The sequence below is a fragment of the Amycolatopsis sp. NPDC051128 genome (assembly GCF_040682715.1).
Taxonomy (GTDB): Bacteria; Actinomycetota; Actinomycetes; order Mycobacteriales; family Pseudonocardiaceae; genus Amycolatopsis.
The window spans coordinates 14,142-71,408 of the sequence record NZ_JBFBBN010000014.1; the positions used below are offsets into that span (position 1 = coordinate 14,142).

General features: G+C 70.4%; 51 protein-coding genes and 1 pseudogene (1 of these 52 cut by a window edge). 24 read left to right on the top strand and 28 right to left on the bottom strand.

The window, feature by feature from the left end:
- Nucleotides 1-398 (top strand): annotated as a pseudogene (locus tag AB0M82_RS16900) (hypothetical protein); the annotation flags it as partial.
- A gap of 97 nt (nt 399-495) precedes the next feature.
- On the opposite strand, the gene AB0M82_RS16905 reads toward AB0M82_RS16900, so the two are convergent.
- The 4 genes from AB0M82_RS16905 to AB0M82_RS16920 all read right to left on the bottom strand — a co-directional run bounded on the left by AB0M82_RS16905 (nt 496) and on the right by AB0M82_RS16920 (nt 6,196).
- A complete protein-coding gene (locus AB0M82_RS16905; protein ID WP_364722388.1) occupies nt 496-1,689 on the bottom strand; it encodes a cell division protein DivIVA in 1,194 nt (397 codons plus the stop codon).
- 117 nt (nt 1,690-1,806) lie between these two features.
- Nucleotides 1,807-3,801, bottom strand: coding sequence for an SDR family oxidoreductase (locus tag AB0M82_RS16910; protein ID WP_364722390.1), 1,995 nt, complete (start codon nt 3,799-3,801; stop codon nt 1,807-1,809).
- A 102-nt stretch (nt 3,802-3,903) separates the two neighbouring features.
- Nucleotides 3,904-4,731, bottom strand: coding sequence for a class F sortase (locus AB0M82_RS16915; protein WP_364722392.1), 828 nt, complete (start codon nt 4,729-4,731; stop codon nt 3,904-3,906).
- A 4-nt stretch (nt 4,732-4,735) separates the two neighbouring features.
- Nucleotides 4,736-6,196, bottom strand: a complete 1,461-nt coding sequence (locus AB0M82_RS16920) for a hypothetical protein (RefSeq protein ID WP_364722394.1) — start codon at nt 6,194-6,196, stop codon at nt 4,736-4,738.
- Nucleotides 6,197-6,514: 318 nt separating this feature from the next.
- Here AB0M82_RS16920 and AB0M82_RS16925 point away from each other — a divergent pair, with 318 nt between their 5' ends.
- Both AB0M82_RS16925 and AB0M82_RS16930 read left to right on the top strand, forming a co-directional pair.
- Nucleotides 6,515-7,348 carry a Bax inhibitor-1/YccA family protein gene (locus AB0M82_RS16925; RefSeq protein WP_364722396.1) on the top strand — a complete coding sequence of 278 codons (834 nt, stop codon included), beginning with the start codon at nt 6,515-6,517 and terminating at the stop codon, nt 7,346-7,348.
- 155 nt (nt 7,349-7,503) lie between these two features.
- Nucleotides 7,504-8,253, top strand: a complete 750-nt coding sequence (locus AB0M82_RS16930; protein WP_364722398.1) for a hypothetical protein — start codon at nt 7,504-7,506, stop codon at nt 8,251-8,253.
- A 76-nt stretch (nt 8,254-8,329) separates the two neighbouring features.
- Here the strand turns inward: AB0M82_RS16930 and AB0M82_RS16935 are convergent, their stop codons facing one another.
- The 3 genes from AB0M82_RS16935 to AB0M82_RS16945 all read right to left on the bottom strand — a co-directional run bounded on the left by AB0M82_RS16935 (nt 8,330) and on the right by AB0M82_RS16945 (nt 11,986).
- Nucleotides 8,330-9,550, bottom strand: a complete 1,221-nt coding sequence (locus AB0M82_RS16935; protein WP_364722400.1) for an acetyl-CoA C-acetyltransferase — start codon at nt 9,548-9,550, stop codon at nt 8,330-8,332.
- A gap of 210 nt (nt 9,551-9,760) precedes the next feature.
- Nucleotides 9,761-10,492, bottom strand: coding sequence for a trypsin-like peptidase domain-containing protein (locus tag AB0M82_RS16940; protein ID WP_364722402.1), 732 nt, complete (start codon nt 10,490-10,492; stop codon nt 9,761-9,763).
- A gap of 42 nt (nt 10,493-10,534) precedes the next feature.
- Entirely contained in the window at nt 10,535-11,986 is a 1,452-nt protein-coding gene (locus AB0M82_RS16945; protein WP_364722404.1) for a hypothetical protein, read from the bottom strand.
- 397 nt (nt 11,987-12,383) lie between these two features.
- Between AB0M82_RS16945 and AB0M82_RS16950 the strand changes: the two genes are divergently transcribed.
- From AB0M82_RS16950 to AB0M82_RS16980, 7 genes are all read left to right on the top strand, one after another.
- Nucleotides 12,384-13,331, top strand: coding sequence for a pentapeptide repeat-containing protein (locus AB0M82_RS16950; RefSeq protein WP_364722406.1), 948 nt, complete (start codon nt 12,384-12,386; stop codon nt 13,329-13,331).
- 53 nt (nt 13,332-13,384) lie between these two features.
- Complete coding sequence (locus AB0M82_RS16955; protein WP_364722408.1) at nt 13,385-13,546, top strand: hypothetical protein; 162 nt, start codon at nt 13,385-13,387, stop codon at nt 13,544-13,546.
- Between the two features lie 134 nt (nt 13,547-13,680).
- Entirely contained in the window at nt 13,681-15,051 is a 1,371-nt protein-coding gene (locus tag AB0M82_RS16960) for a cystathionine beta-synthase (protein WP_364722410.1), read from the top strand.
- A 127-nt stretch (nt 15,052-15,178) separates the two neighbouring features.
- Nucleotides 15,179-16,639: a hypothetical protein gene (locus AB0M82_RS16965; protein WP_364722412.1), complete on the top strand. Its 1,461-nt coding sequence runs from the start codon at nt 15,179-15,181 to the stop codon at nt 16,637-16,639.
- Nucleotides 16,640-16,977: 338 nt separating this feature from the next.
- Nucleotides 16,978-17,430, top strand: coding sequence for a hypothetical protein (locus AB0M82_RS16970; RefSeq protein ID WP_364722414.1), 453 nt, complete (start codon nt 16,978-16,980; stop codon nt 17,428-17,430).
- Nucleotides 17,431-17,560: 130 nt separating this feature from the next.
- Entirely contained in the window at nt 17,561-17,965 is a 405-nt protein-coding gene (locus AB0M82_RS16975; RefSeq protein WP_364722416.1) for a hypothetical protein, read from the top strand.
- A 34-nt stretch (nt 17,966-17,999) separates the two neighbouring features.
- Nucleotides 18,000-19,157 (top strand): cystathionine gamma-synthase, encoded by a 1,158-nt coding sequence (locus AB0M82_RS16980; RefSeq protein WP_364722417.1) that lies wholly within the window; start codon nt 18,000-18,002, stop codon nt 19,155-19,157.
- A 12-nt stretch (nt 19,158-19,169) separates the two neighbouring features.
- Here AB0M82_RS16980 and AB0M82_RS16985 read toward each other — a convergent pair whose 3' ends face one another.
- Both AB0M82_RS16985 and AB0M82_RS16990 read right to left on the bottom strand, forming a co-directional pair.
- On the bottom strand, nt 19,170-19,337 hold the full coding sequence (locus AB0M82_RS16985; protein WP_364722419.1) for a hypothetical protein: 168 nt from the start codon (nt 19,335-19,337) through the stop codon (nt 19,170-19,172).
- Nucleotides 19,338-19,429: 92 nt separating this feature from the next.
- Nucleotides 19,430-19,702: a hypothetical protein gene (locus tag AB0M82_RS16990; RefSeq protein WP_364722420.1), complete on the bottom strand. Its 273-nt coding sequence runs from the start codon at nt 19,700-19,702 to the stop codon at nt 19,430-19,432.
- Between the two features lie 96 nt (nt 19,703-19,798).
- Between AB0M82_RS16990 and ilvA the strand changes: the two genes are divergently transcribed.
- Nucleotides 19,799-21,001, top strand: a complete 1,203-nt coding sequence (ilvA, locus tag AB0M82_RS16995) for a threonine ammonia-lyase (protein WP_364722422.1) — start codon at nt 19,799-19,801, stop codon at nt 20,999-21,001.
- A 54-nt stretch (nt 21,002-21,055) separates the two neighbouring features.
- Here the strand turns inward: ilvA and AB0M82_RS17000 are convergent, their stop codons facing one another.
- From AB0M82_RS17000 to hppD, 7 genes are all read right to left on the bottom strand, one after another.
- Entirely contained in the window at nt 21,056-21,895 is an 840-nt protein-coding gene (locus AB0M82_RS17000; RefSeq protein ID WP_364722424.1) for a ferredoxin, read from the bottom strand.
- A 2-nt stretch (nt 21,896-21,897) separates the two neighbouring features.
- On the bottom strand, nt 21,898-22,719 hold the full coding sequence (locus AB0M82_RS17005; RefSeq protein WP_364722426.1) for a hypothetical protein: 822 nt from the start codon (nt 22,717-22,719) through the stop codon (nt 21,898-21,900).
- Nucleotides 22,720-22,813: 94 nt separating this feature from the next.
- The gene (locus AB0M82_RS17010; RefSeq protein WP_364722428.1) at nt 22,814-23,368 is read right to left on the bottom strand and encodes a hypothetical protein; all 555 of its coding nucleotides are present in this window, start codon (nt 23,366-23,368) and stop codon (nt 22,814-22,816) included.
- Complete coding sequence (locus AB0M82_RS17015; protein WP_364722430.1) at nt 23,365-26,862, bottom strand: hypothetical protein; 3,498 nt, start codon at nt 26,860-26,862, stop codon at nt 23,365-23,367. Before AB0M82_RS17015 ends, AB0M82_RS17010 begins: the two co-directional genes overlap by 4 nt.
- On the bottom strand, nt 26,862-27,170 hold the full coding sequence (locus AB0M82_RS17020; RefSeq protein WP_364722432.1) for a type VII secretion target: 309 nt from the start codon (nt 27,168-27,170) through the stop codon (nt 26,862-26,864). Before AB0M82_RS17020 ends, AB0M82_RS17015 begins: the two co-directional genes overlap by 1 nt.
- Before the next feature lie 9 nt (nt 27,171-27,179).
- Nucleotides 27,180-27,725: a YbaB/EbfC family nucleoid-associated protein gene (locus AB0M82_RS17025; protein WP_364722434.1), complete on the bottom strand. Its 546-nt coding sequence runs from the start codon at nt 27,723-27,725 to the stop codon at nt 27,180-27,182.
- A gap of 164 nt (nt 27,726-27,889) precedes the next feature.
- Nucleotides 27,890-29,089, bottom strand: coding sequence for a 4-hydroxyphenylpyruvate dioxygenase (gene hppD, locus AB0M82_RS17030; RefSeq protein WP_364722436.1), 1,200 nt, complete (start codon nt 29,087-29,089; stop codon nt 27,890-27,892).
- Nucleotides 29,090-29,211: 122 nt separating this feature from the next.
- Here hppD and AB0M82_RS17035 point away from each other — a divergent pair, with 122 nt between their 5' ends.
- Entirely contained in the window at nt 29,212-29,685 is a 474-nt protein-coding gene (locus tag AB0M82_RS17035; RefSeq protein ID WP_364722438.1) for an Lrp/AsnC family transcriptional regulator, read from the top strand.
- Nucleotides 29,686-29,737: 52 nt separating this feature from the next.
- Here the strand turns inward: AB0M82_RS17035 and AB0M82_RS17040 are convergent, their stop codons facing one another.
- The 3 genes from AB0M82_RS17040 to AB0M82_RS17050 all read right to left on the bottom strand — a co-directional run bounded on the left by AB0M82_RS17040 (nt 29,738) and on the right by AB0M82_RS17050 (nt 31,797).
- Nucleotides 29,738-30,550 (bottom strand): MBL fold metallo-hydrolase, encoded by an 813-nt coding sequence (locus AB0M82_RS17040; protein WP_364722440.1) that lies wholly within the window; start codon nt 30,548-30,550, stop codon nt 29,738-29,740.
- A 92-nt stretch (nt 30,551-30,642) separates the two neighbouring features.
- A complete protein-coding gene (greA, locus tag AB0M82_RS17045; protein ID WP_160696254.1) occupies nt 30,643-31,146 on the bottom strand; it encodes a transcription elongation factor GreA in 504 nt (167 codons plus the stop codon).
- Nucleotides 31,147-31,341: 195 nt separating this feature from the next.
- Nucleotides 31,342-31,797, bottom strand: coding sequence for a DUF4307 domain-containing protein (locus AB0M82_RS17050; RefSeq protein ID WP_364722442.1), 456 nt, complete (start codon nt 31,795-31,797; stop codon nt 31,342-31,344).
- A 136-nt stretch (nt 31,798-31,933) separates the two neighbouring features.
- On the opposite strand from AB0M82_RS17050, the gene mca reads away from it, so the two are divergent.
- Both mca and AB0M82_RS17060 read left to right on the top strand, forming a co-directional pair.
- Nucleotides 31,934-32,845: a mycothiol conjugate amidase Mca gene (gene mca / locus AB0M82_RS17055; RefSeq protein WP_364722444.1), complete on the top strand. Its 912-nt coding sequence runs from the start codon at nt 31,934-31,936 to the stop codon at nt 32,843-32,845.
- A complete protein-coding gene (locus tag AB0M82_RS17060; protein WP_364722446.1) occupies nt 32,842-33,168 on the top strand; it encodes a hypothetical protein in 327 nt (108 codons plus the stop codon). The genes mca and AB0M82_RS17060 overlap by 4 nt, the downstream gene beginning before the upstream one ends.
- Nucleotides 33,169-33,279: 111 nt before the next feature.
- On the opposite strand, the gene AB0M82_RS17065 is transcribed toward AB0M82_RS17060, so the two are convergent.
- From AB0M82_RS17065 to AB0M82_RS17075, 3 genes are all read right to left on the bottom strand, one after another.
- A complete protein-coding gene (locus tag AB0M82_RS17065) occupies nt 33,280-35,772 on the bottom strand; it encodes a polynucleotide kinase-phosphatase (RefSeq protein WP_364722448.1) in 2,493 nt (830 codons plus the stop codon).
- A complete protein-coding gene (locus tag AB0M82_RS17070) occupies nt 35,769-37,136 on the bottom strand; it encodes a 3' terminal RNA ribose 2'-O-methyltransferase Hen1 (RefSeq protein WP_364722450.1) in 1,368 nt (455 codons plus the stop codon). The genes AB0M82_RS17065 and AB0M82_RS17070 overlap by 4 nt, the downstream gene beginning before the upstream one ends.
- A gap of 68 nt (nt 37,137-37,204) precedes the next feature.
- Nucleotides 37,205-39,028: an RICIN domain-containing protein gene (locus AB0M82_RS17075; protein WP_364722452.1), complete on the bottom strand. Its 1,824-nt coding sequence runs from the start codon at nt 39,026-39,028 to the stop codon at nt 37,205-37,207.
- Nucleotides 39,029-39,177: 149 nt separating this feature from the next.
- Between AB0M82_RS17075 and AB0M82_RS17080 the strand changes: the two genes are divergently transcribed.
- Both AB0M82_RS17080 and AB0M82_RS17085 read left to right on the top strand, forming a co-directional pair.
- The gene (locus tag AB0M82_RS17080; RefSeq protein ID WP_364722454.1) at nt 39,178-41,157 is read left to right on the top strand and encodes a thioredoxin domain-containing protein; all 1,980 of its coding nucleotides are present in this window, start codon (nt 39,178-39,180) and stop codon (nt 41,155-41,157) included.
- 87 nt (nt 41,158-41,244) lie between these two features.
- Nucleotides 41,245-41,802 (top strand): hypothetical protein, encoded by a 558-nt coding sequence (locus AB0M82_RS17085; RefSeq protein ID WP_364722456.1) that lies wholly within the window; start codon nt 41,245-41,247, stop codon nt 41,800-41,802.
- Between the two features lie 107 nt (nt 41,803-41,909).
- Here AB0M82_RS17085 and AB0M82_RS17090 read toward each other — a convergent pair whose 3' ends face one another.
- Both AB0M82_RS17090 and AB0M82_RS17095 read right to left on the bottom strand, forming a co-directional pair.
- Nucleotides 41,910-42,338, bottom strand: a complete 429-nt coding sequence (locus tag AB0M82_RS17090) for a hypothetical protein (protein WP_364722458.1) — start codon at nt 42,336-42,338, stop codon at nt 41,910-41,912.
- A gap of 18 nt (nt 42,339-42,356) precedes the next feature.
- Nucleotides 42,357-43,103, bottom strand: coding sequence for a DUF6745 domain-containing protein (locus AB0M82_RS17095; protein WP_364722460.1), 747 nt, complete (start codon nt 43,101-43,103; stop codon nt 42,357-42,359).
- A 391-nt stretch (nt 43,104-43,494) separates the two neighbouring features.
- On the opposite strand from AB0M82_RS17095, the gene AB0M82_RS17100 reads away from it, so the two are divergent.
- The 3 genes from AB0M82_RS17100 to AB0M82_RS17110 all read left to right on the top strand — a co-directional run bounded on the left by AB0M82_RS17100 (nt 43,495) and on the right by AB0M82_RS17110 (nt 47,410).
- Nucleotides 43,495-44,868, top strand: a complete 1,374-nt coding sequence (locus tag AB0M82_RS17100; RefSeq protein ID WP_364722462.1) for a glycoside hydrolase family 28 protein — start codon at nt 43,495-43,497, stop codon at nt 44,866-44,868.
- 80 nt (nt 44,869-44,948) lie between these two features.
- Nucleotides 44,949-46,832 (top strand): acyl-CoA dehydrogenase, encoded by a 1,884-nt coding sequence (locus AB0M82_RS17105; RefSeq protein ID WP_364722464.1) that lies wholly within the window; start codon nt 44,949-44,951, stop codon nt 46,830-46,832.
- A gap of 104 nt (nt 46,833-46,936) precedes the next feature.
- Nucleotides 46,937-47,410: a carboxymuconolactone decarboxylase family protein gene (locus tag AB0M82_RS17110; RefSeq protein ID WP_364722466.1), complete on the top strand. Its 474-nt coding sequence runs from the start codon at nt 46,937-46,939 to the stop codon at nt 47,408-47,410.
- A 68-nt stretch (nt 47,411-47,478) separates the two neighbouring features.
- On the opposite strand, the gene AB0M82_RS17115 is transcribed toward AB0M82_RS17110, so the two are convergent.
- The gene (locus AB0M82_RS17115; protein ID WP_364722670.1) at nt 47,479-48,120 is read right to left on the bottom strand and encodes a hemolysin III family protein; all 642 of its coding nucleotides are present in this window, start codon (nt 48,118-48,120) and stop codon (nt 47,479-47,481) included.
- A 107-nt stretch (nt 48,121-48,227) separates the two neighbouring features.
- Between AB0M82_RS17115 and AB0M82_RS17120 the strand changes: the two genes are divergently transcribed.
- Complete coding sequence (locus tag AB0M82_RS17120; RefSeq protein ID WP_364722468.1) at nt 48,228-49,004, top strand: isoprenyl transferase; 777 nt, start codon at nt 48,228-48,230, stop codon at nt 49,002-49,004.
- A gap of 65 nt (nt 49,005-49,069) precedes the next feature.
- On the opposite strand, the gene AB0M82_RS17125 is transcribed toward AB0M82_RS17120, so the two are convergent.
- Nucleotides 49,070-49,336 carry a hypothetical protein gene (locus tag AB0M82_RS17125; protein WP_364722470.1) on the bottom strand — a complete coding sequence of 89 codons (267 nt, stop codon included), beginning with the start codon at nt 49,334-49,336 and terminating at the stop codon, nt 49,070-49,072.
- Between the two features lie 721 nt (nt 49,337-50,057).
- Between AB0M82_RS17125 and AB0M82_RS17130 the strand changes: the two genes are divergently transcribed.
- Nucleotides 50,058-51,350, top strand: coding sequence for a PhoH family protein (locus AB0M82_RS17130; protein WP_364722472.1), 1,293 nt, complete (start codon nt 50,058-50,060; stop codon nt 51,348-51,350).
- Nucleotides 51,351-51,470: 120 nt separating this feature from the next.
- Nucleotides 51,471-54,551, top strand: a complete 3,081-nt coding sequence (locus AB0M82_RS17135; protein WP_364722474.1) for an amidohydrolase family protein — start codon at nt 51,471-51,473, stop codon at nt 54,549-54,551.
- Between the two features lie 4 nt (nt 54,552-54,555).
- Here AB0M82_RS17135 and AB0M82_RS17140 read toward each other — a convergent pair whose 3' ends face one another.
- Nucleotides 54,556-55,995: a GuaB1 family IMP dehydrogenase-related protein gene (locus tag AB0M82_RS17140; RefSeq protein ID WP_364722476.1), complete on the bottom strand. Its 1,440-nt coding sequence runs from the start codon at nt 55,993-55,995 to the stop codon at nt 54,556-54,558.
- A gap of 43 nt (nt 55,996-56,038) precedes the next feature.
- Between AB0M82_RS17140 and AB0M82_RS17145 the strand changes: the two genes are divergently transcribed.
- Both AB0M82_RS17145 and AB0M82_RS17150 read left to right on the top strand, forming a co-directional pair.
- Entirely contained in the window at nt 56,039-56,506 is a 468-nt protein-coding gene (locus tag AB0M82_RS17145; RefSeq protein ID WP_364722478.1) for a DUF309 domain-containing protein, read from the top strand.
- On the top strand, nt 56,500-57,012 hold the full coding sequence (locus tag AB0M82_RS17150; RefSeq protein WP_364722480.1) for a hypothetical protein: 513 nt from the start codon (nt 56,500-56,502) through the stop codon (nt 57,010-57,012). The genes AB0M82_RS17145 and AB0M82_RS17150 overlap by 7 nt, the downstream gene beginning before the upstream one ends.
- On the opposite strand, the gene AB0M82_RS17155 is transcribed toward AB0M82_RS17150, so the two are convergent.
- Nucleotides 57,009-57,267, bottom strand: the final stretch of a protein-coding gene (locus AB0M82_RS17155) for an MBL fold metallo-hydrolase (protein WP_364722482.1). Its footprint extends 365 nt past the window's final position; 259 of the gene's 624 nt are visible here — the last part of the coding sequence; its start codon lies off the right edge, out of view; the stop codon is at nt 57,009-57,011. The two genes, AB0M82_RS17150 and AB0M82_RS17155, sit on opposite strands and share 4 nt — an antisense overlap.

Below are 57,267 nucleotides of genomic sequence, written 5' to 3' on the forward strand. Positions count from 1 at the left end.
TGGCGTTGGTTGCGTTGGATGCACCCAATGTGGCGTTGGTTGCGTTGAGCGCACCCAATGTGGCGTTGGTTGCGTTGGATGCACCCAATGTGGCGTTGGTTGCGTTGAGCGCACCCAATGTGGCGTTGGTTGCGTTGGATGCACCCAATGTGGCGTTCGGTGCGCTGGACGCACCCAATGTGGCGTTGGTTGCGTTGGATGCACCCAATGTGGCGTTCGGTGCGCTGGACGCACCCAATGTGGCGTTCGGTGCTCATCCCATGCCCACCACCGCCCTCAACGGAGGCGCTTTGCGCCGCAGCGCTGATTCAACGCAACCAGCGCCACATCGGGGCGCTTGCCAGGGCACTGTGGACAACCCGCGCGGAGGCGCCGGAACTGTCGGTGCCCGCGGGTAGCGTGGAAACCGGGGGCTGCTCAGCCAGAAACGCCGTGAAGGCCACCTTTGTGAGGGACTCAGAGTCCCTCACAAAGGTGGCCTTCACGGCATTGAACTCAGGAGCCCGGCTTGCTCGCCGTCGGAGACAGCGGCTTCGCGCCGTTGCTGTTCGCCGGCTTCGTCGCCGGGCCGTTCTGCTTCGCCGGGGCACTGCCCGGCTTCGCCACCTGCGCCGCGGCGGGCTTCGCCGCAGGCGGGGCGGGCTTCGCGGCCGGCGCGGCGGCAGCCTTCACCGCCGGCTTCGCCGACGCCGGGATCGACGGCTGGACCACCGGAACCACCGCCGCCGCCGGTGTCGTCGCCGACTCGGACGAGTCGCCGCCGACCAGCCTCGACGCCTGCGGGATCACCGCTTCCTCCGGCAGCGTCGCCAGCTGCGTCTCGCTGCGGTTGAGGATGTCCTCCGCCGCCGCCAGGCTCTTGCGCGCCTGCTCACGGATCTCCGCCAGCCGCTCGACCTTGCGGTTCGCCGCCGTCGTGCGCTGGGCTGCCTGGGTCGTCGCCTCGTCGAGGCGGCGCTTGGCCTCGGTCGTCGCCTCGTCGAGCCGGCGCTTCGCCTCGGCCGTCGCCTCCGCGATCCGGCGCTCCGCCTGGTTCTTGCTCGCCGTGCGCTGGTCGGCGATGTGCTTCTCCAGCGCAGCCCTCTGCGCCGACTGGGACGCGTCGAACTCGCGCTCGATCTTCCGGCGCTTCCGCTCCGCCTCGTTGTCGAGCAGCTCACGCCGCTGCGCCGCCTCGACGGTCAGCCGCTGCACCTCGGCCCGCGTCTCCGCGAGCGCGCTCTCGTGCTCGGAGTGCAGCAGGTCGGCCTGCTTGTCCAGCTCCTCGACCAGCTTCGTGTACCGGTCACGCAGCTTCGTGGACGCCTCGGTCGACGACGCCCAGGTCTTCTCCGCGGCCACTTCGGCGCGCTTGATGATCTCGTCGGCGCGCGCCTGCGCCAGCGTGACCGTCCGCTGCATCCGCTCGTCGAGGTCCTCGAGCCGCTCCGGCGGTTTCTTCAGTTCCTCGACGCGTGCTTCCAGCGAAGCCACCTGCTGCCGGACCGATTCGACCTCGCGGGTCGCGGCGGCGGCCAGCGCCACCGCGGCGTCGCGGTCGCTGATCACGCGGCGCAGCTGGGCTTCGACGTGGTCGAGGTACTGGCGGACTTCGTTGCGGTCGAAGCCGTGCCAGGCCTGGGTGTACTCACGACGAAGGGGAAGAAGGCCGTTGAGGGCGGTTGCGGCGGAGTCGCGCTCAGGAACCATGCGCCCGACCGTACCCGGGCACCCGGCGTTTCCGCCGTCCGGCGTAACAAATCACCAACACGTGTCGCCGTCTCCGCGGCGTGTCGCCGGACTGGCCGCACCCGGAAAAACGCGGAGTCACCAGTGGAAGCCGCGCGAGAGCCGGGCGAGCGCCATCGCCGCGCGGGAAAGGTGAATCTCGCCACGTCCGATCTTGAGCCGGCCCGAACCGCCCGCGGCGGTCGAATCCGGGAAGATCCGGAAACCCTGGTACGCGACGGCGTCCGTGAGCCCCGGCGTGAGCGTGTAGGCCAGCCCGATCGCCTGCCCGGCCGGGGTTCCGATGTGCTTCGGCCGCTCGACCAGAGCCTTCATCACCATGTCCGCGGCCTGCTCCGGCGACTTCGTCGGGAACGCGTCGTAGATCTTCGTCGGGCGGATCATCGGCGTGCGCACCAGCGGCATGTGGATCGTGGTGAACGTGATCCCGTCGCCGTGCGTCTCGGTCGCCGCGATCCGCGAGAAGTAGTCCAGCGCCGCCTTCGACGCCGCGTACGCCGAGAAGCGCGGCGCGATGCCCTGCACGCCGATCGACGACACGTTCACGATGTGCCCGAACTTCCGCTCGGACATGTGCGGCAGCACCGCGAGGATCAGCCGGACCGCGCCGAAGTAGTTGATCGCCATCGCGCGCTCGTAGTCGTGCATCCGGTCGTAGGACAGCTTGATCGACCGGCGGATCGACCGGCCGGCGTTGTTGACCAGCATGTCGATCCGGCCGTGCTCGGCCAGCATCGCGTCGACGGCCTTGTGCACCGAGTCCTCGTCGGTCAGGTCGGCCGGGTACACCGACGCCGTGCCGCCGGCGGCGACGATCTCGTCGCGGACCTCTTCGAGCTCGTGCTGGCGGCGGGCGACGAGCAGCGGGACGCCGCCCGCGGCCGCGACCTTGAGCGCGGTCGCGCGGCCGATGCCCGACGACGCGCCGGTGATGATCACGCGACGGCCGTCCAGTTCGCCGCGCGGGCCGTGCTTGCGCGCGCGGAACGGATCGAGGTGCTCTCGCCAGTAGCGCCACAGCGTCGGCGCGTACTCCTCCAGCCGCGGCACGTCGACGGTGCCGGCCAGCGCCTTGCGCGTCTCGGCCGAGGAGAACACCGACGGGAACGCCATGGTGTCCAGCAGCACCGGCGGGATGCCGAACCGCTCCATGACGGCGTCGCGGGCGATGGTGACGCCGGGGATGTGCTCGGTCAGCTTGACCAGCCCGACGATCCGCTTCGAGATCCCTTCGCCGAGCTGCACCGTGATCGTCGGCGCGCCCGCGGCCCTCGCGAAGGCGTTGTACACCGACACGACCGGCTGCGGCTCGGGGTTGACCAGGTGGAAGGCGTGGCCGTCGAGGCCGGGCTTGACCACCAGCTCCAGCAACGCCTTGGCGACGTAGTCGACCGGCACGATGTTGGTGTCGCCGAGGTCCGGGCCGACGAGCGGGAGCACGTCCGGCAGCCCGGCGAGCCGGTTGATCGCGGGGAAGAGGTAGTACGGGCCGTCGACCTTGTCCATCTCGCCGGTCTCGGAGTGCCCGACGACGACCGCGGGCCGGTACACCCGCCACGGCACCTGGTCCTGCTCACGGACGATCTTCTCGGCCTCGAACTTGGTCCGGTGGTACGGCGTGACCAGCCGCTGCCCGGCGTCGAACATCTCTTCGGTGAAGACGCCTTCGTGGTCGCCCGCGACGGCCACCGACGACACGTGGTGCAGGCAGCCGGCGCGCAGGTCCGCGGCGAGGTCGACGACGCTGCGCGTGCCGTCCACGTTGGCCTTGATGCTGGCTTCGTCGTCGGCGGTGAGGTCGTAGAGCGCGGCCAGGTGCACGACGTGGTCGACGCTCCCGCGCAGCTCGTCGCGGTCGGCCTCGGACACGCCCAGCAGCGGCTCGCCGAGATCACCGGTGATCAGGGTGACGCGCTCGGAGTGCGGCCACTGGTCGACCAGCGCCGCCAGCCTGGCCCGCGAGGAGGCACGCACGAGCAGCGCGACGCGGTCGTCTTCGGGGCGGGAAAGGAGCAGCCGGGTGAACTGGCGCCCGATCAGTCCGGTCGCCCCGGTCACCAAGAACGTCGCCATCGTCTTCTCACCTCTCGCCGCCACAGCCCTGACCCTGGGCATTCTGCTGCATGGCGGCGCGCACGACCACCGTTCCGAAACGTGATGTTACCCACGAGTAACTTAGGCGGGGTCCGCGGTGACGACGCGGTTCTCCTCGTAGCCGTCCGATCCGCCGACCCAGCGGCCGCCGCAAGTCACCAGCACGACGCGGTGCGGGCCGGACGGGCCGAACAGGTAGTCGGCGCGGGCCGGCAGGTCGCTCTTGTGCACCGTGACCAGCTGCGAGATCCGATACCGCCACGTCTTGCCCGCACTGTCCACAATGGTCACCTCGGCGCCGATCCGGGCGTCCCACAGCTCGGCGAACGGCCCGGTCGCGCCCCGCCAGTTCACGTGGCCGGCGAACACGCTCGCCCCGCTCGCCGCGTCGAGTGACGCGCCCCACCACGTCGCCTGCCCGAGGTCGGTGGGCACCGGCAGCTCGCCACCCGGGCCGAGGTCCTTGCGCACCAGTGTCGCCGTTCCGCCGCCGGGCAGCCGGACGGTGCCTGGCTGCTGTGGCGGCGGGGACGGCGGGGACGGCGGGGACGGCGGTGGCGCGGCCGACGACGGCGTCTGCGCGGCCGGAGCCGCGGGAGCGGTGGCCGTCGGGGATGGGGACGGCACCGGGGCCGCGGCGCCCGCCGCGCCCGCGGCGGGCAGCGCCGTGCCGGTCACGACGGCCACCGGCGGCGCGGTGACCACGGTGGAGCCGAACTGCACCGCGAGCACCGTCGCCGCGCCGAGCGCGAAGCCGGCGAGCAGCCGGCCGCGGCCGGGCTTCCGGGCGGGCGGGGCGGGTTGTTGCCCGCCGGGCTGCTCGTCTTCGACGGCCGCCCAGCCGATGCCCCGGTGCCATTCGTCGACGAACCAGTCGTCACCCCGCCAGTCGCCGCCGTGGTTCGCCACGCCGCTACCGCCGGGACGCCCGCCGCGCGGCGAAGCCGATCAGCCCGGCCGCCAGCAGCACGAGCAGGCCGAGCCCGGCCGGCCCTGGCACGGAGTAGCTCGTCTCGACGACCCCGCGCGCCTGCGCGATCGGCTGGTCGCCGGCCGGGATCGCGCGCGGGACCTCGTTCGGCTTGTTCGTCACGGTCAGGGCGAGCGTCTCGCCCGGCTTCACGGTGCCGCACGCCGACGGCGGGTTCCGCGGGTCGTAGGCGTTCGTGTAGCCCGGCGGCGGGCTCGCTTCGACGACGCAGATCTCCTGCGGAGCGCGGAGGTTCTCGACCGTCACGCCACCGGTCTTGCCGTCGGTGGTGACGACCGCGGGCTTGCCGTCGGCCCCGATGAGCGGCTTGCCGTCCTGGCCGAGTGCCGCGGACGTCTTGTCCTTGCCGGTGATCCGCAGGACCGCACCGCCGACGCCCGCGCCGGTGTTCGCGTCCGTCTTGGTCACCTGGACCTTGCCGGGCTTGGCGACGTTGACGACGCCCTCGGCGGTCAGTTCCTTCTCGCCGCCGGTGGAGACCACGCGCTGCGTCTTGGTGTCGACGGGCACCTGCACGTACGGCCGGTCGGCCGGTGCGGTCAGCGAAGCCGCCAGCTTCGGCCGGCCGCCGGTCGGGGTCAGCTTCACCGTCACGGTGCCGTCGGTGCCGGTCTTGAGCGTGACGTCCTTCGCGGCGGCCTGAGGGCTCGTGTTGCCGGCAGCGCCATCCGCCTTCCCGTCGCCGAGGGTGGCGTCGGTCGCCGTCAGCTTCACCGGGACGTCCGGGATGCCTTTGCCCTCGGCGTTCTTCACGGTGGCGGTCCACTCGGCCGCTTCGCCGAGGTGCTGGTCGCCCTTCGGCTCGGTCACCGAAGCGGTCCACGGCCCGCGGTTGGTTTCGGCGTCCGTCTTCAGCCGCTCGACGGCGTCGGCTGCCGCCGGGAAGTTGTCGCGCATGAAGCGTAGGTGCCCTGGCGCGTCGTAGGCGACCTTGTCCGCGGGCAGGCTCGGCTCGAGGTCGGCCGGGGAGCGCGGCGCCGCGGTCCACGAGTGCAGCAGGTGCGCGAGCGCGCTCGCCTCGTCCGGGTTCTTGGTGTCGCCGTAGCGCAGCAGCAGGTACGAGATGTTTGCGGCTTCCTCGGCGGGCAGCTTCGTGCCCCACTTCGTGAGCAGCTCGTCGCCGGGCTTGTACTGCTCGTCGGTGTCCGGCGCCCGGAGCAGGAAGCTCACGCAGAACACCTGCTGCCCGCCGACGACGTACGACCCCAGCCAGACCTGGTAATCGGTGCCTTGCTGGCCTCCGACCCGGTGCCCGATGCCCTCCTGGCTCGCGGCCGAGGCGGCGGGCGCTCCAGCCGTCACGGAAAGGATGCCGAGCAGGGCCGCGGCGACGAGACCGGTGAGCGCGCGAACACCCGCGCGCGGGCGTGTTGACCACCCCATGGTGTCAATGCTCCTTCGTTCGACGCGCGGCAGCGCCCGGCGTCTCTGCAGGTCACACGACTGATCAAGTCCCCGACGCGCATCGGGTGAAGATCCGAGCACGCGAAGTGAGCGTTGCGCCAAGGGCGAAAACTGTGTACCGCTCTTCGGGTGGCTGTCGGTGAACGGTCGTGATGTCCGTCGCTGACCGTGTCACTCGAGGCCGGCGGGGTCGTCGTCGAGTAAAGTCGTCTTTACTCGGCGGGAACCGCATGGCCCCGGCGGTCGTTGAACCCGATGCAGCGTAGATCCACAAAGCAGCAGATCCAGGAGGATCAGGTGCGTTCCAGTAGCAACCCGGCGTTCCGCAACCTGCCCCACGGCGGAACCCAGACGTACGGCCAGTACGGGCCCCCGGTGGGCTTCAACCAACCTCAGGGCGGCGTGCCCGGGTACGGCCCGGGGCAGGCCACCTCCGGCGAGGGCGACCGCCCGATGACCGTCGACGACGTCGTCATCAAGACGGGCATGTCCCTCGGTACCGCGCTGCTCTTCGGGGTGATCACGGCCATCTGGGCGCAGGCCCAGCTGGCTGACACCGGCCGGCTGTCCGGCGCGCTCCTCGGCGCGATGATCGGCGGCCTGATCGTCGGGCTCGTCATCTCGCTGGTGATCATCTTCCGGCAGAAGCCGAGCGGCCCGCTGACGCTCGTCTACTCCGCCGCCGAAGGGCTGTTCCTCGGTGCGGTGAGCGGCGTGTTCGAGGTGATCTACCCGGGTATCGCGCTGCAGGCGATCATCGGCACCGTGGGCGTCTTCGTCGGCATGCTGGTCGTCTACAAGACCGGCGCGGTCAAGGTCACGCCCAAGCTGACCAAGTGGATCGTCGGCGCCGTCGTCGGTGCCGCGGTCCTGATGCTGTTCAACCTGATCAGCACGGTGGCTTTCGGCTTCAATCCGCTGCGCGGCGGCGGCACGTTCGCCATCATCTTCAGCATCGTCTGCATCGGCATCGCCGCGTTCAGCTTCCTGCTCGACTTCGACCAGGCCGACCGGATGATCCGCGAGGGCATGCCGTCGAAGTGGGCCTGGTACACCGCGTTCGGCCTGATGACGACGCTGGTCTGGCTGTACCTGGAGATCCTGCGGCTGCTGTCCTACCTTCGCGAGTAACCTGGCTCACAGTTCCGCAGTGAAGGCGCTCCGTAATCAACGGGGCGTCTTTTCTGTGCCCGAATAGGGCTTTGGTGGACCCCGCTGCGAGCCGTGCTCACCCTGCGTGTTTGATATGCCGGGTCGGTTTTCATTTCACATGTGTGAGGTTCACAGTGAGCGTTCCCCCTCCGGCCCCCGGGGGCCAGCAGCCGGTGGGTCAGCCCGATCCCTATGGGCCGCCTCCGGGCGGTCAGCCGCAGCAGCAGTACGGCCAGCCCGGCGCGTACGGTCAGGCGCCGCAGGGCCAGCCCGGCCAGTACGGCCCGCCGCCCGGCCAGTACCCGCCGCCGCCCGGCCAGTTCCCGCCCGGCCAGCAGGGCTTCCCGCCCGCGCCGCAGGTGCCGAAGAAGTCGAAGGCCGGCGCGTTCATCAAGGCCGGTGTCATCGGCGTCGTCGTCATCGTCGCCGTCATCGTGGGGATCGTGTCGTTCGCCAAGTCGCCCGCGAGCTCCAAAGCCGGTGACTGCCTCAGCATCACCGAGTTCACCCGGGGCGGCGACGACCCCGCGAAGGCCGACTGCAACGACCCGAAGGCCAACGTCAAGATCGCCAAGAAGCTCGACAAGGCGAGCGAGGACTGCCCAGGCGGTTCCGACGCGGGCTACGACACCTACTCGGTCAGCGGCCGCAGCTCGTACAAGCTGTGCCTGATGATCAACGCGAAGCAGGGCGACTGCCTGGCGAACTTCATGTCGCAGACCAAGGGCTACCAGAAGGTCCCGTGCACCGACCCGACCAAGGACGGCGAGCTCGTCAAGGTCGTCGAGGGGCAGGCCAGCGAGAGCGTCTGCGAAGGCACCGAAGCGACCCGTGTCGCGGTGTACCCGGAGCCCGCGACCACGATGTGCGTGAAGACGAACTGATCCGGCCGCCAATTCTCTGAAGGCCACCATCGGGGCATCCAGTGCCCCCGATGGTGGCCTTCAGGGCGTCAGCGGGTCAGGACAGGCGCTCGATGATCATCGCCATGCCCTGGCCGCCGCCGACGCACATCGTCTCGAGGCCGAACTGCTTGTCGTGGTGCTGCAGGGAGTTGATCAGCGTCGAGGTGATCCGCGCGCCCGTCATGCCGAACGGGTGGCCGACCGCGATCGCGCCGCCGTTGACGTTCAGGCGGTCCAGCTCGATGCCCAGGTCGCGGTAGGACGGGATCACCTGCGCCGCGAACGCCTCGTTGATCTCGACCAGGTCGATGTCGCCGATCGACAGGCCCGCGCGGGACAGCGCCTGCTTGGACGCCTCGACCGGGCCGTAGCCCATGATCTCCGGCGAAAGCCCGGTGACACCCGTCGACACGATCCGCGCCAGCGGCGTCAGGCCCAGCTCACGCGCCTTCGTGTCGGACATGACGACGAGCGCGGCCGCGCCGTCGTTGAGCGCGCAGCAGTTGCCCGCCGTGACCCGGCCGTCCGGGCGGAACACCGGCTTCAGGCCGGAGACGCCTTCGAGCGAAACCCCCGCGCGCGGGCCGTCGTCCTTCGAGACGACCGTGCCGTCCGCGAGGGTGACCGGGGTGATGTCCTTGGCCCAGAAGCCGTCCGCGATGGCCTTCTCGGCCAGGTTCTGCGAGCGGACGCCGAACTCGTCCATCTCCTCGCGCGTGACGCCCTTCAACCGCGCCAGGTTCTCCGCGGTCTGGCCCATCGCGATGTAGACGTCCGGCACGACGCCGTCCTGACGCGGGTCGGTCCAGCTGTCGGTGCCCGACTCGGCGGTCGCGGCAGTGCGCTGCTCGGCCTCGGCGAACAGCGGGTTGTGCGTGTCGGGCCAGGAGTCCGAGCTGCCCTTCGAGAACCGCGACACGGTCTCGACGCCCGCCGAGATGAAGACGTCGCCCTCGCCGGCCTTGATCGCGTGGAAGGCCATCCGGGTGGTCTGCAGGCTGGACGAGCAGTAGCGGGTGATGGTGCAGCCGGGCAGGTGGTCGTAGCCGAGCTCGACGGCGACCGCGCGGCCCATGTTGAACCCGGACTCGCCGCCCGGCAGGCCGCAGCCCAGCATCAGGTCGTCGATGTCGGCGGGGTCGAGCTGCGGCACCTTGTCCAGCGCCGCCCGGATCATCTGCACGGTCAGGTCGTCGGGCCGCATGCTGACCAGCGAGCCCTTGTTGGCGCGCCCGATCGGCGAGCGCGCGGCGGAGACGATGACTGCTTCTGGCATGGCGACACATCCTCGTATCGGCTCTGACTAAGCGGTTGCTTGCCGACAATACGGGGACCGGTCCCCGAGGTGGTGTCTCCATGCGCAGGATCACGGCACGGCACCGCGCCGAACCCGCCGGGTCGGCGGATTCGGCGCGGTCAATGGGCCGGCCCTATCGGCCGATGGCGGCTGCCAGGCCGGATCGGGCCGGTCGGCGGCTGCCGAGGGTCACTTCCACGAGTTGATCTGATCGACGACGTTCTTCGTCAGCCGGACCGCTTCGTTGGCGTCCTTCGCCGGCGCGACGCCGACATGGATGCCGACCGCCTTCGTCTGGTTCACGCCGAGGTAGGTGGCGACCGCCGCGCCGCTCTGGCCGCCGGATGTGGAGATCTTGTAGCGCAGGATGCGCGGACCCGCGTTGAGCAGCTTTCCGCTGCCCGACCACATCGAGTTCTCCGGCGCCTTGTCATCGGGATACCCGGCTATCTGGAACTCGCCCCTGGTCAGCTCCTCGTCCGAGGCCACGGTCAACTGGTAGTGGACGACTTCGCTGGGCAGTGGCTTGGCCAGTTTCAGCAGACAGTAGTCGTACAGTCGGCCGCCGCTCGGGTACTCGGTGGGAAATTTCCACGTGCTCACCAGGCTCGGCCCATAGGGCAGTTGTGTCGCGTTGCGTGCCGGCTCGAAGGTGATCTGGCTGGCCACACCGCCCCCGTGCTCCTTGTCGTAGACCGCGTGCGCGGCGGTGACCACGAAGCGGTCGCCTATCACGAAGCCGGTCGCCTCCGCGATGAAACCGGTGGGGAAGGTCGCCGACACCAGGCCGGTCGCCGACCAGGGAGCCTGGATCGTCTGCCCGACCCGTTCCCGGTTGTCGGGCTCGAAGGGCATACCGACGCGGTGGGTACTGGGCGCGGCGCCGGTCAGCAGTCGATGGGTCATCACAGAAGTGGTCATGGAATGTCTCCAAATCCTGGTTTGCGGGGTCGTCGGTGGTGCTCAGACCTTCATCCGGCGGGGTGCCGACGGCTGCGCGGCGCGGGGAACCGGCAACGTGCCGCCGCTGATCGCGCTCTCGACCCGGCTGAGCATTTCGGTGACCTCTTTCGGCGACGCACATTCGATGAACGGCGTGCCATCGGCGTTCATGCCGGTAATGGATGCCGTCTCGGTCAGGGTGACCGTGTTCAGCAGATCCTTCATCGCGCTGAACTGCTGCGCCGTCCACTTGCCACTTTCCACGTACCCGAGATATTCCCTGATCTTCACCTGTTTGGCGGTCATTTCCTTGGTGATCCGCCGCTGGAGGCCGTCGGATTTCGCCTTCGTCACGCAGCCGTTCTGCATCTCCTGCACGTCGTAGAAGTGCGACTCGGTGTCCAGTCCGCACGGGATGGCCAGCGACATCGAACTGGTCAGCGGAATCGGGATCTGGCCCTCGAAGGTGACCGTTTCGTCGAAGGTGATCTGCTGCTTGAAGAAGTTGCTGCTGTAGCCGACATTGACGTTCACGCTGAACGGCATCAGCGCGGCACCCCATTTGTCGTCCGGCTTCGGCTCCTGCGGTGTCGGGTTCGGCTCGAACTTGAACAGTCCCTCGCCGGACGCCACCTGCTTGTTGATCGCCTCGAACAGCGTCTTCGTGGTGTTGAGCATCTGCCAGCCGAACTCGGAACTGCCGCTGCCCTGCCGGTACTTGATGTCGACTATGCCCTTGCTGATGAGTTCCTGGGTGATCTTGTCGATGTTGGTGCCGATGTTGAACCAACCGAGGTTGACGCCGACGTCGATCTTCGTGCGGGTGTACTCCCACACTCGGCTGAGGTCGGCGTGGATCTCCGCGACCCACGGGTCGGCGTACAGCTCCGTCGTCCCGTAGATGTTGATCGCGAACTCCGGCAGTTCGCCGGGGCCGCCATCGCGCTGCGCGCCGACCATCGTCGCGAAGAGGCTGTTTCCACTACCCACCTGATAGCCGACGGAGGCGCCGACGTTGATCTGGGATGGGAACGTCGCCGAGCCCCCGCTGCCCATCGCGACGATCTGCTTCGCGTAGATGGGCTGCACGGTCACCCCGGTCACGATGAGCGGGGTGAGGTTCGGCTTCTTGACGCCGTAGGTGTCCTGGATGACTTTCACAATATTCGCGCGCTGCTGTTTGGTGATGTCCGGTATCACCGTTCCTGACAGGTTTCCGCCGACGCAGCTGTGGTAGTTTCCGTCGCCGTAGTCGACCCAGTAGGGTGCGGCGTTGATGCCGTAGTACTGGACCGTGAACGATTTCAGTGTTTCCCCGAGCACGGCGTCCGTGCGCAGCGGGAAATAGTGGAACAGGTTTTCGTCTTCGTAGTCCTGGTATGCGATGACCCCGTCGGTCGCCGCCGGTCGGTTAAGCCTGCCAGCCATGATCTGCTCCGGTTTCTGCTCCAGGTGCCGCGGATCTTGGTGCACGTCTCCACGTCGACGATAGGACGGAGCCGCATTCGCGGACAGTACCCGCAGTGATGAACCGCCGCCGCGCATGATCGCCGAGATTACCGGGAAATTCATTCACTCGTGGCGCTCGAAGCCGCAATTGTCACTCGGCAAATGGGTGGCGAAGGCGACCCCGGTCGCCACTGATGGGGGGCTGGGAAACCGTTCGGTGGTCGCGCTCCGCGCCCACTACTCGGTAGCGCGAAGACGTCACTCGGACGGGCAGGTCCGGCAGCCACGTGAACACGGTGCGCACGCGGTCCACCATCGGGATCAGCGGATGGCGCGGTCACCGCCGGTAGCGGTTGCTCACAGAGCCCCGCTGGGAGAAAAGCCGGAGGCCGTGTGAGCTGCTCCTGGCAAGATTCCCCTCGTGGGGAACGAGCTGGAACGAGTGCTGCGGACCAAGACGATTCTGCTGTGGGGAGCCGGGCTGCTGGTCGTGGCGGCGGTCGCCGCGACCGTCCTCCTGACCCTCCTCGGCGGTGGCCGCCCGGAGGACTCCGCCCGGCTGGACGCGCTGCGGACCGCCGCCAACATCGTCGTCGGGACCGGGGGCGCCGCCGCCCTGCTGCTCGCCGCGCGGCGGCAGCGGTCGGCCGAGCTGGACCTGGTGCAGAAGGACCACGACGCCACCGAACGCCGGATCACCGAGATCTACGGCAAGGCCGCCGACCAGCTCGGCAGCGACAAGGCCCCGGTCCGGCTCGCCGGGCTGTACTCGCTGGAACGGCTCGCCGGCGGGTACGCGCCGCACCGGCAGACCATCGTCAACGTCCTCTGCGCCTACCTGCGGATGCCGTACGAGCGGGGGAAAGACGACGACGAGGAGCTGCAGGTCCGCAAGACCGCCCAGCGCATCCTGCTGCTGCACCTGCGGCCCGGTTCCGCCGAGCAGCCGAACGGCGGCTTCTGGCCGGACATCGACCTCGACCTGTCCGGGGCGACGCTCGTCGGGTTCACCCTCACACACTGCTCGATCCGGTCGATCACCTGCTACGGCGCGACGTTCCTCGAACTGGCCTCGTTCCGCGGCACCGAATTCCGCACCAAAGCCGACTTCAACAAGGTGCGGTTCGACGACCGCGTCGATTTCCGCGGAACCGTTTTCGGTGGCGAGCGTGACTCGTTCAACGGCGCCGTTTTCGCAGGTCCGGCGGATTTCGGGACGAAGTCCGCCGCCCGGCTCGGCGGCGCCGAGGCCGAGCGGGGGTTTCCCCGGACCTGGCCGGCGGGCTGGACGGAATGCCCGATCGCGGACCGGCCGGACCGCGTGCAACTGTCACGAAAGGGCGTTCCAGGGCAACCGGAGGGCCGCTAGGAACGTCAGAACAACGCAAGGTCGCCATTTCCGACGTGGGAGGTGAACTGGCGATGACATTCGGACGGGCCGCCTACTGGCCATCCCTCGCTCTGAAGATGGACTGCCGCTCGGTCATCGGCACCGGGTGGAACCTCCGGGACGGGATGACGGCTCAGCGTGCGGCGGCCCTCGGGCCGGCACCGGCGTGGACGAGCGGCTTGGTGGCCGCCTGAGGTCTTCGCCAGGCGGTCCGACCTCGCGTTCGTTGCCCGTTGTCACCGACGCGCACCCAGAGGCCGCCTGCGGCCTGCGGCCTCCGCCGCGGCTGAGTGGACAACGCCACGGGTCGGCCGTTTAGGCTGGCGGTGTGGAGTACGCAGAGCACATCGCAGACCTCGTGGGCAACACCCCGCTGGTCAAGCTGAACTCGTTGACCAAGGGGCTCAAGCCGCTCGTGCTGGCCAAGGTCGAGTACCTGAACCCGGGTGGCTCGGTCAAGGACCGGATCGCGCTGCGCATGATCGAAGCGGCCGAACGCTCCGGTGAGCTGCGCCCGGGCGGCACGATCGTCGAGCCGACGTCCGGCAACACCGGCGTCGGCCTGGCCATGGTCGCGCAGCGCAAGGGCTACCAGTGCGTCTTCGTCTGCCCCGACAAGGTCAGCGAGGACAAGCGCAACGTGCTCAAGGCGTACGGCGCCCGGGTCGTGGTGTGCCCGACGGCGGTCGCGCCGGAGCACCCCGACTCCTACTACAACGTCTCCGACCGGCTGGTCCGCGAGATCGACGGCGCCTGGAAGCCCAACCAGTACGCCAACCCGCAGAACCCGGAGAGCCACTACCTCTCGACCGGCCCGGAGCTGTGGAAGCAGACCGACGGGAAGATCACGCACTTCGTCGCGGGCGTCGGCACCGGCGGCACGATCTCCGGCACCGGCCGGTACCTCAAGGAGGTCAGCGACGGCGCCGTGCAGGTGGTCGGTGCCGACCCCGAGGGCTCGGTCTACTCCGGCGGCAGCGGGCGGCCGTACCTGGTCGAGGGGGTCGGCGAGGACTTCTGGCCGGAGACCTACGACCGCGGCGTGGCCGACGAGATCATCCCGGTCTCGGACGCCGACTCGTTCCAGGTGACCCGCCGGCTCGCGCTGGAGGAGGGCCTGCTGGTCGGCGGCTCCTGCGGGATGGCCGTCGCCGCCGCGCTGAAGCTCGCCGAGCGGCTCACCGAGGACGACGTCGTGGTCGTGCTGCTGCCCGACGGCGGCCGCGGCTACCTGACCAAGGTGTTCAACGACACCTGGATGTCCTCCTACGGCTTCCTGCCGCCCGACTCCTCCGGCGCGACGGTCGCCGACGTGCTCACGAAGAAGAGCGGCTCGCTGCCCGACCTGGTGCACTCGCACCCGAACGAGACGGTCGCCGAAGCCATCGCGATCCTGTCCGAGTTCGACGTCAGCCAGATGCCCGTGGTCAGCGCGGAGCCGCCGGTGATGGCCGCCGAGGTCGTCGGCGCGGTCAACGAGCGCGACCTGCTCGACGCGCTGTTCACCGGCAAGGCGCAGCTGGCCGACCGGCTCGAGCAGCACATGTCGCCGCCGCTGCCGACGATCGGCGGCAGCGAGCAGGTGAGCGCCGCGATGACGGCGCTCGAGGGCGCCGACGGCGCGCTCGTCCTGGTCGACGGCAAGCCGGCCGGGGTCGTCACGCGGCACGACCTCCTGGGGTTCCTGGCCGGTCGTTGACCAGGAGCCGAGAAGAGTCCTATCGGCGGACCCGGCAGGGGCGTTACGAGCGCCCTGCCGGGTGATCCGATAGCGTGAGCGTGAATAGAACACTTTCGCGTCCTCGTCAAGGGGGTTCAAGACCCACATGAGTGCACCGCAGCCACCGAACCAGCCGTGGGGTGGCGGCCAGCCACCTCAGGGCCCGCCGAGTGGCCCCCAGCCGCAGCAGGACGACCCGTTCGGCAGCCCGGAACCGACTCAGGTCGTGCAGCCGGCACAACCACCGGCAGGCGATTCCCCGTTCGGGGAGACGTCGGAGCCGACCCAGGTCGTCCGGCCGGGTGACGGCGGGGCGGGCGCGACCCAGGTGGTGCACCCGGTCGGCGGCGATGCCCCGGTCGCGGAATCCACTCAGCTGGTGCCGCCGGGCTCCCAGCCGCCGGCCATCCCGTACACCCCGCCGCCGAGCGCGGCCGACAACCCGGCCGCGGCCTTCGGCCAGCAGCAGGGCGGTTTCGGCCAGCAGGGGCAGCCCGGTCAGCCGGGCGGCTTCGGCCAGCAGCAGGGTGGGTACGGCCAGCCGCCGCAGGGCTTCGGCGGTCCCGGTTTCGGCGGCCCCCAGCAGCCCGGCTTCGGTCAGCCGCAGCAGCCCTTCGGCGCCGCTCCGGCGGCGGGTGGCAACGGCCTGTTCGGCTACGTCGCCGGTGGTCTCGCGGCGCTCTTCGCGCTGCTCGCGCTGATCTTCACGCTCGTCTACTTCGGGGACATCAGCGACTACTCGAAGCTGCTGGACATGGCGCCGAACGCCGACGCGCTGAAAAAGTTCCTGGACGAAGCCGGCACGGCGTCGCCGGGCACGTTGTGGTTCTACGCCATCATGCTGCTGGTCTTCAGCCTCGTCGCGCTGGCGGCGGGTGTCGGGCTGGCCATCGCCGGGAAGCTGCCGGCCTCCCTGCGCAAGATCGTGCCGATCGCCGTCGCCGCCGGCGGCGCGCTGATCACGCTCTTTTCGATCCTGCTGCTCATGGGGACGACGCCGAACGCCGACTACCTCGACCGGATCAAGGCGTCCAACGCCAGCGACGCCACGGGCATCGGCATCGCGCCGATGATCTTCGGCATCCTGATCCTGGTCATCGGCGTGCTGGGGCTCATCCCGGCGACCGCGCAGTTCGTCGGCCTCGGTGGCGGCAGCGCGGGGCCGGCCGGGCCGCAGGGCTTCGGTGGTCCGCAGCAGGGCTTCGGCGGTCCGCAGCAGCAGGGCGGATTCGGCCAGCCGGGGTACCCCGGTCAGCAGGGCTACGGCCAGCCGGGCCAGCCCCCGCAGGGTTACGGCCCGCCTCCGGGCTACGGCCAGCCGGGCGGCCCCAACCCGGCCAGTGGCGGGTTCCCGCAGCCGTCGAGCGGTGGCTTCCAGCAGCCGGGCCAGCCGCCGCAGCAGGGTGGGTACGGCCAGCAGCCGGGCCAGCCGCCGCAGGGCTACCCGCAGCAGCCGCAGCAGCCGGGGCAGGGCTATGGCCAGCCCCCGCAGGGTTACGGCCAGCCGCCGGGCCAGCAGGGCCCGCCGGGCGGCGGGTACGGCCAGCCGCCGCAGCAGCAGTGGTGAGCTGACGCACTTTCGTGCCCCGGAGCCGATCGGCTCCGGGGCACGCTGCATTTATAGTCGAATACGCAATTGTCCGAAGAGGACAAAGGGGCGGGCAGCACTTCCGGCGGCATCGCGTGACAGGATTTCTGCCGTTACCGCACAAAAATGATCTTGGGTTCCGCCGTCCGGCCGAATTCCGTTCTTTTTCCGGAACACTTCCCCCATTCCGGACTAAGGTGAGCGCCGTCGTACTGAGCTCGGCCGATGGGGGAGTTGTGACCGGTCCGCACGGACACCCGTATTCGCATTCGTATTCATCGACTCGGCCATCCGGAGTAACGGCGGTCCTCGCCGGTGTGCTCGGATTCCCGGCCGCGGTCGCCGCGGGTTATGTGCCGGTCAAGATCTTCCTCGACATGCCCGCCGAATTCAGCCTCGGCGCGTTGCCGGGCTGGGTGCTGGTGGACCTCGCCGGATTCCTCGTCGCCGGGCTCGTGCTGCTGCTCGGCTCGGTGGCGACGCTGTTCCACGCGACCGCGGGCGCGGTCCTGCTCGGCCTCGGCGGGCTGCTGGCCATCGGCGCGCTGCTGACCGAGCCGCTGTCGGTGGGGGTGCCGCCGTCCCGGTTCGCCGACGCGATGTTCACCCACGGCGGGTTCGCCATGATCGACCGGGTCGGCCTCGCCGCGCTCGCGGTGCTCATCGTGGTGCTGGCCTTCCTGCCACCGACGTTCCGGTACCTGCGGTACCGGACGCCCGCGCTGCCCGTCCTGTCCGGTCAGCGGGTCTCCTCCTCGCGCGGCTGGTGACTTCGGCTCCGCGGTCCCGCTCTATCCTCGGCAGCCGTACCCGCCCGATCACCGGGGCGGCCGACTCCTGGCTGGTGACCCCCTGACCGCTTCGCCCACCGCCGACGGCCGGACGGCGATCACCGCCGCGGTGCTCGCCCTGCTCGGCGGGCTGCTCTACCTGGCGGGGTTCGTCCTGGGCGTCGTCGCGCTGGTCCGCTTCCCGGAAGATGCCGGCCGCACGGGTCTCCACCTGGCGGTCAACGCCGTCCTCGTGGCGCTGCTGCTGCCGGGCGGCGTCCTGCTGCTCCGGCGGCACCCGGCCGGCCGGATCGCCTGCGTCGCCGGCAGTTCCGCGGCGCTGCTCGCGACACTGACGTCGATGATCCTCGCGGCCACCGGCCTCGCGCTGGTGGACCTCGGCGGGCCCGGTGACCTGGCCGCGGGCGGGCCGGCCGCGCTGGCCGTGGTGCTGCCGCCCGCCGTCGCCACGCTGGTGCTCGCCGCGGCCCGGCCGACCGCGCGGTGGTGCGGCATTGAGACTCATCCCACCTGACGGGAATGCGGGGGCAGGGCCGTACGCTGAAGCAATGGTGGACGACTACTCCGTACTGGGTTTCGAGACTCGCGCGATCCACGCCGGTCAGAAGCCAGACCCCCGCACCGGCGCGGTCATCGTGCCGATCTACCAGACCTCGACCTACGCGCAGGACGGCGTGGGGGGGACCCGCGAGGGCGACTTCGAGTACTCGCGCACCGCGAACCCGACCCGCTCGGCGCTGGAGGAGGCGCTGGCCTCGCTGGAAGGCGGCCGGCACGCGCTGGCCTTCGCCTCCGGCATGGCGGCCTCCGACGTGGTGCTGCGCAGTACCCTCCGCCCCGGTGACCACCTCGTGCTCGGCAACGACGCGTACGGCGGCACGTTCCGCCTGATCGACAAGGTGCTCAGCCTGTGGGGCATCGAGCACACCGTCGCCGACCTCGCCGACCTCGACGAGGTGCGCGCGGCCATCCGGCCCGAGACGAAGCTGGTCTGGTGCGAGTCGCCGACCAACCCGATGCTCGGCATCGCCGACATCGCCGCGCTGGCCGGCGTCGCGCACGACGCCGGCGCCCGCCTGGTGGTCGACAACACCTTCGCGACGCCGTACCTGCAGAACCCGCTGGCGCTGGGCGCGGACATCGTGCTGCACTCGACGACGAAGTACCTCGGCGGCCACTCCGACGTCGTCGGCGGCGCCATCATCACGAACGAGGACGAGCTGCGCGAGCAGTTCTTCTACCTCCGCAACGCGGCCGGCGCGGTGCCCGGGCCGTTCGACGCCTGGCTGACCCTGCGCGGCATCAAGACACTGGCCCTGCGCATGGAGCGGCACAGCGACAACGCCGAACTCGTCGTGCAGGCGCTGGTCAAGCACCCCAAGGTGGCGAAGGTCTACTACCCGGGCCTGCCCGAGCACCCCGGCCACGAAACCGCGGCGAAGCAGATGCGCCGCTTCGGCGGGATGGTCTCGTTCAGCCACGCCGGCGGCGAGCATGCCGCGCTGGAGGTGGCCTCGCGCACGCGGCTGTTCATTCTCGCGGAGTCGCTCGGCGGCATCGAGTCGCTGATCGAGCACCCGGGCAAGATGACCCACGCGAGCACGGCGGGCTCCACCCTTCAGGTCCCGGCCGACCTGCTCCGCCTTTCGGTCGGCATCGAGGACGGCCGCGACCTGGTCGCGGACCTGCTGGCCGCACTGGGCTGAGTCTCGTCTGGGTCAGCCCGCACCGAGGTCGAGGCCGCCACCGTAAAGGCGTTCCACCCGGAGCTTGATGACCACCCGCTGGTCTTCGACCATGTTGCGGAGGAACACCGCTTCTTCGGAGGGCTTGGCGGGGCCGGGGCCACGGCCCGGCTCGTAAACGGTCGCAGCTGTTTCGGTCATGAACTGATCATCGAGGACCGGAGGAAAGCCGCGGAAGAGGGCACTTTCCTGTCCCAGGGGCACATCGGGGTAACCGTCCTGGTCGCGCGCGCTCAGGGGTTGTAGTTGCCGTGCACGACCCCACCGGTCTTCGGGGTGCCGGCGGCCGGCAGGTGCGCACCGTCGACGCAGCCGCCGACCAGTTCGACGTGGCTGTCGTGGCGGACGTACTGGGCCGGGGAGCCGCAGCTCGCGCTGTCGACGGTGATGTACGCGGCTCCGGTGAGCGCGGCCGCCGAGGCCAGGCCGATCACGAGCGGGAGCAGACCGGCGGAGCGGGTGGCACGAGCCCGTCGGGCGCCGTTCGCGTCGTTCCCCCGTGCCATGCGTTGCTCCTTGTTTACCGCGTGTTGACGCGTCCCAGGGTACCCGGCTCACGGTCCGATCAACCTGTGGATCTCCTGAGTGGCATCATCCCGGCCATGGAACTCGTCACCCTCGAGCGGATCCAGGCCGCCCGGAAGCTCCTCAACGGAGTGACCCGGGTGACGCCGATGGAGCACGCGCGCGACCTGCGCAAGCTCCACGGCGGTCCGGTGCACCTGAAGTGCGAAAACCTGCAGCGCACGGGGTCGTTCAAGATCCGCGGCGCCTACACCCGGATCCACGGCCTGACCGAGGCCGAACGCGAGCGGGGCGTCGTCGCGGCCAGTGCCGGCAACCACGCGCAGGGCGTCGCGCTCGCGTCGTCGCTCCTGGGCGCCAGGTCCACCGTCTTCATGCCGCTGCGCGCCCCGTTGCCGAAGCTCGCCGCGACCCGCGGGTACGGCGCCGACGTCCACCTCCACGGCGCGCTGTTGGAGGAGACCCTCGCCGCGGCGATCGAGTTCGGCGAGCGCACCGGGGCGGTGTTCATCCACCCCTTCGACCACCCGGACGTCATCGCCGGCCAGGGCACGGTCGGCCTCGAGATCCTGGAGCAGGTGCCGGGGGTGAAGACCGTCCTGGTCGCCACCGGTGGTGGCGGGCTGGTCGGCGGGGTGGCGTCGGCGGTGAAGGCGCTGCGCCCGGACGTCCGCGTCGTCGGTGTCCAGGCCGAAGAGGCCGCGGCGTACCCGCCGTCGCTGGCCGCGGGCGCGCCGGTCCGGCTGGGCCAGACCGCCACCATGGCCGACGGCATCGCGGTCGGCGAGCCGGGCCTGGTCAGCTTCGCGCACGTCGAGGCCCTGGTCGACGACGTCGTGACGGTGTCCGAGCAGTCTCTTTCGCGGGCGGTGCTGCTCTGCCTGGAGCGGCGCAAGCTGGTGGTCGAGCCCGCCGGCGCGGCGACGGTCGCGGCGCTGCTGCAGCACCCCGGCGCCTTCGAGCCGCCGGTCGTGGCCATCCTCTCCGGCGGCAACGTCGACCCGGTGCTGCTGCTGCGGATCATTCAGCACGGCATGACGGCGGGCGGCCGTTATCTGCACCTGAGGCTGCGGGTCCCGGACCGCCCCGGCTCGCTGGTCGGCGTGCTGTCCTGTGTCAGCGAGCTGGGCGCGAACGTCCTCGACGTCGAGCATTCGCGCATCTCCGGCAGCCTGGACCTCGGTGAGGCCGACGTCGTGCTTTCGCTGGAGACGCGGGGTCCGGAGCACTGCAAGGAAGTCGAGGTCGCGCTGACGGACGCGGGCTACACGGTCGTCTGAGGATTTTCAGGGGGTTCGGGTGGCGGCGCCCCCGACCGGGGCGAAGCCCCGATGTCACTGAGGGTTTTCGCCGGTGATGGCCGCCAGGGCCAGGTCCCTGGCGGGTTCGGGCACCTCGGACGGTGCGGTGAAGCGCCGGGCCCGGATGTGGGCGACCAGGTCCGGATCCGGCGGCACGCCGTGTTCACGCAGGTAGTACGCCACCGCGCCGGGCCAGGCCCAGGCGCCGTCGGTGCGGAAGTTCATCGGCACCGCGTCCGTACGGTCCGGCGCGAACGCGTCCGGGCCGTTGCTGCGCGAGGCCAGGATGACCGGCGCCGCGTCGAGGTACGCGAGCACCCGCTCGGCCTCCGCCGGGACGAGCGGCTGACGGCGCACGAGCGGCTTGCCCGACGCGTCGAGGCCGTCGTAGATCCGCGGGGTCCGCACCGCACCCTCGGCCGCCGGCGGGGTCAGCCCGGCACGTTCCCGCAGCCAGCCCGGGATGTGTTCGTCGGCTCGCGGGAAGAACCGCAGCTCGTCCTGAAACCCGATCGGTGGGGGCTGCCGCTGGAACGGCGGCTCGACGTCGGGCCGCACGAAGTCGACGTGGGGGGACGCCGGCCCGGGCTCGAAGACCAGGATCGCGCCGAGCCAGGTGCCGACGCCGGGCTGGTACATGCCCGACCGCAGCACGCCGAGCAGCCGCACCACCTCCGGCGGCGGCTGCAGCACGCGGGGCCGCCCGTCCGGGCCGGTCACCAGCAGGTCGGCCTCGACGTGCCGGCCCGCGGCGCGGTATTCGACCCGCAGCTGCCGCCACCCCGGCGGCAGCTGGGCGGCGAGCACCGCTCCGATCTGCCGGACGAGCTCCTGCTGCTGCTCCGGCCGCAGCGGTCCCGGTGGCTGCGTCATGGTCAGGCCCCTTCGGCGCCCTGGCGCAGCCAGTCCGGCGTGCGCCGCTCGGAGCGGGGATAGCGCCGCAGCTCCTCGGCGTACGCCTCGGCGGGCGGCTGCTGCTGGAAGCCCGGGTCCTCGGTCGTGTTGAACTGCGCCTTGACCGAATCGGGGAACTTGACCTCGTACTTCACGCTCACCCACGTGCCCCGGCCGTCGGACAGCGAGGCGGCGCGGTGGCGGCGCAGCAGGTCGAGCACCTGCTCCGGCGGCGTCCACGGGTACACCGTTTCGGTGATCGTGTGCACGATCGCGCCGGACTCTTCGTGGTCGCCGACCGCACGGTACTGCAGCTGCAGGTAGTCCCAGCCCGCCGGCAGCGCGAACGCCAGGCGGTCGTTGAGGTCGCGCAGCAGGTCGTTCGGCTCGTCGGCGGCCTTCCGGCCGCCGCTCTCGCCCTTGCTCTCCAGGTACCAGGCGGGCAGCCACTCGTCGTCGCGGTGGAAGACCTCGAAGTCCTCGTCGAAGACGTCGGTCTCGACCGGCGGGTCCCACAGCGGGTCGAGGTCGTAGTTGTAGACGACCTGGTACGCCCCCGGCGGTTCGACCGTCAGCCGCAGGGAAAGCCAGGTCCCGCGCCCGCGCGAGTACTTCTTGTTCCGCAGCTCGTGCAGCAGCGGGCTGACGTCGGGTGGCGGTTCCATGCACGCGGCGCTCCCGTCCGGCATGACGACCGCCAGCGAGATCTCCTCGACCGACGTGGTCAGCCGGACGGTCATGTCGATCCGTCGCCAGCCTTCCGGCGCGGCGTCCATCAGCCAGCCCGCGATCCAGCGGACCACCTGTCCCGGTTCCGCGTCCCGCAGGTCAGGTCCGGGTGGGGGGTACCACGGGGGCTGGGTTCGCGGCACCGCCGGGATTCCCGAAAGCGCGCTGTCAGCGAGGTTCAATGTACTGCGCCCAATCCGGAATTCGCTTTCGGCCGAGTTCCTGCATCACTTCCAGGCGTTCCCGATAACGGGCGATGTCCGGAGTTATGGTGCGGAACCAAAAGGAAACGCTGGCCCATTGTTTTTCGGCCTCTTCGCCCTCGGTGACCAGCCAGACCGGTGGGTCCGGCAGGCTGGCTTCCGCGCCGTCGACGACGTGGAAGGTGTAGGACTGGTGTTCCACCAGAACGAGCGCGCCTTCGGGGTCTTCCAACGGGTCACCGAGCGCCGGCAGGGTGGCCAGCAAGTGGTTCTTCGCCTCGCGTTGCACCGCGTCGACGCCGAGTGAACTGCCGGCCAGCCACAACCCGTGGTCGCGGCCGATCGTCCTGAGGACTTCGCGGACGGCGGCCGGGACCGCACGAGCGCCTTGTTCGGCGGCCCAAGTGTCGATCTCGTCATCGGACGCACCGCTCACCGAATTCGCGCGGAGACCGTTCGACACGGCCTCGGCGAAGATTTCACGGATCCGTTCCGTGGCTTCGTCGTTCGGCTCGGTCACCAGATCAGCTCCTCACCCTTGAGGTTGACAACCTCGACGCGGACATTCGGGAACAGTTTTTCGAACTGCATGATGACATCCTGGCACGAGTCGCAGATCTGGTAGTCCACCGGGATGTTGTCGCGTTTCGTGGAAGGCAGGTCCACGACCATCCGCAGATCGCCGTCCATGCCTTCGCGCGTGATCGGCGTGTAGCTTTCGCCGCGCGCGTGGGCTCGGTCGGCGGCCCGCCGGTTGATTTCGTCGAGCGCGCCGTCCATCCGGTCCTGTGCGCGAGCGATGTCGCCCTTGAGCCCGTTGTCGTACGTCCTGGTGCCGGCCGACTCTTCGCGCCGCATCTTCTCGAGCTGCTTCTTGACGATGTCGTCGACCTCGTCCCGGGGGAGCCCGGAACGCTCGGCGAAGTCGCGGCGGACCAGCTCCTCCATGAGCTTGGGCTCGGAGTCGTGGGTCCGTCCGAACTTGACGTCCGGGTCCGGCTGCCCGAGCTCGGGCCGGTACGTACCGGCTTCCTTGGTCTCGAACAGGCGCTCGTGCTTCGGGTAGCTCGGGCCTTCGCTCGCGGGTGCCCAATCGTGGGTCTTCCCGCTGAAGCTGTGGATGTCTTCCACGCCGCCTTCGAGGCTCCGGTACCTCGAGGTGGTCAGGGCGCGATCGTGCGGCCGCCGCAGATCGTCCGTGGTCGGGTTGACGTTCCGGCCGTCGTGGTGCCGGACCGAGTCGAGCCCTTCCTCGCGCAGATCGCGGTTGTCCCGGCGGAGATCGCGCATGTCCTGATCGCGCTCGGCCGGGTCGTACGGCCGCTGCCCGCGATCGACCGCGCTGTCGGCGTCGACGTCGTGCGCGTCGCCGTGGTGGCTGTCCGGTGCGAAGCCGTCGTCGCCGGCGCGGTGGGTCGAGCCGTCCGGGTGGTGGACGTTCCACTCGCCATCCGGCGGGATCCGCGGCCGCATGCGCCCGTCGGGGCCGATCTCGTAGTCGGAGGAGAAGACGCGGCCGTGGGAGTCGGTCCAGGCGGGCCTGGTGGGGGCGAGGACTTCGGTGTCGAGCTCGCGCGACAGCCGGTGCGCGAAGTCGTTCGAGCTCGCGTCGCAGCCGATCAGCCGGACCGGGCGGCCGTCGTAGTCGGCGTTGCGACGCAGGATGTCCGCGAACTCCTCGGGCGTGTAGAGCCGGTCGCCGATGCGGGCGTGCCCGTCCGGCGTGACGTGCACGTCGACGGTGTAGCGCCCGTCCGGGTCGGGGTGCACGCGGTGCGGCAGGTCGCCCATGTCGGGGTCGCCGGCGTGGTACGAGCTGCCCGACGGCGTGCTTTCGGAGTGCCGCGCGTTGACCTCGTCCGGGGTCAACGGGTCTTCGCCGTGGTGCGGGGCGCCGGCGTCCGGGTCGTGGTGGCCGGGGCCGTTCTCGTGCGGGCCGTGCCCGGGGGTGCCGCTGTCCGGGCCGTGCGGGCCGCCGGGGCCGCTGTGCCCCGGCCCGCCCGGCCGGGTGGCCGGGCCGTGCGTGCCGGGACCGAAGCCGCGGGCCGCCGGTGCGGGCGCGTCCGCCGGACGCGGCCGTCCTTCGGGCAGGTCACCGCCGGTGCGTGGCCGACCGTGTGGGTCGACGTGCGGGGTGTGGGCCCCGGGGCTGCCCGGGGTGCCGGTCCAGCCACCGCCGCCGGTGCGTGGGGAACCGCCGCCGGGAACGCCGCCACCGGGTGCGCCGCCGGGCGGCATGCCGCCGCCCATCGGGCCGCCACCCTGCGGCGGGATGCCGGCCGCGGCGGCGCCGTCTCCGCCGCGCGGCGACGGCACCTGGGTCCCGGGATCCCCGGTGCGCGGAGCGGCCGGCGCGGTGCCGCTGGCGGAGGTGGTGCCGTCGGCCCGCGGCGGCGCGGCGCTGCTCGGGGTGTCAGAACCCGCGTGCGAGCCGGGCCCATCGGACCGCGCGGCGGGCGAGGAGCCGGAGTGCGGGGAGCCACCCCCGTCGGCATGACTCGGCGAACCGGAATGCGTGGGCGCCGGGCTGCTGTCCGCGGCGTGCGAAGGCGTGCTGTCGGCCCCGCGGGTCGGGGACGGGCTGGAGTCTCCGGCGTGCGTGGGGGTGCTGTCGCCGGCGCGGGTGGGCGACGGGTTGCTGTCTCCGGGCGAGCGAGTCGGCGAGGGGCTGCTGTCGCCCGCCCGGGTGGGTGATGGGCTGCTGTCCGCGGCGTGCGAAGGCGTGCTGTCGGCCCCGCGGGTCGGGGACGGGCTGCTGTCTCCGGCGTGCGAGGGCGTGCGAGTCGGCGAGGGGCTGGAGTCTCCGGCGTGCGTGGATGAGTTGTCGCCGGCACGAGTAGGCGACGGGCTCGAGTCCCCGCCGCGCGAAGGCGAGCCATCTCCGGAGCGAGGCGCGCTGCCATCGTCGGCGCGGGTCGCTGAAGGGCTGCTGTCGCCCGACCGGGCCGTCGACGGGTTGCTGTCCCCGTCGCCCGCGTGGGTCGGCGAACTGTCGTCGCCGCGGGTGGACGGCGAGCTGTCCCCGTCCCGCCGGGAACCCGAGCCGGGCGAGGAATCGGCGCTCGGCGAGTCCGGGTCACCACTGGGTGAACTGTCGGGTGAACTGTCGCCGTCCGCGCCGCCGTGGGCGCGGGGGTGGGCGCCGCCGCCCTTCTTGGGGATCTTGCGGACGAAGCCGCCTTCCTTGACCTTCAGCCCGTCCAGGCCGCTGACCTTGCCCAGCACCTTGCCGAAGACCTTGGCGATCTTCTCGAAGACGTCGACCAGCTTCGACAGCAGCGGCGACACCTTGCGGATCGTGTCGGTCAGCTTCTTGAGCAGCTCCCCGATCTTCTTGCCCCACTTGGCGATCGCGGCCGACGCCTGCGCCACCACGACCGGCGTGCCGAAGCCGAGGGAGAAGACCTCCTCCATCACCCACGCGATCAGCTTGCCGACCAGATCGGCGATCAGCTGCCGCACGGTCTCCCGGACGAACGACACGACCTGGCCCATGATCATCGTGACCGTGCTGATCGCCCCGGCCACCGTCGCCGCGCCCGACAGCGCCTCGGAATGCTCGGCGGCGAACTTGCGGTAGGCGTCGGCGCCTTCACCGGTCCAGCCGGTGGTGCCGGTCTTGACCGCGTTGTCGAAGTCGGTCTTGCGCTCGCCCAGCGCCTTCGACACGTTCCCCCACGTGTCCGCATAGGACTGGATCACCGGCGGGTTGCCCGCGACGGAGTCGAGCATGTCCTTGAGCGGCTGGATGTGCTCCATCAGGAACGACGCCACCGACGACATCAGGTAGCCGAACGGATCGATCGCGGCCCCCGCGATCTCGCCGGCCAGGCTCAGCATGCCGAGCCCGCCCGAGACCCAGTCGCCGTCCTTGATGCCGTTGAACGCGTCCATCGACGACTCGGCGATCCCGATGCCGCCCGCCCAGCCGTAGTCGCCGTTGCCCGCCGTCAGCGCGCCCGGCCCGTCCGGGTCCTTCTTGGCGTCCGCGACGAGCGGGTTCCCCTCCGGCATCACGCACCGCCCGCGGACTTGTTCAGGTCGTCGGCGACGCCGGACTCGTACCGGTGGTAGGCCGCCGCGGCTTCGCGGACCTTGCCGGAAACGGCGGTCATCGCCTGCACGGCGTCCTTCAGCGCTTCGATCCCGTACTGCTCGACCGGGTCGAGCATCATCCGGAACGGCTGGCAGAGGATGCCGTACGCGTCGGTCGGCATGCTGACCTGGTTCGCCGCGTCGACGGCCTGCTGCAACCCGTCACCGATCGCGTCGAGCTGCTTCGCGTGCGCCGTGAGGTCGGTGCTGAGTTCCACGTCTGCCACAGTTCCCCCTCAGGAAAGAATCGGTCCGCCGAATTCGTCATCGTCGTCGTCGACCGGACGCCGGCGCCGCGGCGGTTGTGGCTGCTGCTGCGGAGGCGGCGGCGGGGTGCGCGGCTGCTCGTCGGCGTCGTCCGGCAGGAACCGGCGGACGCGGTCGGGTTCGGGGAACGCGGGCTCCGGCTCCGGCGGCGGCGCCGGGAAGGTGCTCTGCGCTTCGCGGACGATTTCCACCGCGGCCTGGTCGCCGGTGCCCGTGGTCTCGGTCATCGCCTGCTGCAGCAGCTCCGGGATCCGCGCCTGCGCGCGCTGCACCAGCTGCATCACCTGCGCCGACACGTCGGCCATCCGCTTGCCGGCCGCGGCTTCGGCGATGACCAGGTTCTTCAGCAGGCCACGCGAATCGACGGTCACCTGCACCGAGCCGTCCTTGGACCGCTCGGTGACCGACTGGCCCTGCATGCGATCGGCCAGCGCCTGGTACCGGGCGGCGTTCTCCTCGAGCCGCTTGGTCCAGTTGTCGATCATCGCGTCGCTGGCGTCGATGCTGTCCGGCATCCCGGCCCCTTCTCTCTGCTTCTCCCCACTGACGGATCCGGGCCGCCCGCGGTTCCCGATTCCACGCGAAAGGCCACCATAGGGGACCCGGAGGTCTCCCACGGTGGCCTTTGCGGTGTTGTCTGTCAGAGATTGCCTCGGCTGTGCCTGATGGCGCCTCGACGTTAAAGATTGCCTCGGCGCTCCTGCTCGCGCTCGATCGCCTCGAACAGAGCCTTGAAGTTGCCCTTGCCGAAGCCCAGCGAACCGTGCCGCTCGATCAGCTCGTAGAACACGGTCGGGCGGTCCCCGATCGGCTTGGTGAAGATCTGCAGCAGGTAGCCGTCCTCGTCGCGGTCGACCAGGATGCTGTGCTCCTTGAGCGTCTCGATCGGCACGCGGACGTTGCCGATCCGGGCGCGCAGCTCGGGGTCGTCGTAGTACGAGTCGGGGGTGTCGAGGAACTCCACGCCGGCGGCGCGCATCGCGGTGACCGTGGCGATGATGTCGTTGGTGGCCAGCGCGATGTGCTGGCAGCCGGCGCCGTCGTAGAACTCGAGGTACTCGTCGATCTGCGACTTCTTCTTCGCCACGGCGGGCTCGTTCAGCGGGAACTTCACCCGGTGGTTGCCGTTCGAGACGACCTTGCTCATCAGCGCCGAGTACTCGGTGGCGATGTCGTCGCCGACGAACTCCGCCATGTTCACGAAGCCCATGACGCGGCGGTACCAGTCGACCCAGTAGTCCATCTTGCCGAGCTCGACGTTGCCGACGCAGTGGTCGACGGCCTGGAACAGCCGCTTCGGCGCGCCTTCGGGCCGCTTGATCGTGCTCTCGCGCGGCTCGTAACCGGGCAGGTAGACGCCCGTGTAGCGCGACCGGTCGACCAGCGAGTGGCGGGTTTCGCCGTAGGTCGCGATCGCGGCGACGCGCACGGTGCCGTGGGAGTCGGAGACGTCGTGCGGCTCCTCGAGGATGGTGGCGCCCTGCGCGCGGGCGTGCTCGACGCACTTGTCGACGTCGGTGGTCTCGAGCGCCAGGTCGATGACGCCGTCGCCGTGCCGGCGGTGGTGGTCGAGCAGCGGGGAATCCGGCTTCACGCCGCCCGTGATGACGAACCGCGCCGAGCCGGACTTGAGCACGTAGGACTTGCGCTCGTAGTCACCGGTTTCGGGACCGGAGTACGCGACGAGCCGCATCCCGAACGCGATCTGGTAGTACCAGGCGGTCTGGGTGGCGTTGCCGGCGATGAACACCACCGCGTCCATGGCCTTGACCGGGAACGGGTCGGTCGAGGCGTCGTGGTCGACGAGCCCGACGAGTTGACGCAGCTGGTCGTAGCTGACGTCGTCGAGGGCACCCTGCGGTTCGGCAGTCTGGGTCATACCCCGAAGGATCAACCTGTGGGGCAAGATGTGCAATGGTCGAAGATTTTGCTGGTCAATATGACCGGCTACTGCCGACGGTCGGCGGTCATGATGGACAATCTGTTCAGGGAGCAAGAGCAATGTCGGAGAACCTCGACGCGCTGGACGCGCGGCTGCTGCTGTTGCTCACGGACTCGCCGCGCCTGGGGGTGCTGGAGTGCGCGCGCCGGCTCGGCGTCGCCCGCGGCACGGTCCAGGCCCGGCTCGACCGCCTGACCGAGCGCGGCATCCTCGGCGGCTTCCCGCCGGAGCTGGACCTGGCGGCCATGGGGTACGGCCTGACGGCGTTCGCGGTCCTCGAGATCACGCAGGGCCGCCGCGCGGAGGTGGCGGAGGCGCTGACGGCGATCGACGAGGTGTGCGAGGTCCACGCGACCACCGGCCAGGGCGACCTGTTCGTCCGGATGGTGGCCAGGGGCAACGACGACCTGCAGCGGGTGATCGACAAGGTGGTCGGCGTCCCGGACGTGCTGCGGACGTCGACGTCGATCGCGCTGTCGACGCCGGTGCCGCCGCGGGTCCGCCCCCTGCTGGAGCGGACCGCGCGGGGCTGAGGCCGAGCTTTCGCTATGAAAGTGCGCTTTGTTACTTTCGGTGCGAAAGTATTCAGCCTTCGTCGGCGACGTGGGCCAGGTAGCGCTTCGCCGAGCGCTGGACGACCTCGAAGCCGTCCGTGCGGACGATCGCGTCCCACCAGGCCCCGTAGATCGCCTCGAAGCGGTAGCCGGCCAGCAGCTCCGCCGCGCGGCGGACGATGTGCGGGCGCTCGGGGACGAGGTTCGGGTAGCTGTACATGAAGCCGACGTGGGTGCGGTCGGGGATCACCTGGACGATGTCGCCGGTCAGCAGCGCGCCGCGGCCCTCTTCGCCGTCCGGCCAGTGCAGCACCGTGCCGCCGTCGAAGTGCACGCCGAGGTTGATCAGCCGCAGGCCGGGCGCGACGTCGAGGGTCGTGCCGGACCACAGCTTGACCGCCGGGTCGGGCCGGCCGATCCACTGCTCGTCGGCTTCGTGCAGGTAGATCGGCACGTCGAAGGCGTGCGCCCACTCCACCATCGTCGTGTAGTAGTGCGGGTGGCTGATCGCGATGCCGGTGATCCCGCCCAGGTCGCGGACCTGCCGGATCAGCGCGTCGTCGAGGTACGCGGCGCAGTCCCAGAGGAAGTTGCCGGACTCGGCCCGCACGAGCAGCGCGCGTTCACCGATCGCGAACCCCGGCGTCGAGCCGACGCCGATGATGCCGGGCCCCTGCTCTTCGACGCGCGGCGTGTAGTCACCGCTCGCGCGCAGGGTGTCGAGGTTCGTCCACCGCTGCCCGGACTGCGGGACGTACTGGCGTTCGTCCTCGCAGACCGGGCAGTTGTCGCGGGCCACGGCGTACTGCATGCCGCAGGCCTGGCAGATCGGTTCGGTGCTCACCGTTCAGTCCTCCCAGAATGTGGATCCTGGGAGACACGCTAGCCGCAGGCGCGCGCGTCCGGCCACGAAACCGGCCGCGCGTGCCCGGCGGATTACTTGGCGTCGGTGTAGGGAACCGCCTTGACGAGCGTGACCTTCTGGAGCTTGCCGTTCGGCAGCTCGTACTCGCGCGACTCGCCCTCCTTGGCGCCGAGCAGGGCCTTGCCCAGCGGCGACTCCGGGGAGTACACGTCGAGGTCGCCTTCGGCGCCTTCCTCGCGGGTGGCGAGCAGGAACTTCTCGTCCTCGTCGTCGCCCTCGTACCGGACGGTGAGCACCTTGCCCGGGCCGGCGGTGCCGTCGTTCGCGGGTGCCTCGCCGACCTTGGCCGAGCGCAGCAGCTCCTGCAGGTGCCGGATGCGCGCCTCGGCCTGGCCCTGTTCCTCACGGGCGGCGTGGTAGCCGCCGTTCTCCTTGAGGTCGCCTTCTTCGCGGCTGTCGTTGATGCGCGCGGCGATGACCGGCCGATTCTCGATCATTTCGTCGAGCTCGTGCTTGAGCCGGTCGTAGGCATCCTGGGTGAGCCAGGTCACCTTGGTGTCGCTCACGGTCACCATCTCCTCGTCGGGCCTGCCAGGCTTGCGTGTTCAAGCCGGCCCACGCCGGCATAGGTGCCCGCGTGGCTGAGATAAAGGAAAAACACGGCCCGTCGCGGGCCGTGCTGAGGGATCAGAGTATCACGGTACGACAGTTTGACGCCCGTTGATTCCCCGCGCTTTGAGCGTTGAGCGCGTGGTTCACCCCGTTGGCCGCTATGGGGTTGACAGATAGCGTGGTATGTCGTACGAGCAGCCGTAGACGTCGGCGGTCACCGGCTCCCCGATGCTCTTGATCGTCGTGGTCATCCTGCTGTATTTCACGCCGGCGGGGACCAAGAGTTCTTTGCGGCCGCTCTCGGTGCCGGTCCTGTCGCGGACGCGGACGACGCACACGCCCGGCCGGTTGTCGTCGTCCCGGGTGACGTTGATGGTGATTTCCATCGCGTTTCCGGGTTTGGCGCTGAACGCTACGCGCTCGGCGTCGATCGGCGCGGAACCGAGGTTGACGTACGCGACCCACGCGATCACGCCGCTGACCAGCAGGGCGATGGCCAGGAAGAGCCAACGGCGCCAGCGTCGCGGCGCCTTGCCGCGCGCGGTGCCGTACCGGCCCTCCGGCAGCGTCGGCGCGCTGCCGCCGACGGCTGCTTCCGCCGGTCCGCCTGCCAACCCGGGGCCTCCTGCTCGTTCTTGTCGTACCCGTGGGGACAATGGTGACGCGGGTACGTCTTCGAGTATCCGCCCGCTGGGTGGGCGGCCCGCAGGTGGGTCGCGGAATAAGGGCAGAAGGGGAGTCGTTCGGAGCATGGTGGACGCCGACGAGTTGAGAAACATCACCAAGCCGCGCCTGCGCATGATGGCCGTGCACGCACACCCCGACGACGAATCGAGCAAAGGCGCCGCCAGCATGGCGCGCTACGCCGCCGAAGGTCACGAGGTGCTGGTCGTGACGTGCACCGGTGGCGAGGCGGGCAGCATCCTGAACCCCGCCATGGACCGGCCCGAAGTGCTGGCGAACATGGCCGAGGTCCGCCGCGAGGAGATGGCCCGCGCGGCCAAGATCCTCGGCGTGAGCCAGCGCTGGCTGGGCTTCGTCGACTCCGGGCTGCCGGAGGGCGACCCGCTGCCGCCGGTGCCCGAGGGCTCGTTCGCCGTCGTCCCGCTGGAGGAGTCCACGGAGGCGCTGGTGCGTGTCATCCGGGAGTTCCGCCCGCACGTGATCACGACCTACGACGAAAACGGCGGCTACCCGCACCCCGACCACATCCGCACCCACGAGGTGTCGATGGCGGCGTGGGACGCGGCGCCGGACCCGGACCGCTTCCCCGACGCCGGCGAGCCGTGGCAGCCGCTGAAGCTGTACTACATGCACGGCTTCTCGCGGGCCCGGATGCTGGCCTTCGACTCGGCGCTGAAGGAGGCCGGGCTCGAGTCGCCGTACACCGAGTGGCTGTCGAAGTGGGACCCGGACAAGGCCGATGTGATGGAGCGGGTGACGACCCGCGTCGAGTGCGGTGAATACTTCGAGGTGCGGGACGAGGCGCTGAAGGCGCACGCCACGCAGATCGACCCGACCAGCCGCTGGTTCGCCGTGCCACTGGAGATGCAGCGCGAGGTCTGGCCGACCGAGGAGTACGAGCTGGTCAAGTCCCTGGTGGACAGCACGTTGCCGGAGGATGACCTGTTCGCCGGCATCAAGGAGAAGGTGAACACATGAGTCTGACGCTGCCGGCCGGCGTGGCCCTTCCGGTGACCGCGTCGGCCCTGGTCCTGACGCAGCAGCCGGGCAACGGCGACAACGGCGGGCAGGGGGAGGACTTCGGCAAGTCCTCCCCGGTCGGCTTCCTGGTGCTGATCCTGTTCCTCATCGCGGTGGCCTTCCTGGTCCGCTCGATGACGAAGCACCTGAAGCGGGTCCCGGCCAGCTTCGACGACCCGCCCGCCGAGGAACCGAAGGCCGGCGAGCCGACGGCGGAAGCCGAGGCCGCGGCGGAGCCGGAGAAGAAGCCGAACGGCGCGTCCTCGGCCAAGGCGGACTGACCCGGGGCCCCAACGCCCCAATGTGGCGTTGGGTGCGTCCAGTGCACCCAATGTGGCGTTCGGTGCGTCCAGTGCACCCAACGCCACATTGGGGCGCATCACCTCGGCCCGCTAGAGCCGCGGGTCCACCGGGTCCGACTCGAGGGCGAGCACCGCGAACACGCACTCGTGCACCCGCCACAGCGGCTCACCCCGGGCGAGCCGCTCCAGCGCCTCCAGGCCCAACGCGTATTCCCGCAGCGCCAGCATCCGCTTCCGGTTCAACCCGCGCTTGCGCAGCCGCTCCAGGTTCACCGGCAGCGTGTAGTCGGGCCCGTAGATGATCCGCAGGTACTCGCGCCCGCGCACCTTGACCCCGGGCTGCACCAGCCCACGCGTGCCCAGCGTGAGGTTCGCCGCCGGCTTGACGACCATGCCTTCGCCGCCGGCGGACGTCAGGTCCTCCCACCACGAGATGCCCCGGTCGATGGACGACGAGTCCAGCAGGTCCACCTCCAGCGTGCGGGTGCGCTGGAAGCGGGGCCCGGCGAGGCCGTCCAGCCTCGACAGGTGCCACGCGTGCGGCCGGTCGTGGTACGCCGCTCCTTCGGACGCCAGCAGCTGGAACGGCGCCAGCTTGACCCCGTCGAGCCCCGACGTCGGCCAGCAGTAGCGCCGGTAAGCCGCCCGGTACGAGTCCACTGTGGACGAGCGAGAAGCCGTTCGCGCCAGCAGGTCCGAGACGTCGATGCCGCGCTCGGCCGCCGTCGTCAACGCCGAAACCGCCGCCGGCAACACGGCTTCGGCGGCCGCGCCGACCGAGGCGTACTGCGAAGAGATCAACGAATCCGCCTTGGCGCTCCACGGCAGCAGCTCGGCGTCGAGCAGCAGCCAGCCCGAGCCCAGCTCCTCGAACAGCCCGGCGGCCGCCGCGCGTACGTCGGCGAGCAGCGAAGCGTTCTGCGCGGCCGAGAAGAACGGCCGTCCGGTGCGTGTGTACACCGCGCCGCCGCCTTCGACACCGAAGCGCTTCGCGGCGACCTCGTCGTCCTGGCACACGAGCACGACGGCCCGTGAGCCCATGTGCTTCTCCTCGCAGAGCACCGACTGGACGCCGGCCGCCCGGTACTCGGCGAACGCCTCCTCCGGGTGCTCGAGGTAGTCGGAGCGAGCCGACGTCGAGCACGGCGCCATCGTCGGTGGCAGGTAGGCCAGCCACCGCGGGTCGACCGCGAACCGGCTCATCACCTCCAGCGCCGCCGCGGACTGTTCCGCCGAGACGCCGACCCGGCCGTGGTGCGCGGTCTGCACGATCCGCTTCCCGGTGACGTCGGCCAGTTCCAGCACCGCGGGTTCGCGCCCGCCCAGCGGCCGCGACGCGTCAAGCGGGCGAGAAGGCTCGTACCAGACCTGGTGCGCCTGGACCGAGACGACTTCGCGCTCGGGGTACCGCAGCGCGGTGAGCTTCCCGCCGAACACGGCCCCGGTGTCGAGGCACATGGTGTTGTTGACCCACTCCGCTTCCAGCGTCGGCGTGTGCCCGTAGAGGACCATCGCGGACCCGCGGTAGTCGCGGGCCCACGGCAGCCGCACCGGCAGGCCGTACTCGTCGGTCTCGCCGGTCGTGTCGCCGTACAGCGCCATGCTGCGGACCCGCCCGGACGCGCGCCCGTGGTACCGCTCGGGCAGCCCGGCGTGCGCGACGACGAGGTTGCCGCCGTCGAGGACGTAGTGCGCGATCAGCCCGTCGCAGAACTCGTGGGCCGCCCGCCGGAACTCCTCGCTTTCCGCGCCGAGCTGCTCGAGCGACTCGGCGAGCCCGTGCGCGACGTTGACCTTCCGGCCGTGCAGCGCGCGCACCAGCTTCTGCTCGTGGTTGCCGCACACGACGAGCGCGGCGCCGGACGAGGCCATCCCCATCACGCGCCGCAGCACGCCCGGGGTGTCCGGGCCGCGGTCGACGAGGTCGCCGACGAACACCGCGGTCCGCCCGGCCGGGTGCACGCCGTCGACGTACCCCAGCTCGGCCAGCAGCTCCTCGAGCTCGGCCGCGCAGCCGTGGACGTCGCCGATCACGTCGAAGGGCCCGGTCAGCTCGCGCTTGTCGTTGCGCAGCGGCTCGACGGCGATCTCCGCCGCGGCCACCTCGGCCTCGCCGCGCAGCACGTGCACGCGCCGGAAACCCTCGCGCTCCAACGACTTCAGCGACCGCTGCAGCTCGCCGCGCTGCCGCCGGATCACGTGGTCGCCGAAGTCGCGGTCGGCGCGCGAAGCGTTGCGCGCGGCGCAGACCGCGATCGGCAGGTCGAGCACGATCGCCGTCGGCAGCACGTCGTGCTCCTTCGCGAGCTTCACCAGGCTCGCCCGCGAAGCGCGCTGGACGTTCGTCGCGTCGATGACGGTCATCCGCCCGGCCGCGAGCCGCTTCGCCGCGACGTAGTGCAGCGCGTCGAAGGCGTCGGCCGACGCGGGCTGGTCGTTTTCGTCGTCGGCGACGAGCCCTCGGAAGAAGTCGCTGGAGAGCACCTGCGTCGGCGCGAAGTGCGTGCGCGCGAAGGTCGACTTGCCGGAGCCGGAAGCGCCGACGAGCACGACGAGCGACATGTCGGGAACGGTCAGCTTCACGCGGCCACCTCCTCGTGGGTGGTGAAGACCGCCAACTGGGTCGGCGGTCCTGATTCCTGGTCCTCCGGTCCGATCGGCAGGTACCGGACGTCGTAGCCGCGCCGGGTCGCGACGCCGTCCGCCCAGGCGCGGAACTCGGCTCGTGTCCATTCGAACCGGTGGTCGGCGTGCCGGAAATGCCCCATCGGCAGGAACTCGAACAGCCGGTTGTACTCCGCGTTGGGCGTCGTGACGAGTACCGTGCGCGGCGCCGCGACGCCGAACACCGCGTGTTCCAGTGCCGGGAGCCGGTCGGAGTCGACGTGTTCGACGACCTCCATGAGCACGGCCGCGTCGTACCCGGCCAGCGCCGGGTCGGCGTAGGTCAGCGCGGACTGCCGCAGCGTGACGCGGGTGTTGTCCTTCAGCCGCTTCTCCGCGATGTCAAGGGCGCTCGCGGAGACGTCGACGCCGACGATCTCGGTGAACGACCGGTCCTTTTCGAGGACGCGCAGCAGCGCGCCGGTCCCGCAGCCGAGGTCGAGCACGCGCCGGGCGCCCGCGGCCCGCAACGCGGCCAGTACGCTGCCGTGCCGCTGGGTGGCCAGCGGTTCCGGGCGGTCCGGCACCTCGGTGACCACCGCTTCGGCCTCCGCCGGGACGTCGTCGGCCTCGGCCAGCCGCGAAAGCGCGTACGTGACGACCGGGCGACGCCGCTCGAGGTAGCGGTTCGTGATCAGCGTCCGCTCGGGGTGCCCGGCGAGCCAGCCGTCGCCGGCGCGCAGCAGCTTGTCGGCCTCGTCCTGGCCGACCCAGTAGTGCTTGTCGCCGTCGAGAGCCGGAAGCAGCACGTAGAGGTGGCGAAGCGCGTCGGCGACGCGCTGGGGGCCGGTGAGCCGCAAGTCGACATAGTGGCTGTCGCCCCACTGCGAGAACCGCGGGTCGAGCGGGATCGGCGCGGTCGTGACGCGCCAGCCGAGCGGCTCGAACAGCTTGTGCACGACCTCGGCCCCGCCGCGCGCGGACAGCGACGGCACGTGGATCTCCAGGTCGAAGGGCTCGTCGACGAGTTCGGGACGCGCGGCGCAGCGCCCCGCGAGCGCCGTCGTGAACGCGGCCCGTAGCGCGACCGCGAGGTACGACCCACCGGCGTACGGCCGGTCGTTGACGTACTGCGTCAGCGAAGTCCCGCCTCCGCGGACGAGTTCGATCGGGTCGATCTCGACGAACAACGCGGCGGTGCACCGCTCCGGCGACGCCTCCGGGTAGAAGACGTGCGCGGTGCCTGCCGAGAGCGCGACGGACTGGGCTTTCTCCGGGTGCTTGTGCAGGAGGAAACCCAGGTCGGTGGCGGGGTTACGGGTCGTCGTGATCGTCAGCAACACCGGCACAGTGTGGCCGAACGGCCGGTGACCGCGCGCCCGGTTTTCGCGGGTGCGCGATCACCGGTCGGCTACCGGAGCGCTGTACCACCCGAGTCGCGGTACGCGATCGTCTTGCCGATCAGGTTTCCGCCGTCGGTCTCGACCGAGGTCTGTTCCTGCTGTCCGGCGCCGAACAGGAGGGCGGCGACGTGCGCGTCCGCCACCTGGTCGAGGTGCGCGAAGAACCAGTCCACCTTGTCGTCCTTGTAGTGGTTCATGGTGTTGTTCTGCGCCATGTTGCCCACCGGGATCTGCCACAGCACCACGGGCTTGCCCGCCGATTCGGCCATGGTCTTGTAGAACCTCAGCGCGGCAGCGGCCTGCTGGTCGGTCCAGAAGGTGTTACGGCCGCCGTTCTCCGGCTTCGCGTACCAGCCGGCGTCGCGGTCCGACACGTCGGAGACCAGGAAGTCGGCGTTCTTCGCGCCGAGTTCCGCGTAGTCCTTCACGCACCCCTGGAGGTTGGTCTCCCAGTCCCAGCAGGTGAGGTGGAGTCCCACGCCCGCGTTCGGCGCGTACTTGTGCGCCATCGCCACCAGGCAAGCGGCCAGGCCGGCGGCGCTGTTCTCCTGCGCGCCGCAGTCCGTCGGATTCGCGGGCTTGACCTGCGCGGCGACCTGGTGCGGGTTGCCGAGGGAGCGGACGTAGCCCCAGAAGTCGGGCTCGATGTCGATCATGTCGTGGGAGGTGCCGATCTTCTGGAGGAAGAAGCGGTAGTCGTCGAGGTAGCGGGTGAGCAGGTCGGTCCGGTTGATGGCGACGACCTCGCCGGGACCGTCGCCCTGGCCAGCCGCGTCCCCGAGGTCGCGCAACGAATACCAGGTCCAGAAGTACTTCTGCGGGCGCGGCTTGCCCTGGTAGGTGGCCTGGGCCACGTGGTCGTCGCCCCAGGTCACGTAGAAGCCGGGAGCCGTGGTTTCGCCGGTCCAGCAGCCCCACCAGCTCGACCACTCGGGTTTGCAGCGTGCCGCCGTGTAGTAGTCCGAGGAGGGCGCCGGCTGGCTGTGCACGTAGTTGTACCGCACGTCGAACGGCGCGGCCGTCGCCGAGGCGTCCTTCATCGAGCCGCCGATGAGTACCGTGCTGCTCCCCATGAACCGGGTCGTCGCGGTACCACCACGGCTGTCGGCGGCCGGAGCCGGCGACGTCGGCGACGGGCGGGTGCTGCTCGGGGCCTGGCTCGTCGTGGCCACGCTGCCGCGCGGTGTGGTGGACGTAGTGGGCGTGGCGGTGCTGCCGGAGCTGCCGACGCTCCCGGCCGGGACGAGCTGCCACTGCTGGTTGGCGCCGCCCCAGTCGTAGTACTGAGCGATGCGTGCCCCGGCGGTCTTGGAGCCGGCCTGGACCTCGACGGCCATGCCGCTGAAGCGGTTGATCAGGCGCACGTGGCCGTCCGGCGACTTCTCCAGGCGGAACTGCTGGTTGGCGCCGCTCAGGTCGTGCCACTGCACCATGGCGGAACCGGCGGTCTTCGACCAGTGGTAGTCGTCCAGCACGTTGCCGGAGTTGCGGTTCTGCAGCCGGTAGTAGCCGTCACCCGCGTCGATGAACCGCCACTGCTGGTTGGCCCCGTCGTGACGGCCCCACTGGACCACCGCCGCGCCGTCGTTCTTGGCGTAGGCGAGACCGTCCAGCGCCTGGCCGCTGTTGCGGTTGACCAGGACGTACCAGGAATCCGGGTCCACGGTTCCCGCCGAGGCCGTGCTGACCACGACCACGGAGCCGGTCACGACGGACAGGACGACGGCCGCCCAGAAACCCCGGCGCTGGAACCACCGGCGTCCGCGGCGGGCTGGGCGGCCACGTCCGCCGGCGGAGGACGCCTGCGACGGCGTGGGTGGGCGAGGGGACATGTCGGTGCTCTCTTTCGGTCGCTGCCTCTGACGCCGACCGCGTGGCCGGACGACACCGGGTTGCCGCCGGCCGGCGAAAGGTTGCCGCGGCCCGCGAGATTTCTTGTGGCTGCCGCGCGCCCGGTTTTCGTGGGTGCCACCCTGGAGACATGAACCGCCTCGCCAGTGCGACCAGCCCTTACCTGCTCCAGCACGCGGACAACCCGGTCGAGTGGTGGCCGTGGGGCGCCGACGCGCTCGTCGAGGCGCGGCGGCGGAACGTGCCGATCCTGCTTTCCGTGGGTTACGCCGCGTGCCACTGGTGCCACGTGATGGCGCACGAGTCGTTCGAAGACGCCGGGACCGCGGCCGTCATGAACGCGAACTTCGTCAACATCAAGGTCGACCGTGAGGAGCGGCCGGACATCGACGCGGTGTACATGGCCGCCACGCAGGCGATGACCGGGCAGGGCGGCTGGCCGATGACCTGCTTCCTCACCCCGGACGGCGAGCCGTTCCATTGCGGCACGTACTACCCGCCGTCGCCGCGGCCGGGCATGCCGTCGTTCCGGCAGTTGCTCGCCGCCGTCGCCGAGGCGTGGCAGGAGCGGCCGGACGAACTGCTGGACGGCGCGAAGCAGATCGTCGCGCACCTCGCCGAGCAGAGCGGACCGCTCAAGGAGTCGGTGGTGGACGAAGCCGCGCTCGCCGCCGCGGTCGGGAAGCTCCAGCAGGAGGCGGACCCGGTCAACGGCGGCTTCGGCCGCGCGCCGAAGTTCCCGCCGTCGATGGTGCTGGAGTTCCTGCTGCGCCACCACGAACGCACGGGATCTTCGGTCGCACTGTCCCTTGTGGACTCCACGGCCGAGGCGATGGCCCGCGGCGGGATGTACGACCAGCTGGCCGGCGGCTTCGCGCGCTACTCCGTCGACGCCGAGTGGATCGTGCCGCACTTCGAGAAGATGTTGTACGACAACGCGTTGCTGCTGAGGTTCTACGCCCACCTGTGGCGCCGGACTGGGTCGGCCACGGCGTCGCGCGTCGCCGCGGGGACCGCGGAGTTCCTTTTCGAAGGTCTTCGGACGCCCGAAGGCGGCTTCGCGTCTTCGCTCGACGCGGACACCGAAGGCGTCGAAGGCCTGACGTACGTCTGGACGCCGTCGCAGCTGCGTGACGTGCTCGGCGACGAAGACGGCGCGCGGGCGGCCGAGGTGTTCGGCGTCACTCCCGAGGGCACCTTCGAGGACGGCGCGTCGACCCTGCGGCTGCTCGGGGACGCGCCGTTCGGGGAAATCCGCGTCAAGCTCCTCGAAGAGCGGGCGAAGCGTCCGCAGCCGGGCCGGGACGACAAGGTGATCGCGGCCTGGAACGGTCTGGCGATCACGGCGCTGGCCGAGGCGGGCGTCGCCCTGGACCGTCCACAGTGGATCGAGTGGGCGCGCGACGCGGCCGAGCTGCTGCTGCGCGTGCACGTCGTCGACGGGCGTCTTCGCCGGAGTTCGCGCGACGGCGTCGTCGGGGAATCCGTCGGGGTGCTGGAGGACTACGCCTGCGTCGCCGACGGGTTCCTGGCGCTGCACCAGGCGACCGGCGCCGCGAAGTGGCTCACCGAGGCGACCCGGCTGCTCGACCTGGCGCTGGCGCGCTTCGCGTCCCCGGACGTCCCGGGCGCGTACTTCGACACCGCCGACGACGCCGAGGCGCTGGTCCAGCGCCCGGCCGACCCGGGCGACAACGCCAGCCCCGCCGGGGCGTCCGCGCTGGCCGGGGCGCTGCTGACGGCGTCCGCGCTCGCCGGGCACGAGAGTGCGGCGCGCTACCGCGAGGCCGCTGAGCAGGCCCTTCGCCGCGTCGGGGTGCTGGCCGGCCGCGTGCCGCGCTTTGCCGGGCACTGGCTGTCGGTCGCCGAAACGCTGCAGTCCGGCCCGGTGCAGGTCGCGGTCGTCGGCGCCGACCCGGCGTTGCGCCTCGCGGCGGCCCGCGGCATCCACGGCGGCGGCATCGTCCTGGCCGGCGAGCCGGACGCGCCGGGCGTCCCGCTGCTGGCGGACCGCCCCCTGGTCGACGGCGCCGCGGCGGCGTACGTCTGCCGCGGCTACGTCTGCGACCGCCCGGTGACGACGCCGGAAGCCCTCGCCGCCCAGCTCTGATCGCCCTGGGTGAACGCCGTCCCGATTCTGTCGTATCGAGCGTAGCGTGAGTAGTGTTGTAATCATGTAATCGCGGAGGTGGCAGACATGGGACGAGGCTGGAAGGGCAGCCGCGGCTGGCAGCAGGCCGAGGTGCCTTCGGCGGACGACGCGGCGGCCTGGTTCGGCGGGCGCCTGCCCGACGGCTGGTTCACCGGCGCGCCGGAGGTCACGGTCGACCGCGAAGAGATCATCGTCGTCGGCGAGCTGCCGGCGCTGACCGAGGAGTACGCCGACGACGCGGCCCGCGCGGCGGCCGAGGAGGGCCGGATCAGCCGGTACCGCGAGGAGACGCGCGACGAGCGCATCGAGATCGCGCGCCAGGCCGAGCATCGCTACCAGCGCAAGGTCGCGTGGGGCGCGCGTCTCGGTGGGACGAGCGCGCTGTTCACGACGCACTCGGCGCCGGTGATGACCCGGCTGCGGCAGCAGGAACGCCTGGTGCTCGACACGCTCGTCGACGCCGGCGTCGCGCGCTCGCGGTCGGACGCGCTGGCCTGGGCCGTGCGCCTGGTCGGCCAGCACGCCGACACCTGGCTCGGCGAGCTGCGCGAGGCGATGAGCAAGGTCGACGACCTGCGCTCGAAGGGCCCCGACCTGGCCTGAGCGCCCTGTGGCTGCTCCGCTTCGCCAAGGTCCGTGAATGTCGCATTGAGGGACTTCAAGTCCCTCAATGCGACATTCACGGACTTCAGGACAGAGCCCGCGGAGTGTCAGTCCGCGATCAGGACCGGCTTCCGGAAACCGGCGCCCATCTCACGCTGGCGGCGGACGAGCCAGGTGCCGGGCGCGATCCCGGTGCCACCGTGTTCCGGGTGGATGAGGTACGCCGGCGCGGTGTTCTCGAAGGCCGCGATCGCCAGCCGTTCGGGGTCGTTCAGCCACGTCGTCCACCGGCAGGTGCCGGGGTCCGCGACGAGCGTGTGCGGGTTGTTGCCCGCCTCGCCGCGGACGAGTTCGCGGCCTTCGGCGGGCAGGTTCCACCAGCCACTGCGCTGGGGCACCGGGCCCAGCAACGCCAGCGGCAGCACGATCAGGTCGCCCTGGGCCTGGAGCCCGTCGATCACCGGCACGGTGACCTGGCGGTCCAGGTGGTCGAGGACGTCGAGTCCGGTCCGGTCGAGCAGTTCGGCAAGAAACATGTGATCACCTCAGGGAAGTCAGGTCCGGCGCCGCAGGCGCGCGTACTGGGCTCCGGTGAGTCCGTACGACCAGCCGGCCGCGTCGAGGGGATGGTCGAATTCGGCGGGCACGCGCAGCCCGTAGCGACGGCGGGTGCCGTCGCGCTCCACCGAGCCGTTCACCGCCAGCAACAGTCGCGAAGGCGCGTGCCACTTCTGCGGCGGCAGGTCGTAGAGCTGCAGTTCACAACCAGGGTTGCCGGGATCGGCTGCCCGGCTCAGGATCCGCAGCCCGGCCTGCTCGATGTAGGCCGTCCAGCCCAGGTGCTCGACCGCGCAGCGGCGCACCTCGACGTTGAACTCCCGGTTGATCCGGTCCGCGGTGGGGTCTTCGATCACCCAAGACGGCACCCGCGTGCCGTGCCAGGCGTGCACACCCCAGCCGTCGGGGTAGACCACCGCGGGCCCGGTCGCGCTGTGGAGCCGGCCCTCGTCGTCAAGACGGATGGCCAACGGCCGTTCCGCGACGAAGCAGACGCCGTCGCGCGGCCACCACCAGCCGCAGGAGCGGACGAGGGTCGCCCACAGCTCCATCTCCGGGTCACCCGAGTCCGGTGTCACCCAGTAGGCGTCCTGCTGGCCGTACCAGTAAAGGCTGAGCGACTGCCGGATGCCGGCCCGGATCAGGCCGGCGATGGCTTCCTTGACGATCTGCCGCGCCTCGGGAGAGACGTCGTACCGACGTTTCCGCAACGCGGTCACCCGGGTCGCCATGCGGGCGTGCACCGGTTCAATGGAAAGGGCAGGTGACGGTTCCAGGTGCGGCACGGCAGCGTTGGGGGAATCGACCCAGACGAACCGCGGGGGCGGCTCGCCAAGCAGGGCGTAGAGCCGGCTGATGGCGTCTTCGGTCGCGGGACGATCCGCGGGATCCGTGCAGAGGGCGTGGTTCAACCACTCGGAAATATCGGGAGATCGGCGGTCCGGCCGCCGGGAGGCGCTCAACGCGCGAGGGCGCGCACGCCCTTTCGAATCGACATGACCCGATCATGACAGCCCGTTCGCCGATCGCGCAAGCCTGGACTGGGGCCGCTTCCGCGCTTAGAGTTCGTCGTGCCCACGGTCCGTGCCGTGGTTCCGCCGTCGCACGAAGTCTTTCCCGTGAAGGAAGGCGTCCATGGACGGCAGGTTCACCCGGCGGCAGCTGATCAAAGGCGGGCTCGCGGTGGCGGCGGTGCCGCTGCTCCCGGCCGTCGCCTCGGCGGCACCCCGGATCGACGTTCCCCCGCTCCCTTGGCCGGCGGCGAACGACATCGTCGCGAACACCGCGATTCCCACGTTCCCCGACCGGTCGTTCCCGATCACCGGCTACGGCGCGAAGAACGACGGCAAGACCGACAACACCGCGGCGATCAAGAAAGCGGTCGACGCCTGCGCCGCGGCCGGCGGCGGCCACGTCGTCGTGCCGTCCGGCGGCAGTTTCCTCACCGGCGCGATCTACCTCAAGAGCAACGTCGACCTGCACCTCGAATCCGGCGCGGTGCTGAAGTTCAGTGGCGACGCGGCGAAGTTCCCGAACGTCCTGACGCGCTACGAAGGCATCGAGTGCGTCAACCGCTCGCCGATGATCTACGCCTACCAGGAAAAGAACATCGGCCTCACCGGCAGCGGCACGCTCGACGCGGCGGCGACGTCGTCGTGGAACAAGGGCAGCGACCGCGCCTACCTGGAATCGTTGGTGGCCAAGGGGATCGCGCCGGAAAAGCGCGTGGTTCCCGGATCGGGGCACACCATGCGGTCGGCGTTCGTCGAGCCGTACGCCTGTGAGAACGTGCTGATCCAGGGCATTACGCTGAAGAACTCGATGTTCTGGCAGCTGCACCCGACGCTGTGCCGCAACGTCACGGTCGACGGCGTCAGCACCGATCCCAGCACCGCGCACAACAACACCGACGGCTGCGACCCGGAGTCGTGCGACCACGTCGTCATCGCGAACTGCGTCCTCGGCGCGCACGACGACAACATCGCGATCAAGTCCGGCCGCGACGCCGACGGGCGCCGCGTGAATGTGCCGTGCCAGAACCTCGTCGTCGTCAACTGCGTGATGAACGGCAACTGGGGCGCGATCACCTGCGGCAGCGAGCAGACCGGCGGGATCCGCAACGTCTACGCGTACAAGCTCACCGTGAAGGGTGCCACGAAGTTCGCGCTGTACGTGAAGTCGAACACGCTGCGTGGCGGGTTCACCGAGAACGTCAACCTTGACAGTGTTTCCGGCACCTTCGCGCGGAACTTCGTGTACGTGACGTCCACCTACAACAGCCAGACCGGGAGCCACGTTCCGTCGTTCGGGCCGTTCACGATCAGCGACTGCGCGAGCACGAAGATCGCGGGCAAGACGTTCGACGTCAGCGGGCTCTCGAACGCCCACGTGCACGGGCTGGCCGTGGCGAACTCGAAGTTCGCGGGGGTGGCCGACACCTCGAACACACTGAAGTACGTGGACAACGCGAAGTTCACGAACGTGACGATCAACGGCGAGCCGCGCTGAACCTGCGGAACCGGCGGGACTGCGGCAGGCTTACTACCAACGAGTAGGAAGCCGGCCGTTCGTCCGTTCCGGAGGTAGCCGTGGACGTTCCCGAAGTGCCCTCGAAGGTGGATCCGGACGCGCTGACCGCCGTCCTGGACGGCCGCTGGGCCAAACTGCGCCGCGGGGTGCGCGCGCAGCTGGCCCAGCACTCGGACCCGGTGGACCTCGACGTCGAGGCGCACCGCGCCCAGGTGCTCGACCAGCTGCGCGCGCTCGCCGAGACCGACCGGCCCGGTCTGGGCTTCGACCCGGCGTACGGCGGCGGTGGCGACGTCGGCGGCTCGGTGACGTCGTTCGAGATGCTGGGCTTCGGCGACCTGTCGCTGATGGTGAAGGCCGGTGTCCAATGGGGACTGTTCGGTGGCGCCGTCCAGCTGCTGGGTACGGCTCGGCACCACGAGCGGTACCTGCGCGAGATCATCGACCTCGAGCTGCTCGGCTGCTTCGCGATGACCGAGCACGGCCACGGCTCGGACGTCCAGCACCTGCGCACCACGGCGACCTTTGTGGACGGCGGGTTCGTCGTGCACACGCCGGATGCCATGGCGCGGAAGGAGTACATCGGCAACGCGGCCCGCGACGGCCGGATGGCGGTGGTGTTCGCGCAGCTGATCACGGGTTCGGCGGCGCGGGGCGTGCACGCGTTGCTCGTGCCGATCCGAGACGGGGCCGGGGCGCCGCTGCCGGGAGTGTCCATCGAGGACTGCGGTCCGAAGGCGGGCCTGAACGGCGTCGACAACGGGCGGCTGAGCTTCGACAACGTCCGCGTCCCGCGCGAGGCCCTGCTGAACCGCTTCGGTGACGTCTCCTCGGACGGAACGTACTCGAGCCCGATCGAGAGCGACAGCCGCCGGTTCTTCACGATGCTGGGCACGCTGATCCGCGGCCGGGTGAGCGTCGCCGGAAGCGCCGGTAGCGCGACGAAACGCGCGCTGGCGCTGGCGATCCGGTACGGCGAGGTCCGCCGCCAGTTCGCGAGGCCGGACGGCGACGAGGTCGTCATCCTCGACTACCTCGCCCACCAGCGGAAACTGCTGCCGGCGCTGGCGAAGACGTACGCGCTGCACTTCGCGCAGGAGGAGCTGGTGTCGAAGCTGCACGACATCGACCAGTCGGCGCCCGAAGAGGAACAGCGTGAGCTGGAGTCGCGCGCGGCCGGGTTGAAGGCGCTCGGGACGTGGCACGCGACGGCGGCGATCCAGACCGCGCGCGAGGCGTGCGGCGGCGCGGGCTACCTGGCGGAGAACCTGCTGCCCGGCCTCAAGGCCGACACCGACGTCTTCACGACGTTCGAGGGCGACAACACGGTGTTGCTGCAGCTGGTCGCGAAGGGGTTGCTGACCAGCTACAAGCACGACTTCGAGGATCTCTCGCCATTGGCGACCGCCCGGTTCTTCGCCGAGCAGGTGGTCAGCACGGTCCTGGAGCGGACGGCGGCGCGCCGGTTCGTCGAACGGCTCACCGACGCGTCCGACAGCGAAGCGTTCTTCCGCCGCGACTGGCAGCTCAGGCTGTTCGAGGACCGCGAGGAGCACGTCGTCGAGGGGGTGGCGAAGCGCCTGCGCAAGGCGGCTGCCGACCCGTTCGGCGTGTTCAACGCGGCGCAGGACCACGTGCTGCGCGCCGGCCGTGTCCACGTCGAGCGGCTGATCCTGTCGGCGTTCGCGTCGGCGATCGAGCGCTGCGAAGACCCCGACGCCCGCACGCTGCTGGAGCGCGTCTGCGACCTGTACGCGTTGTCGGCGATCGAAGAGGACCTGGCGTGGTTCCTGGGCCACGGCCGCCTGACGGCGTCGCGCGCGAAAGCCGTCACCGCGGCGGTGAACAGCCTGTGCTCGGAGCTGCGCCCGCACGCGCGGACACTGGTGGACGCGTTCGCGATCCCGGACCAGTTCCTGGCGGCGCCGATGCTGCGCTCCTGACCTGGGGGTCGCCGGCGGTGTGACCGGCGCCACGTTCCGAGCTGTCACAACGCCGCCGCGTACGTCGTCAAGGGGGTGAAAGCGGACGACGGAAGGACAGCACGATGGAAGCGCGATTCAACATGTTCGAGAACGAGGTCACGAGCAAGTTCTTCAAGCGCCTGATCGCGGCGTCGCGCCCGATCGAGGAGTCGTCCCTCCCGAAGGCGACGCAGGAGCTGGTGAAGATCCGCGCGAGCCAGATCAACGGCTGCGGCATGTGTCTCGACATGCACACGAAGGACGCGGCGGCGGCCGGCGAGACGGCGGTCCGCCTGGCGATGGTGGCGGCGTGGCGCGAGGCGGTGGTGTTCACGGAGGCGGAGCGCGCGGCGTTGGCGCTGACGGAGGAGGGAACCCGCCTGGCGGACGTCCACACCGGCGCCAGCGACGAGACGTGGGCCCAGGTGCGGAAGCACTACGACGACGAGCAGATCGGGGCGCTGGTCTGCCTGGTGGCGACGATCAACACCTGGAACCGGCTGAACGTGATCGCCCGCAATCCGGCGGGGGAGTACCAGCCGGGAATGTTCGGCTGAGGCATTGCCGCTGAGGAGGGCTTCGCTCGCTGGGGTGTGCGAGCGAAGCCCTCGTTCGGTGCGTGGGGTCAGGCGTACATGGCCAGCCAGATCGCGATGTAGTGCGAAACCGCCGCAAGCACGGTGCAAGCATGGAAGTACTCGTGATACCCGAAAGTGTCCGGCCAGTGGTTGGGCCATTTGACGGCGTAGAACACGGCTCCGAGCGTGTAGAACAGCCCACCCACGCACAGCAGCACCAAAGCCGCCACGCCGGCGTGCGTCAAAAGCTCCGGGAAGACGAACACCGCCACCCAGCCCAGTGCGATGTAGATCGGCACCCCGAGCCACCGGGGCGCGTGCGGCCACAGCATCTTCAACGCCACGCCGAGAACAGCGCCGCCCCAGACGATGGAGAGGATCACGTAGCCCGTCGGCTTCGGCATCGCCAGCAGCGTGAATGGCGTGTACGTGCCCGCGATGAACAGGAAGATCATCGAGTGGTCCGCGCGCTTCATCCACTTGTACGCCCGTGGGCTCCACAGGCGACGGTGGTACAGCGCGCTCACGCCGAACAGGCCCAGCACCGTCAGGCCGTAGACCGACGTCGCCAGCGCGGCGATCGGGGACACTGTGGACGCGGCCAGGCTGATCAGCGCCGCCGCCGCGGCGACGGCGCCGAAGAACGTCCAGAAGTGGATGTGCCCGCGCAGGCGCGGGCGGGGGTCCACCAGGGGCGGGGGTTCCGTCGAGCTCACTCCCGCAGGTTACGGGAGCGTAGATTCCCGGGCAGCGGTCAAGTCACGCGCCTCACACCGGGTGCGTACTCTTCCTGGACGTGAGTGTTCGCTCCTTCTTGTCCGACGTCGTGTACAGCGCCTACGGCCGGCGCCTCATCCAGCAGGCCGCCGGCCGGCACCCCCGGCACATCGCCATCATGCTCGACGGCAACCGCCGTTGGGCCCGTGAAGCGGGCTTCACGGACGTTTCGGACGGCCATCGGGCCGGAGCGAAGAAGATCGCCGACTTCCTGAGCTGGTGCCACGAGGCCGACGTCGAGGTCGTCACCATGTGGCTGCTCTCCACCGACAACCTCAACCGCGATCCGGACGAGCTCACGCCGCTGCTGAAGATCATCACCGACGTCACCGACGAGCTGGCCGGGCCCGGGACGTCGTGGCGGCTGCGGATCGTCGGGGCGCTCGACCTGCTACCCGCCGAAGTCGCGAAGCGACTCAGCGAAGCCGCCGCGCGCACCGAGGGCCGGACCGGGATGGAGGTCAACATCGCGGTCGGTTACGGCGGGCGCCAGGAAATCGCGGACGCCGTGCGCAAGCTGCTGCGCCAGCACGCCGACGAGGGCACGACCATTCACGAGCTGGCGAAAATCCTCGACGTCGACCACATCTCCGAGCACCTCTACACCTCGGGCCAGCCGGATCCGGACCTCATCATCCGCACTTCGGGCGAACAGCGGCTTTCCGGATTCCTGCTCTGGCAGTCCGCGCATTCCGAATTCTGGTTCACCGAAGCGTACTGGCCCGCATTCCGCCGGGTCGACTTCCTGCGCGCCATCCGCGACTACGCCTGGCGGCACCGCCGGTTCGGGTCCTGACCCAGGAGTCTTGGCACAGCGAAAGGCCCCGGAGTCCCCTCCGGGGCCTTTCGCGATGTCCTGACTCAGTGGGGGGAGGGGTGGTAATGGTGGTGGTGCTCCAGCGAGTGCAGGATCAGCGCCGGGGTGAGGGCGATGCCCGTGTAGGCACCGGCGATCAGGGACGCCGCGCCGTAGCCCAGGGCGCCGCCGCCTACGATGAACGTGGTGTAGGCGTCGCCGAACGTCGGGTCCGGGGTGCCGGGGTGGTCGTTCGTCGTGGCGAACGCGGTGCTGCCGATCATCATCAGGCCTGCAGCGGTAGCGGCCACGAAACCAGCCTTCTTCAGCACTTCGCACACTCCTAGATAGACTGTTGGGATCGGGGGCACCGGGGGTCCGGTGGTATGTCCCGCAGCCAGAAATTACTCGCTCACCAGGCCGTTCGACCGGCTGGTAAGCCCATTGTGTGAGCCTGATCGGGGTGGTTTCACTCGGACCGGTTCTCGGCGGGGGGCGAGAAATGCGCTTTCGAACCGGCCGTGGTAAAAGCGCGTCAGTCGATCTTGCGAATATGCGGGGCCGGCAATTTTCCCAAGATCAAACCGACCGGTGGGTGTCGAACGAGGGGCTTGTCACGCCGAGTAGTCGTCACGGGCTGTGGATGTCGGGCGACCTACGGTGAGGTGACGGTTTGGCGAATCACCGTGTTGGCTCGCTGCGCGATCAGTCATTCGTAGGTACCTTCCGAGAAGAGGGCGCGCGTTCCGTGCGGGTCCTCGCGGGAGGCCCTGGTCGTGACGGTGATCGAGGGGGCGGCTCAGCCGCCCACGAGACGCTCGAGGGGGCCGGCACCCGGCCCTCGTGGCCGCGTCACCTGACCTACCGGTCAGGAGAACGGTCCAGCCAGGGAGGTGCCCGGCCCAGCGAGTGCGGGCGTGAGGTGCACACGCCCTCGAGGGAGATGCCGTCGTGACTGCGCAGCGTTTGCCCCGTAAGGCCTCTGGCCGTTCTTCGACCGGTGCCGTTCCTGGCCCGGAGAAAGCCTCGACCTCGCCCGAATCCCAGCAGCACATGTACGTGCTCGACACGTCGGTCCTCCTTTCGGACCCGTGGGCCGTGACCCGGTTCGCCGAACACGCCGTCGTGCTTCCGCTGGTCGTCATCAGTGAACTGGAGGCGAAGCGCCACCACCCGGAGCTCGGCTGGTTCGCCCGGGAATCCCTGCGCATGCTCGACGACCTGCGCCGGCAGTACGGCAGGCTCGACGCGCCGCTCCCCATCGGGGACCACGGCGGCACGCTGCAGGTGGAGCTGAACCACTCGGACCCGACGGTGCTCCCGGTCGGGTTCCGCACCGACTCCAACGACCACCGCATCCTCGCCTGCGCGCTCAACCTCGCAGCCGAGTACGCGCAGGTCACGCTGGTGACGAAGGACATTCCGCTGCGGGTCAAGGCGGGCGCCGTCGGGTTGGAGGCCGACGAGTACCGCGCGCAGGAAGTCACGCCCTCGGGCTGGACGGGGATGGCGGACGTGGACGTCGAACAGGACGTGCTCGACACGCTGTTCGGCGGCGGCACCGTGGACCCGGTCGAGTACGGCATGGACGAGCTCGCCGAGCTGCCCTGCCACACCGGCCTGCGGCTGCTCGCCGGCACCTCGAGCGCGCTCGGCCGGATCACCGCGGACAAGCGCATCCGGCTGGTCCGCGGCGACCGCGAGGCGTTCGGGCTGCACGGCCGCAGCGCCGAGCAGCGCGTCGCACTCGACCTGCTGCTCGATTCCGACGTCGGCATCGTCTCGCTGGGCGGCCGGGCCGGCACCGGAAAGTCGGCGCTCGCGTTGTGCGCCGGGCTCGAGGCGGTGATGGAACGCCGTCAGCACCGCAAGGTCGTGGTGTTCCGGCCGGTCTACGCGGTGGGCGGCCAGGACCTCGGCTACCTGCCGGGGTCCGAGAGCGAGAAGATGCAGCCGTGGGCGCAGGCGGTGTTCGACACCCTCGGCGCGCTGGTCAGCCAGGACGTCCTCGACGAGGTCTTCGACCGCGGCATGCTCGAGGTGCTCCCGCTGACCCACATCCGCGGCCGCTCGCTGCACGACACGTTCGTGATCGTCGACGAGGCCCAGTCGCTGGAGCGCAACGTCCTGCTCACCGTGCTTTCGCGGCTCGGCACGGCGTCACGGGTGGTGCTCACGCACGACGTCGCCCAGCGTGACAACCTGCGCGTCGGCCGGCACGACGGCGTCTCGGCGGTGATCGAGAAGCTGAAGGGCCACCCGCTGTTCGCGCACGTGACGCTGACGCGGTCGGAGCGTTCACCGATCGCGGCCCTGGTCACCGAGATGCTGGAGGACCACAGCTGACGGGCGCCGGGGGCGGCGCTCGCGCCGCCCCCGGCAACCCTTCCCGCCGTTGCCGGATATCCGGTGAAAAACCCGCTCGGCCGCTGGACGGCCGATCCGGGGCTGGGCATAGTTGGCCGAATGGCGCCGGAAAGCCTTTCCCGTCGTGAACTTCTCGTTCGTGGTGGCGTCGCCGCCGCGCTGGCCGTGGCCGGGCCGAGGGTCGCCGAGGCCGAACCGGACGCCCGGCCGGATGCCGGACAGGACGGCGTCGTGCTGCGGGAGGGCACGAACATGTCCGCCGCGCTGTCACCGGACGGCCGATGGATCGCGGTCGACCTGGTCACCGGGATCTGGGTGCTGCCCGCCACCGGCGGTCGCGCCCGGCGGCTCACCGACGACCTGCAGGACGCGACGCTCCCGAGCTGGTCGCCGGACGGCCGCCGGATCGCGTTCCAGTCCTACCGCGACGGCAACTTCCACCTGTACGTCATCGATGTCGCCGGCGGGCCGCCCCGCAAGCTCACCAGCGGGCGGTTCGACCACCGGGAACCCGTGTTCTCGCCGGACGGCGCCAAGATCGCCTTCAGCAGCGACCGGGACGGCAGCTATGGCATCCACCTGCTGGACATCGCCTCCGGAGCGATCAGCACCGTGGTGTCCACCACGGACGAAGAGGCGTCGCCGCGGTGGTCGGCCGACGGCACGAAGATCATCTTCACCGTGAACGACACCGCCATCGACGTCGTCACCCCGGCCACCGGCGCCCGCACGCGCCTGGTCACCGCGACCGGCGCCGACAAGCTCTACGGCCCCGCGTTCGGTCCCGGCGGACAGCCCAGCTATCTGCGGCTGCGTGGCGCGGAAGCGGACCTCATGCTCGGCGACGAGCAGCTGACCAAGGGCGAGGACGTCTTCGGCTTCGCCGCGAACTGGTCCGGGTCCGCCGTGCTCTACACCGCCGACGGGCACCTCCGGCGGCGCGAACAGTCCGGCGCGGTCAAGGACATTCCGTTCGAAGCGGGCGTGTCCACGGCACCGCGCGACTACCGGAGGCGGGTCCGTGACCTGGACTCGGCCGCGCCGAAGCCCGTCCGGGGCATCGCCGGTCCGGTGGTGTCCCGGGACGGCAAGCGGATCGCGTTCCGGGCCCTCAACGCGATCTACGTCGTCGCGGCCGGCGGTGGCCGGCCACAGCGGCTGATCGGCGACGGCTACTTCAACTCCGACCCGGACTTCCACCCGGACGGGACGAAGCTGCTCTACACGAGCGACCGGCTCGGCACCGCCGACCTGTGGCTGCGTGACCTCGGCACCGGCCAGGACACCGTCCTCACCCAGCTGGCGGGCGCCCAGGTCGCGCCGCGGTGGTCGCCGGACGGCGGCCGGGTGGCCTACGCCGACCAGGACGGCGCCACGTGGATCCACGACGTGGCCACGGCCCAGGCCCAGCAGGTGACGTCGCCGCTGTTCATGCCGGGCCGGCCCACCTGGTCGCCCGACGGGTCGGTCCTCGCGCTGGCCGCGGTCAAGCCGTACTCGCGGCGGTACCGCGAGGGCACGAGCCAGATCCTCACGGTCGACCTGAAGACCCACGAACTCCGCTACGCCGAGCCGATGCCGTTCCGTTCGCTCGCCACCCGCGGCGACGACGGGCCCCTGTGGTCACCCGACGGCCGGTATCTCGCGTTCACGGTCGAGAGCGTGGCGTGGATCGCCCCGGTCGACGGCACCGGACGGCTGATCGGCGAGCCGCGGCAGGTCACCCACGACGTCACCGACTCACTGGCCTGGCAGGGAAACGACACGCTCGTGTACCTGTCGAAGGGGCAGCTCAAGGCGCAGAAGATCACCGGCGGCGAGCCGCGCACGATCCGGCTCGACTTCACGTGGGCCCGGCCGCGCCCGCCGCGCCCGACCGTCATCCACGTCGGCGCGGCGTGGGACGGCGTCGCGCGGACGCTGCGGCGGGACGTCGACATCGTCGTCGACGGCGGCCGGATCGCCGACGTCCGGCCGCATCGGGACGCACCGGGCACCGTCGACGCGCACGAGCTGACCGCCATGCCCGGGCTCGTCGACATCCACAACCACTGGCACCTGCGCGGCAGGCAGTGGGGCGACCGGCAGGGCAGGCTGTGGCTGTCCTACGGCATCACCACGACCCGCTCGCCCGGTGACCCGGTGTACCAGATGCTGGAGACGCGCGAAGCGCTGGAGTCCGGAAACCGGGTCGGGCCAAGGTACTTCGGCACCGGGGAAGCCATCGACGGCTCCCGGATCTACTACAACTTCATGCGGCCGACACTGTCGCCCGAGCAGCTGAACCTGGAGCTGTCCCGCGCGGTCGAGCTGGAGTACGACATGATCAAGACGTACGTCCGGCTTCCCGTGGCCTACCAGCAGGCAGTGGTCCGGGCCGCGCACCTGGCGGGCATCCCGCTGTCGTCGCACTACCTGTACCCGGCCGCGAACGTCGGCATGGACGCGATGGAACACACCGGCGCCACCAACCGGCTCGGGTACTCGCACACCGTCAGCCGGACCGGCCGGTCGTACCAGGACGCGATCGCGTTGTTCACCCGGTCGGGGATGTCGATCACACCGACGTTGTTCACCTCCCGGGCGTTGTACGCGGACGACAAGTCGCTCGTGACCGACGAGCGCACCGAGGTCCTCTTCCCGCCGTGGGAATACCAGCAGCTCAAGACCACAGCGGACACCGCCGGCAGCCCGGAGAACGCGTACCTTCGCCAGACCCTCGCCGGGAACGTCGACATGCTGCTGCGGATCCACCGGGCGGGCGGGTTCGTGGTCACCGGCACGGACTCCCCGTTGGACAACGTGGCCGTCTCCGTCCACCAGAACCTGCGGGCCATGGTCGCGTTCGGGTTCACGCCGTACGAAGCGCTCACCACCGCCACCCGCAATCCGGCGCGGTGGCTGGGGCTCCAGGACCGGATCGGGGTGCTCAAGCCAGGCGCGTACGCCGATCTGTCGCTTGTCAGCGGCAACCCGTTGCAGGACGTCAAGGCGGCCGCGAACGTCCGCACCGTGCTGGTCGGCGGGGTGCTGCGTACGGTCGGCGAGTTGCTGGCGCCGTACCGGAGCCAGCCGGGGCAACGGGCGGCCACCGAAGTGGCGCCCGCTGCCCGATCGGCGGAGAAGCAGCACTGGTGGCATGTTCCGGAGTGGTCGGAACACGTGTGCTGCGCGGGCTGAGCGTTTACCAGCCCGAAGGAAGCGGACGGCCCTCGGCGAAGCCCGCCGCCGACTGGACGCCCAGCAAAGCCCGCTCGTGGAACTCTTCGAGCGTGCGCGCGCCCGTGTAGGTGCACGAGGACCGGACGCCGGAGCCGATCGAGTCCAGCAGGTCCTCCACACCGGGCCGGGCCGGGTCGAGGGACATGCGCGACGTCGAGATGCCCTCTTCGAACAGCGCCTTCCGCGCCCGGTCGAAGCCGTTGTCCGTGCGCGTCCGTGCGCCGACCGCGCGCTTCGACGCCATGCCGAACGACTCCTTGTAGGGCAGGCCATGCTCGTCGAACCGCAGGTCACCGGGGGATTCGTAGGTGCCGGCGAACCACGAGCCGACCATCGCGGCGGACGCGCCGGCGGCCAGCGCCAGCGCGACGTCGCGCGGGTGACGGATCCCGCCGTCGGCCCAGACGTGCTTGCCCAGCTCGCGGGCGGCGGCCGCGCAGTCGGCGACCGCGGAGAACTGCGGGCGCCCCACCCCGGTCATCATCCGGGTCGTGCACATCGCGCCCGGCCCGACGCCGACCTTGACGACGTCGGCGCCCGCCTGGATCAGGTCGCGCGTGCCCTCGGCGGTGACCACGTTCCCGGCGACCACCGGGACCCGCGGCGACACCGACCGGACGGCCTTCAGCGCGGCGATCATCTTCTCCTGGTGCCCGTGCGCGGTGTCGACGACGAGGACGTCGACACCGGAGCCGAGCACGGCTTCGGCCTTCGCCGCGACGTCGCCGTTGACGCCGATCGCGACGGCGACGCGCAGGCGGCCGGCGTCGTCGACGGCCGGGGTGTAGATGTCCGCGCGCAGCGCCCCGACGGCGGTCAGGACGCCCGCGAGCCGGCCTTCGGCGTCCAGGCCCAGCGCCAGCTGCGCGCCGTGGCCGTGCAGCCGCTCGAAGACCTCGCGCGGCGGCGTCGTCAGCGGGACCGCGACGCTCGCGGGCTGCGCGACGTCGGCGAGGCGCGCGAAGCGGTCGACGCCCGCACAAGCCGCTTCGTCGACGACGCCGACCGGGCGGCCTTCGCCGTCGACGACCACGACGGCGCCGTGAGCGCGCTTGTGGACCAGGTTGAGCGCGTCGGCGACCGCGTCGCCGCCGGTGAGCACCAACGGCGTGTCCCACACCGTGTGGCGGCTCTTCACCCAGCCGACGATCTCGGCGACGGCGGCGCTGTCGACATCTTGGGGCAGCACCACCAGGCCGCCGCGCCGGGCGACCGTCTCGGCCATCCGGCGGCCGGCGACCGCGGTCATGTTCGCGACCACGATCGGGATCGTCGCGCCGGTGCCGTCCGCGGTGGACAGGTCGACGTCGAAGCGGGACTCCACGTCCGAACGGTTCGGCAACAGGAACACGTCGTCGTAGGTCAGGTCGTGGGCAGGCCGGTGGCCGTCGAGGAAACGCACGAGTCCCCAGACTACCTGCCGGGCTCATGGCAGGATCGGGGGCATGAACCGCCGCGACCGGGACGCCGAGGGACGGGCACGCAACGCACGGCCGCGCGACGGTCTCGGCCGGCCGCTGCCGTACGACGCGGACGGGGTCGAGCGCCAGCCCGAAGGCATCGAGCGCACCCCGGCGCAAACGCTTGCGGAGGCCCAGCGGCTGCTCGACGACGGCAAGCCGTTCCACGCGCACGAGGTGTTCGAGGACGCGTGGAAGACCACCGACGGCCCCGACCGCGAACTCTGGCGCGGCCTCGCGCAGCTCGCCGTCGGGCTGACGCACGCGGCACGCGGCAACAACGTCGGCGCGGTGTCGCTGCTGGAGCGCGGCGCGGCGAACATCGAGCCGTTCCGGAGTGAGCCGCCGCATGGCATCGACGTCGCCGGCCTGCAGACGTGGGCGCGGAACCTCGCCGACGAGGCGAAGCAGCGGGTCCGCGTGTCGCCGACGACGCCGCGGCTGACGTGCTGACGGCGCTCGGTGCCGCGGTCATCGCGGCCGTCGCCTCGCTGGCCGGCGTGACACTGGGGGCGCTGGTCGAGCCGCTGAAGCTCAACGCGGCACGGCGGGCGAAACTGCGGCAGGACCGCGCAGACCGGTGCGCTGGGTTGATCGAGGCCGCCGTCCGGGCTCGGCAGCACAACATCGACCTCAACGTCATTCACCGCAGGCGCGAAGCCGGCGAACTCACCGACGCGGACGATGAGCGCACCGCCGGGTACGAGGATTCCTACTATGTCGCTCGCGCGCAGATGCGGTCGTTCTTCGGCTTGCTCGTGATGAGCGGCCCCGACGAACTGGTCGAACAGGCCCGCACTGTCCGGCAGCGGGACCTGGACCTGCACGTCGTGCGGCTCGAGGTCGAGGACGGCGAGTTCGACCGGATGAACCTGCCGCCCGTGGTGCGGAAGGCGGCCGGAGCGGTGGACCGGGCGATCGAGGAGTTCGCCCTCATCGCCCGGAAGCACACGTCCTAAGGCTGGTCCCAGCCGCTCGCCCCGGTCTTCTCCGCGCCGATCGTGCTGCCTTCGCCGTGGCCGGTGTGCACCTTCGTCGTGTCCGGCAGCGTGAACAGTTTCTCGCGAATGGACTTCACGATGGTCGGATAGTCCGAATAGGACCGTCCGGTGGCGCCGGGTCCGCCGTGGAACAGGGTGTCGCCGGTGAACAGCACGCCGAGTTCTTCGGCGTACAGGCAGACCGCGCCCGGCGCGTGCCCCGGCGTGTGGATG

Coding starts and splice junctions, on each gene's coding strand:
- AB0M82_RS16905 (WP_364722388.1), bottom strand. CDS start 1,689: ATGGTTCCTGAGCGCGACTCCGCCGCAACCGCCCTCAACGGCCTTCTT.
- AB0M82_RS16910 (WP_364722390.1), bottom strand. CDS start 3,801: ATGGCGACGTTCTTGGTGACCGGGGCGACCGGACTGATCGGGCGCCAG.
- AB0M82_RS16920 (WP_364722394.1), bottom strand. CDS start 6,196: ATGGGGTGGTCAACACGCCCGCGCGCGGGTGTTCGCGCGCTCACCGGT.
- AB0M82_RS16935 (WP_364722400.1), bottom strand. CDS start 9,550: ATGCCAGAAGCAGTCATCGTCTCCGCCGCGCGCTCGCCGATCGGGCGC.
- AB0M82_RS16940 (WP_364722402.1), bottom strand. CDS start 10,492: ATGACCACTTCTGTGATGACCCATCGACTGCTGACCGGCGCCGCGCCC.
- AB0M82_RS16955 (WP_364722408.1), top strand. CDS start 13,385: ATGACATTCGGACGGGCCGCCTACTGGCCATCCCTCGCTCTGAAGATG.
- AB0M82_RS16965 (WP_364722412.1), top strand. CDS start 15,179: ATGAGTGCACCGCAGCCACCGAACCAGCCGTGGGGTGGCGGCCAGCCA.
- AB0M82_RS16980 (WP_364722417.1), top strand. CDS start 18,000: ATGGTGGACGACTACTCCGTACTGGGTTTCGAGACTCGCGCGATCCAC.
- AB0M82_RS16985 (WP_364722419.1), bottom strand. CDS start 19,337: ATGACCGAAACAGCTGCGACCGTTTACGAGCCGGGCCGTGGCCCCGGC.
- AB0M82_RS16990 (WP_364722420.1), bottom strand. CDS start 19,702: ATGGCACGGGGGAACGACGCGAACGGCGCCCGACGGGCTCGTGCCACC.
- ilvA (WP_364722422.1), top strand. CDS start 19,799: ATGGAACTCGTCACCCTCGAGCGGATCCAGGCCGCCCGGAAGCTCCTC.
- AB0M82_RS17000 (WP_364722424.1), bottom strand. CDS start 21,895: ATGACGCAGCCACCGGGACCGCTGCGGCCGGAGCAGCAGCAGGAGCTC.
- AB0M82_RS17015 (WP_364722430.1), bottom strand. CDS start 26,862: ATGCCGGAGGGGAACCCGCTCGTCGCGGACGCCAAGAAGGACCCGGAC.
- AB0M82_RS17025 (WP_364722434.1), bottom strand. CDS start 27,725: ATGCCGGACAGCATCGACGCCAGCGACGCGATGATCGACAACTGGACC.
- hppD (WP_364722436.1), bottom strand. CDS start 29,089: ATGACCCAGACTGCCGAACCGCAGGGTGCCCTCGACGACGTCAGCTAC.
- AB0M82_RS17035 (WP_364722438.1), top strand. CDS start 29,212: ATGTCGGAGAACCTCGACGCGCTGGACGCGCGGCTGCTGCTGTTGCTC.
- greA (WP_160696254.1), bottom strand. CDS start 31,146: ATGGTGACCGTGAGCGACACCAAGGTGACCTGGCTCACCCAGGATGCC.
- mca (WP_364722444.1), top strand. CDS start 31,934: ATGGTGGACGCCGACGAGTTGAGAAACATCACCAAGCCGCGCCTGCGC.
- AB0M82_RS17060 (WP_364722446.1), top strand. CDS start 32,842: ATGAGTCTGACGCTGCCGGCCGGCGTGGCCCTTCCGGTGACCGCGTCG.
- AB0M82_RS17075 (WP_364722452.1), bottom strand. CDS start 39,028: ATGTCCCCTCGCCCACCCACGCCGTCGCAGGCGTCCTCCGCCGGCGGA.
- AB0M82_RS17080 (WP_364722454.1), top strand. CDS start 39,178: ATGAACCGCCTCGCCAGTGCGACCAGCCCTTACCTGCTCCAGCACGCG.
- AB0M82_RS17085 (WP_364722456.1), top strand. CDS start 41,245: ATGGGACGAGGCTGGAAGGGCAGCCGCGGCTGGCAGCAGGCCGAGGTG.
- AB0M82_RS17090 (WP_364722458.1), bottom strand. CDS start 42,338: ATGTTTCTTGCCGAACTGCTCGACCGGACCGGACTCGACGTCCTCGAC.
- AB0M82_RS17100 (WP_364722462.1), top strand. CDS start 43,495: ATGGACGGCAGGTTCACCCGGCGGCAGCTGATCAAAGGCGGGCTCGCG.
- AB0M82_RS17110 (WP_364722466.1), top strand. CDS start 46,937: ATGGAAGCGCGATTCAACATGTTCGAGAACGAGGTCACGAGCAAGTTC.
- AB0M82_RS17130 (WP_364722472.1), top strand. CDS start 50,058: ATGTACGTGCTCGACACGTCGGTCCTCCTTTCGGACCCGTGGGCCGTG.
- AB0M82_RS17135 (WP_364722474.1), top strand. CDS start 51,471: ATGGCGCCGGAAAGCCTTTCCCGTCGTGAACTTCTCGTTCGTGGTGGC.
- AB0M82_RS17145 (WP_364722478.1), top strand. CDS start 56,039: ATGAACCGCCGCGACCGGGACGCCGAGGGACGGGCACGCAACGCACGG.